The organism is Actinomadura rugatobispora, from assembly GCF_042656285.1.
Classification (GTDB): domain Bacteria; phylum Actinomycetota; class Actinomycetes; order Streptosporangiales; family Streptosporangiaceae; genus Spirillospora; species Spirillospora rugatobispora.
Window position 1 is genome coordinate 1 of the sequence record NZ_JBHSON010000095.1, and the last position, 47,218, is coordinate 47,218.

Here is a 47,218-nt window from a genome sequence, read left to right on the forward strand (position 1 = left end):
CAACCGGGCCCATCTGTCCTTCGGGCAGGGCGAGCACGGGTGTCCCTTCCCGGTGCCCGAGCTCGCCGAGATCATCGCCAGGACCTCGGTCGAGGTGCTCCTGGACCGCCTGCCCGACATCGAGCTGTCGGTCAAACCCGACGAGCTGGAATGGGTGCCCTCGTTCTGGGTCCGCCGCCTGGCCGCCCTTCCGGTCCGCTTCACCCCGGCCGGTTTCCGCCCAGGTGCATGATCCGGCAGGCTCATGCTCTGCCGTACCTCGTGTTGATGTGTGTCCCGGGCCGATTACGCGGTGATCTCGGCTCTGGTACGGCGACCTTCGCCGCGGTCAGCCGGTCGTCGATCCGGTGACGTCGGCGACCAGGTCGCGGCGCACGAGCTTTCCGGCTTCGTTGCGCGGCAGTTCGTCACGCCAGACCACGTGGTCCGGGGTGCGGGAACCACGCAGTCGCGAGCGTGCCCAGTCGCGCAGCTCCCGCTCGTCCACCTCGGAGCCCGCGCGCCGGACGACGACCGCCAGGATTCGTTCGCCCCACTCGTCGTCGGGAACGCCGATCACCGCGGCGTCGGCCACCTCGGGATGGGCGACCAGCGTCTCCTCGATCTCGGCGGGGGCGATGTTCTCGCCACCGCGGATGATCGTGTCGTCGGAGCGCCCCTCGACGAACAGATACCCCTCGGAGTCCAGCCAGGCGCGGTCCCTGGTCGGGAACCATCCTCCGGCGTCCAGCACCGATCCGCGTCCGACGTACTCCCCGGACACCTGCGGGCCGCGCACCCACAGTTCACCGGGTTCGTCCGGGCCCAGTACCGCACCGTCGCCGCCGCGGATCTGCAGTTCGATGCCCTGCACCGGCAGCCCGACGCTGCCCAGCCGGGCCCGGACGCTCTCGTCGCCGGCGACCAGCGCGGTGCGGTGGTCATCCGGGCCGAGCAGAGAGATCGTCGAACTGGTCTCGGTCATGCCGTAGGCATTGACGAAGCCGACGCCGTCGAACGCGACCAACGCCCGCGCGAGCAGCGACCGCGGCATCCGTGAGCCGCCGTACAACAAGGTCCGCAGGCTCGGCACGCCGGCGGACCCGGTGCCGAGGTGTTCGACCACGCGGCTCAGCATGGTCGGCACCACCATCGCGCTCGTGACGCGCTCGCGGCGGGCGAGTTCGAGCCAGGCCTCCGCGGTGAAGTCCGGCAGGTAGACGACCCGGCGCCCGGCGTAGAGGTTCGACAGCACCGAGGCCACCGCGGCGATGTGGTAGGGCGGCATGGAGACGAGCGCCGCGTCGCCGTCCTCGGCCGAGCCGTGGCCGACGTTCTGGAGTATGTAGGACGTCAGGTGGCGGTGCCGCAGCAGGACGATCTTCGGCTTCGACGTGGTGCCGCTGGTGAACAACATGACCGCGGGCTTGTCGTCGGGGAAGTCGGACTCCGGCGCCGGCTCCGCCGCGTCGCACGCGGCGACGAACTCGGTGCCCGCCATCGCCCGGTGCTCGCCCGCCACGATCGGCAGGTAGTCGTCGTCGGCCACGACCAGCGGCGCATCGAGATCGGCGAGCAACCCGCGGATGTGCGTCGCGGACAGGCGGTAGTTCACCGGTGTGAAGGCGATACCGGCCCGGGCGGCGGCGAACAGCAACTGCGGCATGACCGGACCGTTACGGGCCAGCAGCACCGCGTGGCCCGCGGCCTGCTCGCGCAGCACCGTGGCGCCCCCCGCGGCACGTCGTGCCAGCCGGGTGAAGGACAGTCCGTCGGCTCGGCCGCCGAGCGCCACCCGCTCGCCCTGCCTGGACGTGGCCAGTGTGAGCAGCCTGCTGAGGTGCACCTCGGCCTCCTTCTGTGAACGGTTGGCCGCGAGCGGACCGGCGCCGGTGACGACTCGATCCGCGTTTGTCGAGGCCGGCGCTCCGCGGCTGTGAGAACGCGTACCGATTGATCTTAAGTTTTTAAGATTTGCGGATAGCATACCTCGGCTCGTTGCCGACGCGAGCGGCGCGGCCTTCGGGGAGCGCCGGAATCGACGCGTCCGAAGGCTTGACGCGGGTCGGAGCCTCTCGTACCCTCCGTATCGCAAATGAATGAATCTTTATACAAAAGGGGAACCCATGGCCGAGGAGACGACGCTGCTGCGCACGTCGTCGGTCAGCAAGCGGTTTCGCGGCGTCGTCGCGCTGTCGGACGCGTCGATCCGCCTGGAACAAGGTGAGATCCTCGGCATCATCGGGCCGAACGGGGCGGGCAAGACCACGCTGTTCAACGTGATCGCCGGCGCCATGCGCCCGTCGTCGGGCAGCGTGATCTTCCGTGGGCGGGACATCACACGGATGGCGGCCGACCGGCGACTGCGGCTCGGCCTCGCCCGCACGTTCCAGCTGATGAAGCCGTTCGTGTCCCTGACCGTCTACGACAACATCGTCGTCGGCGCCACCGGCAGCGGGCTGTCGAAGCGGCGTGCGCGGGCACGGGCCGACGAGATCGTCGACCTGCTCGACATGGGTCGCATCGCGTCGCGGTCGGCGGGCGCCATCAACGCCGTGCAGGCCAAACGCCTCGAGCTGGCCCGCGCCCTGTCCGCCCAGCCGGTCGTGGTCCTGCTCGACGAGATCTTCAGCGGGCTGCGCCCCGACGAGGTCGACGACCTCGCCGCGCATGTCCGCGCCCTGCCCTCCCGTGGTCAGACGGTGATGATGATCGAACACAACCTTCCCGCGATCCGCAGCGTCTCCGAGCGCGTTCTGGCGCTGAGCGCCGGCGCGGTCATCCGCGAAGGCAGTCCTGCCGACGTCTTCGACGACCCTGAGGTGGTGAGCAGCTATCTCGGAAAGCGAAGCCGCCCTGCGCATTGAGAACGTCACGGTCCGGCGCGGGCTCATCGACATCGTTCGCGATGTGTCGCTGACCGTCTCACCGGGTGAGTGCGTCGGTCTGCTCGGTCTCAACGGAGCGGGCAAGAGCACTCTGCTGGCCGGTGTCGCCGGCACGCTGAGCTCCGTCACCGGATCGATCCGCCTGGGCGATCGAGATCTCAGCGGGAAACCGAGCTGGCACCGGTGCCGGCAGGGGCTGGTGCTCGTTCCGGCCGGACGCCAGTTGTTCGGCGACCTCACCGTGATGGACAACCTGCTCGTCGGGGCGCACACCCAGAAGTCGGGCTCACGGCGCAAGGAACTGCTCGAGGTGGTCTACGGCCACTTCCCGATGCTGCGGGACAAGCGCGGCCAGAAGGCCCGTGAGCTCAGCGGCGGCCAGCAGCAGATGGTCGCGATCGCGAGGGGCCTGATGGCCGAACCACGGGTGCTCATGCTCGACGAGCCCTCCGAGGGCCTGGCCCCGGTGATCGTTGAGCAGGTGTTCGAGGTGATCGGGGCGCTGACGCGTGAAGGGTCCCTCGCGATCCTGCTGGCGGAGCAGAACGCGAGCGCGGCCGAGATCTGCAGCTCGTCGGCCGTCCTCAAGGACGGAACCGTTTCCGCGGTCGCGCGCACGAGCGCGGACGACATCGCCGACGCGGTCTTCGGCTAGCACGACGGGCCGTCGACACGGGCGGCCCGGCGAACGACAGGCACCGGCCGGTCGGGTGAATGGAGAGATCGATGAGGATGCACACCTCTACTGTGTTGGCAGGGCTCGCGGCCGTCGCGTTGACCGTCGCGAGTGCCGGCTGCGGCTCGACCGGTGGCGGTGCGGGCATGAAGGACGGGAAGGTCGTCCTCGGCGAGGTCACCGACCTCAGCGGGGTCGCCTCGTCGTACGGGATTCCCGAGAGCCAGGGCGCGCAGATCGCGGTCGACCAGATCAACGCGGCGGGCGGGATCAAGAGCCTCAACGGCGCGAAGCTGGAGATCAAGAAGTACGACACCGCGTCGAGCACCGACAACGGGACCACGAAGGCCACCGCCGCCGTGGGCGACAAGGTCGCGGCCGTCTTCGGCGGCGAGATCTCCGACACCGTGCTCGCCGGTATCAACGTCACCCATCGGGCCGGCACCGCGTGGCTGGTCTCGGGCGGCACCGCCGATCAGATCCACCAGCGCGGCTACGACACCGTCTTCCAGGTCGCCAAGAACTCCACCCAGTTCTCGCAGGGCTGGGTCGACACCGCCAAGCTGGCCGCCGGACAGCTCGGGATCGCCAACCCGACGGTCGCGATCGCCTACAGCCAGACCTCCTACGGGCAGGACTTCCTCAACGCGTTCGAGACCATCAACAAGACCGCCGGGTTCCGGGTCGTCTCGAAGATCGGCTACCCGATCTCGACGACCGATTTCTCGTCGGTCGCGGCCCGCCTCGCATCGACGCCCGCGGACATCATCTTCAACATCGGCTACCCGGCCGACGGGCTGAACCTGGCGAAACTGTTCGCGACGAAGTACAGCGCCCGGGCCAAGATCTTCATGGCCGGTGGAGCGGACGCGGGCGACGTCGTCAGCCAGCTCAAGACCCAGGCCGATGGAACGCTCGTGCTGGGCGATGTCACGCCGAGCACGCCCGGCGCCCCGCCGGCCTTCAAGACCTTCTACGACCAGTACAGGGCCAAGTACAAGGCGGCTCCGAACTCGCAGGCGCTGTTCGGATACGTCTCGGTGCAGTTCGCCGCCGCGGCCTTCGAGAAGGCGAAGTCCGCCACCCCGTCGGAGGTGGCCAAGGTCTTGAAGTCGGTGACGCTCACGCACACGACCGGCAACATCTTCCCGTCGCCGAGCACCCTGTCGTTCGCCGGCAACGGGTCGCTGAAGCAGGCGCCGTTCCTCGCCTCCCAGGTGGTCGACGGGGCCGCCAAGGTCGTGTTCCCGGCCGCCGCGGCCGAATCGAAGATCCAGCCGTACAAGTGACGGGCAATCGACGTCCGCGGGTCCCGGGCCCGCGGACCCGATGAGATGTGAGGACGACCGCGCGACATGCTCTTCGAACAACTGCTCGTCAGCGGACTCATCACGGGCGCGGTGTACAGCCTGGTGGGCGTCGGTTTCACCCTCGTCCTGGGGGTCGGCAAGGTCGCGAACTTCGCGCACGGCGGTTTCGTGGCCCTCGGGCTCTACACGGCGCTGTTCGCGCACACCCAGCTCGGGCTCAACGCGTACCAGACGCTGCTACCGGCGGTCCTGATCTTCCTCGTGGCCGGGTTCGGCGTCGGCGAGCTGTTCGAGTGGCGGGCGCGCCGCGCCGGCGAGATCGGACAGCTGCTCGTGGGACTCGCCCTGCTGCTGCTGATCGGCGGCCTGCTCGAGGTGCTGTTCAAGAACAACCCGCGGACGATCGACGGACCGACCCTCGGCGAGGTGCGGGTGGCGGGGCTGACCGTCCATGGGACGGAGATCTTCGCCGCCGCCTTCACCCTCGTGGTGGCGCTGCTGATCTACGTGGTGGTCCGGCACTCGCGGTGGGGGAGGGCGATGCGCGCCGTCGCCGACAACGCCGAGGCCGCCGGGCTCTACGGCATCCGCACTCCGCTGGCCCGGCGATCGGCGCTGGCCGTGTCGGTCGCGCTCGCCGGCGCGACCGGCGTCGTCATCAGCCCGTTCACGACTCTGACGCCGGGCGTCGGGACGTCGTACCTGATATCGGCCTTCGCGGTCGTGATCCTCGGCCGGATCGGGAACCCGCTCGGCGCGGTGATCGCGGGCCTGGGGCTCGGGGTCGTCAACTCGATGTCCGCGGGCTACCTGGCCTCGTACTGGACGTCGCTGGCGCCGCTGCTGATCATCCTGCTCGTGCTGCTCGTGCGGCCTGACGAAGGAGCAGTCGTATGACGCTGACCGATGCCGCGGGCCGCCCGGCGCACCGGCGGATCCGTGAACACGCCGCGACGCGCTGGGTCGTCCTCGCCGTCTTCCTCGTCGTCACCTGGTTCAGCCTCGGCGGGCTGGAATCGGCGACGCTCACCATCATGGTGCTCGTGCTCTACTACGCGGCGGCGGGGACCTCGTTCAACCTCCTGTTCGGGTCGCTGGGCGTCTTCTCCCTGGCCCAGCCGGTCTTCGTGATGGTAGGCGGCTACACCTCCGCCTACCTGTTCGCCCGGCACGGGATCTCTCCGTGGATCAGCATGCTCGTCGCGATGTCCGTCGCCGCGCTGCTCGCCCTCCCGGTCGGTTTCATCGCCATGCGGCGCTCGGGAACGATCGTGACCGCTCTGGTGACACTGATCCTCTCCATGGCGGCGCCGCCGATCATCGCCGCGGTGAAGCCGCTGGGCGGGACGGTCGGTCTGTACATCCCGGTGAAGTCCGGCGACAACTGGTGGGACATGCAGTTCGCGACCGGGGTGCCGTTCGCCCGGATCCTGCTCGTCATGAACGTCGTGTTCATCGCCGGCCTGATGTGGTTCGCGCGCAGCAAGTGGGGCGGATGGACGACCGCGATCCGCGATTCCGAGGCGGCCGCGCAGGCGGCCGGCATCCCGGTGCTCAGGGTGCGCATCACGATGTTCGTGGTGTCGGCGATGATGGCGAGCCTGCCCGGGGTCGTCTACGCGCAGTACAACCTGCTGAGCAACACCGAGCTGTTCCTCAGCATGTCCGCGTTGTTCCAGGTCCTGGTCGTCGCCCTCGTGGGCGGGGTCGACCGGGCGTGGGGGACGCTGGTCGGCGCCGCCCTGATGATCCAGATCTCACACCGGCTGAGCGAGGCGGCGGGCGGCCGGCCGGGCATCGGTCCGCTGACCTTCGCCGCCGCCTTCCTGATCATGGCGCTGGTGCTGCCACGCGGGATCTCCGGAGCATGGGCGGCCCTCCAGGCCCGCTACTCGGGCGAGGGCGCTCCGGGCGGAGCGGGGGAACCCGAGGTGGAAGATCGTCGTTCGGCGGCCGCCACCGAGGGAACCCGACATGGATCTGACTGACGCGCACGCGCCGGTCGATTTCCGGGACGAGGCGGCGCGACCGACGACCGGTCAGCCGCCGAGGTCGCGCAGGCCATTGCGCAGTGACGTCGCACGAACGACCTGTGTTTCGGAGTTCTCCAGGGCGTAGCGCTGAGAGTGCGTGAGGTGTCCTGTATCGATCTTGCGCGCCGTGTTGGAGTCGCCGGCCGCGATCGCGTCCACCAGCGAAGCGTGCGTGGACAGCACCTCGCGGCGGCGGCCCTCGTTCGGGTAGCGCCCTTCGGTGGTGACGCGGGCGGCCCACTGCCGTTCCTGTTCGGACCACAGGCTCTCGAGCGCGCCCAGCATCACGATGAGCGTCTCGTTGCCGCAGGCGCCCACCAGGAACTCGTGGAACCGCCGGCTCAGCATGGTGAAGCGCTCGCCGTCGCCGATCGCCGCCGTCGCCTCCTCGAGGTTCGCCCGCAGGACGGGCACGACCGCCTCGCCGCGGTCGGCACGCGCCGCGCACAGCGAGGCGGCGATCGGCTCGATCTGCTCGATCGCCGTGGCGAGGTCGCTGATCGAGGTTCGCCGGGACTGCAGGACGAGCCCGAAGGTGTAGGCCGACGTCTCGGCGGTCGGGACCTCGACGACCGATCCGCCGATGCTGCCGCGCCGGACCGTGAGCAGACCCTCGTTCTCGAGCTGCCGAAGCGCCTCGCGCAGGGTGGGCCGGCTGATGCCGAACTCCGACATCAGGTCTTCCTGCTTGGGCAGCGAGTCGCCGTTGGCCAGTTCGCCGTCGACGATGCGGTCACGGAGGATTCCGGCGATGACCTCGGCCACACGTGGCTGCCGGAACTGTGCGCGCTGCTGCTTCGGCGAGTCAGCCTCTGCCACTGCGCCTCCTTCCGATCTCCGCTCGCGTACAACATTATCCGGCCCGCGATGTGGCGGCAGAACGAGGACATGGCCGGGCCGCGCTCCTGGGCCGTGGACGCCTGACGGTGGTGGCCTGGGGCGATCTTGGCCTGCGTTTCCCTTCCGGTGCGTCAGCCAGTGCGCGTGACGGCCGGGTCCGGTTCGTTCACCCGGGGATCTCATTGACAAATGTTTTAAAGATTAACACATCACCAGGTGAGAGGAGGGGGTGGGTGTCCACCTGAACCCTGACTTCGGTGAACGCGTTGGGGGTGCGGCCGGGTGACCGTGTCGCGGCCTGCCTGCCCAACGACCTGCCGATCGTCGTGGCGTTCCACGCGTCGCAGCGCATCGGGGCGATCTGGGTCGGTGTGGCCGAGGCGTACCCGGCGGCCGAGCAGGATGAGCTCGTCGCCCTGAGCGACCCGGCCGTCGTCCTCGCCGGAGAGAAATGGAAGGGCGGGCACCCGGGCGCGGTCGATTCCGCGCGCTGGGCCCGCCTCGCCGCCGCCGGTCACCAGGCCCCCGCGCTCACCGTCGATCCGTTCGCGCCCGCGGCGATCGCCTTCACCAGCGGGACGACCGGAACGCCCAAGGGCATCGTGCACAGCCGACACAACCTCGTGCTGCCGGGTGCCAGGGGTCGTCCTACCGCATCTCGGCGCGGCGGCCCGCGACGACGCGGGTGTGCGGCTGCCCGCCGGCGTCGAGGGCGAGATCACCATCGAGGCCGCCTCCACCGGGCCGTGGGCCGGGCTCTGGCCCCCGGCTACCGCGCGACCCGGAATCGGCCGTGCACCACATCGCCGACGCCGCCCGGGTGCGCGAGTTCGCGTCGTCCCCCAACCGCGACCAGTCGATGGCCGGCGACCGTCTGCTGTTCATCGGCGACTGGGTAGGCGACCACGGCCTCACGCTCGACGTGTGACGCCGTCCCCCGCCGCGGTCACCGGCGGCTCCGGCCCGCTCGCGATCGTCCGGGCGGCCCTTCAACGGTTCTTTCATGGTCACCCGGCGGGGAGAACCCGCACCAGATAATCGGCCAGTTCGCCCGGCCGTGACAGCATCACCATGTGGCCGCCGGGCATCTCATCCGGGGTGATGCCGAGCCGCTCCTTCACGTGGCGGCGCACGAATTCGGGGACGAAGAGACGATCGTCGCGGCAGAGCAGGTATCTGGTCGTAACATCCGGCCAGGCGGCCAGCGGCCAGGGTTCGCGATGGGCGCGGTCCATGCTCGTCTTCGCCGCGAGGGCGCGGTCGTGGGCGAGCACCCGGTCGGCCAGATCGCGCGGGACGTCGTGAAAGTAGAGCTCGTATTCGTCCTCGATGCCGGACGCGGGCCGGCCGCTGCGTTCCCACCAGTCCTCGGGCGTCTCGCCTGGACTCGGGATCATGGCGGTCACCAGGACGAGCGCCGCGGCCCTGGCACGGAGGCAGGCGAGGGGGCCGACGAATCCACCCCAGGAGTGCGCCACCACCACCAGGGGCCGGTGCTCGCCGGTCGCCTGGACGACGGCGTCGGCATAGTCCCAGAGCCCTGCCTGAGGGTCGGACATCGGCAGGTCCATCGCGACCGTGCCGTGTCCGCGGCCGCGAAGCTCCGCTTCGAGCAGGTGCCAGTCGAAGGCGCTCCCGCCGCCGCCATGGATGAGAGCGAAGGTGGTCATGATGGTCATGACCGGCGGCGGCGTGAAAACTCATCGCCCCGGTGGGAAATCGCTATGATCTTTTAAATATCCACCCATCCCGGAGAGAGCCGGTCACAGTGCAGCCCCCACAGCCGCCGCAGGGTGGCTATCCACCCCCCCACGGGCCCTCGAGCGGCCCCCCTGTACCGCCCGGACCGCCGGGTTGGGGGCCGCCGCCCGGCCCTCGGCCGCCGAACAACAACGCGGTCGGCATCATCCTCGCGGTCGTCGCGGGCTTCGTGCTGCTGATCGGCGGCGGCGCCGTCCTGTGGCTGTTCGCCGGCTCCGGTGGCTCACCGAGCCGACCGATAGCCGCGACGCCCATGGTGCCGGACATCCCGACTCCGCCGAGCTACAGCCCACCGACCTTCAGCCCGCCCAGCTTGGCGCCGTCCACCCCGGCCACCACGTACTCGCCGCCGCCGCGGAACTACGGAGCCATCGCGGTGGGGCGCAACGGCGCCGTCGGCAAGGCTTGGGACTACGATTCCGAGGCCACCGCCAAACGGCGGGCGCTGAACGAGTGCCCGACCTCCGGCTGCAAGGTCCTGACGACCTTCGTCAACGGCTGCGGCGCGGTCGCGTTCAACTCCAGAACCAACAAGTACTGGGGCGGCAGAGGCGACACACGGTCCGAAGCCCAGAAGGACGCGATCTCCAACGCGGGCGGCGGCCGCTGGATCACCTGGGTGTGCACCACACGGTAGTGAGAGTCCCGCGATCCCGGCCGCGCGGACGGCATCGTCCGCCCGGTCGGGATCGGGTTCAAGGGCGCAGGCTCACGGTCGTCGCCCCTCCTCGACCGTGATCAGGACCTCCGCCGGCTCGCAGTCCGGGGCCGAGGCGAGCAGGCGGATCTTGCCGGGCCCGGTGGGACGCAGAACGGCCAGGGCTCGGCCCTCGTAGGTGCGGCGTTCGGTCGCGTCGAACCCCTCCTCGGTCGAGGGCGCGGCGGTGCCGAACCCCTGCAGGACCCCGTCCCCCGATACCTCCACGCGCACGGGCCGGTCGGCCATGGGGTGGGGTGTGCCGCCGGCGTCCCGCAGGGTGAGGGAGACGAAGGCCAGGTCGCCCGCCGCCGCGGTGATGACCGGCCTGTCGGCCTCGGCGTGCAGCCGCACCGCGCCGTCCGCGGACGTCACGGTGCTGCGGCCGGTCTCGACGCCGTTCTGGTAGGCGATGGCCAGGAGCTCGCCCGGCTCGTAGACGGTGTCGAACTCGGCGCGGAAGCGGTGCTCTTCGCCCGCCGGCCTCCGGCCGAGGGAGCGGTCGTTGACCAGGAGCTCCACTTCGTCGGCGGCGCCGTAGACCTCGACGGTGACAGGCGAGCCCTCGAAGCCGGGCCAGGTCCAGTTGGAGATCGCGTCGCTCCAGGTCCAGGGGCCTCCGGCCCAGGTCTTGCCGTGGTGCTCCGGTCGCCGTACCGCGACGTAGGGCCGGGTGCGGAGGCCGAAGACGATCTCGCGGTAGTAGGACGCGGGGCGGCGGAAACCGGTGATGTCGATGTCGCCGCAGCCCGCCACCAGGTGCGGGTACGGCGCCGTGTGCCCGGGACGCGGGTTCTCCGGGGACAGGTACTGGGGGCGGCCGATGCCGACCTCGCCCAGGTAGTCCCACCCGGTCCAGGTGAAGTCGCCTATGACGTGGCCGTGCTCCCGCACCAGGCGCCAGTTGCCGTCGATGCGGGTGGGGAAGGTCTCGGTGCCGACGATGATCCGGTTGGGGAACAGGTCGCGGTCCTGGGCGTACCGGCCCTCCGAGTAGTTCATGCCGGCGACGTCCAGCACGCCGAAGGACTCCGCCGTCCGCCGGGTCACCAGCTCGGAGGAGCTGACGCGGTCCATCGCGTCGCCGACGTCGGCCATCATCGTGTTGATGCCCCTGCCCTCCTCGGCGCCGTCCTTCTCGCGCATCATGGCGGCGAGGTCGGACATCACGGCCAGCATGCCGTTGACGCCGTTGGTGACGTAGCGGGTGCCGTCCAGCGCGCGGACCTTCTCGGCGAGCCTGCGCCCCCACGCGGCACCGGCGGCCGAGCCCGTCTCGGGGATCTCGTTGCCGATGGAGTAGAAGATGACGCTGGGGTGGTTGACGTCCTTGGCGACCATGGCCTCGATGTCGCGTTCCCACCATTCGGGGAAGCTCAGGCTGTAGTCGAAGTCGCTCTTGGACGAGGTCCACATGTCGAACGCCTCGTCCATCACCAGCACGCCGAGACGGTCGCAGGCGTCCAGCATCGCCCGGCTCATCGGGTGGTGGGACATGCGGATCGCGTTGAACCCGGCGTCCTTGAGGATCCGCACGCGCCGCTCCTCGGCGCGCGCGAACGTCGCCGCGCCCAGCGGGCCGTTGTCGTGGTGGACGCACGCGCCGCGCAGCTTGACGGTTCGACCGTTGATCCGCAGTCCCCGGACGGGGTCGAGGCCGAGCGAGCGGATGCCGAAGGCCGCCGTCTCGGAGTCGATCTGGGTGCCGGCGTCCTCCACGGTCACGGCGGCGGTGTACAGGGCCGGTGAGTCGGGGCTCCACAGTGACGGCTCGCGGACGTAGAGGCGCCGGCGGCTGACGGCCGGCTCGCCGGGCAGCACCGTGACCTTCGAGACGTCGGACGCGACGGCGGTTCCCTGGGCGTCACGTATCTCGGTGACGACGTCCACGGTCCGGATCTCCATCGAGTCGTTCTCGATCGTCGTCGCCGCCTCGACGACGGCCCCCTCGGCGTCGATCTCCGGCGTGGTGATCCGGACGCCGCCGGGGGAGACGCGGACCGGTTCGCCGATGAGCAGCCAGGTGTCGCGGTAGACGCCGGCGCCCGTGTACCAGCGGGAGTCCCGGTGGCCGCGGGCTTCGACGCGGATCTCGTTGTCCTGGCCGAAACGCAGGAAGCGGTCGATGCCGACGCGGAAGAGCGAGTAGCCGTAGGGGCGCTGCCCGGCGTAGTCACCGTTGACGTACACGGTCGCGTCGCGGTAGACGCCTTCGAACTCGAGGACGACGCGCTTCCCCCGGTGCTCCTCCGGCACGGAGAACGTCTTGCGGTAGTCGAAGACCCCTCCGGGGAAATAGGCGCCGGCCCCGCCCTCCATGGTGGCCTCGCCGTCCTGGGCGACGCGCCGCCGCCCGATCATCGCGTCGTGCGGCAGCGTCACCTCCTCGAACGGGACGGACGCCCCGCCCAGCTCGGCGAAGGGGTTCACCTTGGGCCGGGTCCGCCAGCCGTCGTTGAAGGAGAGACGGATCACGAGACCTCCTCGTGGTAGGGGACGGGGATCGCGGCGCTTCATGGTAACGCGCATTAGTGCGCCCGCGGGGGAGTGGACGCGGTCGGCGGGGGGCTCCGGACGCCCCGTCGGCAGGCCGTACGATGGGACGGCGCCGACAAGATCGGCATCCCTGTGACGAAGAGACCATGACGCGACCTGCCAAGCGCCCCACCAGCTTCGACGTTGCCCGTGCCGCCGGCGTCTCCCAGACCACCGTGAGCTTCGTGCTCAACAACAGGCCCGGCCAGTCGATCCCCGAGGGGACCAGGCGCCGGGTGCTGGAGGCGGCCAGGAGCCTGGGCTACCGGCCCCATGCCTCGGCGCGGGCGCTGGCCGCCGGGCGCAGCGACATCGTCCTGCTGGCCGTCCCCGACCTGCCCATCGGGCAGGGCATCAGCCGCTTCGTCGAGGGCCTCGCCGCGGCGCTCGCCGAGCACGGCCTGACCCTGGTCACCCACCTGGCGGGCGCGCACGGACGGCCCCTGCCCGACGTGTGCGCGGCCGTCGGCGCCTCGGCCGTCGTCGGGTTCGGGGCGTTCGACCCCGACACCGTTCAGGCACTGCATCACGCGGGCGCCGATGTCGTGATTCCCGCCCATGGCGACCAGGACGTCGCGATGCAGTCCATCGGGCACCTTCAGGCCGAACACCTCATCGCCCGCGGGCACCGGCGCATCGGTTACGCCATGCCGGCGCACACAGGTCTTGTGTCCATGGCGGAAGATCGACTGAAAGGCGTCATCCAAGCCTGCGCCGACGCCGGCGTCGATCCGCCCCTGGTGGCCCGCACGAGCCTGGACGCGGGCAGCGCCGCACAGGCCGTCACCCGATGGACGGAACGATCCATCACCGGGATCTGCGCCTTCAACGACGAGACCGCGATCGCGGTCCTGGCCGGAATGCGCGAGCACGGCCTGACCGCGCCCGCCGATCTGGCCGTCGTCGGGGTCGACGACATCCCCACGGCGGGTCTGGCGGCCCCGCCCCTCACCACCATCTCCTTCGGCATACAGGAAGTGGTCGCACGCCGCGCCGAAGCCGTCGTCGCGGAACTCGCCGGCAACCGGTTCGACGACGCCCGCCCCTGGCTCTACCCGGAGATCGTGCAGCGCGCCTCGACCTGATGTCAGGGCCACGTGGAGAAGCCCTCGTGCCGGACGCTCCAGCGCCCGTCCCGGGGGAAGCCCGGGCAGTCGGTGTCGCCGCCGTCCCAGCCCGCGGCCATGAGGGAGACGGCGGCGAGCAGGCCGCCGTTGGCCGGTAGATAGAGGGGCAGGACGCTCCCCATCTGCGGATTGTGGCCTGTGGGCAGGTAGCGGTTCTTGGGCGTGTCCATGAGCAGGGCGTCGACGGCCAGATCAGGGCGGCCGACACGGGTGGCGGTCATGGCCATGACCGGGAAGTCCCAGCCCCATGCGCTGTTCCAGTCCCAGTCGTCGCGGACGTCCAGGAGGGTGGCCCGCATGACGTCAGGGTCGATGACGGGCGTGGCGGGCACGACCCCGAGGGCGCAGAGCATCGAGGGATGGTCGTCGCGGCGCAGGTAGGGCCCGGTGGCGATCGCGGAGTAGCCGCCCGCGTCCTGGCGTGGCAGGGCCAGGCGGTCCTGGACGTCCTGCCAGTGCCGGTGGCGCGGGCGGCCGAGGCGTTCGCGCCAGCGTTGGGCGATCTCCAGGCCCCACCACCAGTAGGCGAGCTCGAAGGTGGGGTCCTCAATGGTCCTGGCGTCGTAGAACTCCTGGGCGGGGACGAGCGGCGCCGGCAGGTGGTAGGCGCCGTCGCGCTCCTCGGCGAAGGAGGCCATGAACAGGGCCGTTTCCTCGACCAGCTCGGCGAAGCGGGTCACCAGCCGGTCCCGTTCGGGTTCGGGGCGGACGCGGTGGAGCAGTTCCAGCAGGTAGAGGGGGTGCGGCTGCTGCCAGATGAGCAGCGCCCCGATGTCGGAGGGGCTCTCACGGCCGTCCGGGCCGACCTGCTTGGGCCAGCGGGCGCCGGCGTAGTGCTGGCGCCGGGCGGTGTCGCGGGCGGAGTCCAGGATGGTCAGGTACCAGCCGAGGCTCCGTTCGAGGAGTTCGGGACGTCCCCAGGCGGCGAAGTGGGCGGCGTGCCACCAGTGCATCTCCAGGTGGAACTTCCCCTGCCAGGAGTTGGTGATCAGGCCGGTCTCCTGCGGCGGGGCGGAGCCCGAGCAGTTGACCGCGGTCAGGTACTGCGACAGCACCACGCGGCGCTCCAGTTCGGCCGCGCGCGGGTCGGTGCTGCCGGAGAGGTCGATCGCGGCGCCCGAGGTCCAGAAGCGGCGCCACCGGTCGGCCGCCGTCCCGTGGATCGTCAGGAACTCGCCGCGCCCGAGGACACCGTCGTCGCCGGGGGCGAAGGCCGCCACGATCTCCAGAGTCGTCGCCGAGGTGCTCAGGACGAACGCGTGCGGAGTTTCACCGGCCCGCACACTGCCCTCCGACCAGTCCAGCCGCATGGTGTAGCCGAAGGCGTCGAGCCGTCGGCGGAACCGGCAGGCGCGTTCGCCGAGGGGCGCCAGGTCGGTCTCGTGCCTGTCAGGGGCGGCCCAGTCGGAGGTTCGGAAGAAGCCGTCGCTGGCGTAGGGGAACCTGACGGCGATCGCGGCCCGGCCGTCGGCGAGCAGGTCGGACTCGACGCGGAAGGCGATCCGGGCGTGGTACGGGTCGGCGACCGTGGTGACGCGCACCCGCTGCCCGGCGTAGTGGAACTCGCTGGTGATCGTGCCCGACCACAGGTCGAGGCGCTGGCGCGGGCCGGTGAGCGCGTCGGGGTCGTCCTCCGGCGGGGCGCCCGGCTCCGGACGGAGCAGCAGCCCGATGCGGCCCAGGTCGAGCCGGTGCGGGTTGACGTGGAGCCAGGTGCCGGCGCGGAGGTCCTCGCCCACCTGGCCGCCGAACATCGCGGCCATGTCGAACCGGTCGGGGTACTGCACCGGCCCGCGGGCGGTCTGGTAGGTGGACATCGCGTCGGCCAGCACGAAACCGTCGGGGTCGGGCATGGAATGCCAGCCCCAGGTCGACTGGGTCGCGGTGTTGATCGCGAGCCGTCCCCGGGCGCGGGCGGCGGCCTGGTCGTGAAAGCCCGTGAAGGTCTGCATGCCGGTGACGTCGGCGGTGTAGGCGAAGTCGCCGTTGCCGACCGTCAGGGCCGACGCCGGATCGGCCCGGGTGATCTCGACGGCGTGGCGGTCGACCAGGGCCTTGCGGTCGATCGTGTGCACGGGCGTCCTCCGCGGTCGTGGGCCGTTCAGCGGACGGACCTGACGCGCAGGGCGATCAGGAGACCGCCGAGCAGGCTGAGCGCGCCCGCGATGACGTACAGGAGGGTGTAGTTCTTCTCCCCGCCGGTCGCGCCGACCGTCAGGAACAGCGGTGCGACGAGGGGGGCGATCGCTTGCGGGACCGAGGTGGAGAAGGCGTAGATGCCGATGAAGCGACCGGCGGCGGTCTCCCGGTCCGGAAGGACGTCCAGCATCAGCGCCTGGTCCACCGAGGCGAAGACGCCCAGGCCGGCGTTGCCCAGGAACACGCCCGCGACGATCAGCGGCATGCCGGGCGCCAGCGCCATGACGACGGCTCCCGCGGCGAACACGCAGGCTCCGGCGAGCACGAAGACGCGGCGCCGGCGCAGCCGGTCGGAGAGGAGGCCGCCGCCGAGGGCGCCGAGCATCGTGGCCACGACACCGGCGCCGCCCAGGACCGCGACCAGGCCCGACACCTCGTCCACGCTCCGGTCCATCCGGGCGGCCACGAAGAACGCGGTGAAGGTCGTGTTGAAGGTGAGGCCGAACATGAACAGGAACTTGCCGAGCCAGTTCCAGGCGAAGTCGGGATTGCGGCGCGGGTCGAAGACGTAGGTCGAGGCCAGGCGCCGCGGTGTCAGCGGCTCGACGGCGAGGGTCGTCCCGCGGCTGTCCGGCTCGTGCACGAGGCAGACGAACAGGCCCACGGCCACCACGCCGACCATCCCCGGGACGAGGAACTGCAGGAGGGGGTTCCCGGTGAGCCCGCCCGCCACGAGGACTCCGATGATGGGCGCGATCGGCTGGACCACCCCGGACAGGGCGGCGACCTTGCCGCGCTGGAACTCCGGAAGGCGGTCGGCCTGCGAGGCGATCAGGAGCGCGACGATCGTGCCCCAGCCGAGCTGGGCCAGGGCCCACCCCATCCCCAGCACGAGAACGGTGGGCGCCTGGGCCAACACCACCAGCGCGACGACCCCGACCAGCGTTCCGGAGATCAGGAAGGGGCGGCGGCGGCCCAGCCGGCTGCGGGTGCGGTCGCTGAGCATCCCCACCAGCGGAGTCGCCAGGACGGCGCTGACGCCGCCCGCGCCGGTGATGTAGCCGAGGTACTCCTCGTGTCCGGGGGCCAGGTCGTCGACCCTGATCGCCAGCGAGATCGCGATCGGCGTGACGAACGCCATGTACACGCCGAACACGGCGAAGACGAGCAGCCGGATGTAGCCGGCCCCCGCCGGCGGCGGGTCGCCGGGGCCTCCCGGGGGCGTGCCGGCGCGTTCACCGGCGGCGTCCTGGAGACTGCCGGCGAACGATTCGTCCATCGGTGGCTGGGCGGGGGCGGGCGCCATGGTGACCTCGTCTTCGGGAGGGGGACGTCGTGGATCGATCGCGCCGGCCGACGCGCCGCCGGTACCGGCCTTCGCCTCAGGCCAGGCCGTTGCGCCGGGCGATGGCTCCCAGACGGCGTGCGCTCTCCTTGACCGTGCGCTCCTGGGTGTCACGATCGACGGCGATGAGGCCGAACGCCGGTTCGTAACCGAGCATCCACTCGAAGTTGTCCAGTGCGGACCAGTGGAAGTAGCCGCGGACGTCGAGGCCGTCGTCCACGCAGCGTTCCAGGCCCTCCAGGGCCACGCGGATGTACTCGACCCGGCGGGCGTCGTCGGCGGTGGCGATGCCGTTCTCGGTGACGAACATCGGCAGCCCCGCCGATGCCGCGCGGCGCAGGACGTTCTCCAGGGCCCGGGGGTAGAACTCGTAGCCCATCTGGGTGAGTTCGGCGCCCTCCGGGTGGGGGAGCGCGCCGTCCTCGCCGACCAGCACCCGCGTGTAGGTCTGCACGCCGAGGAAGTCGTCGCCCTCCAGCACCGCCAGGAACTCGTCGAACTCCTCGGCCCACCGCCGGCCGGCGGCCTTCTCCCCGCCCGGGCCCGGCTGGTAGTCCTGCAGGGCGAGGGTGAGGCCGACCCGGGTGGACGGGCTCGCCTCCTTGATCGCGTGACGCGCGAGCACGTGCGCCCGCTTCACCACTTCCAGGCCGGTGTCGCTGAAGGTGAACAGGAAGACCTGCGGCCTGCCGGACGGGGACCCGAACGCTGTTCCGAACACTTCGCCGATCTCCTCGCCGGGGCCGGTCTTCTCGGCCCGCGCCGAGTCCACCCCGACCGGCGCCTGCTCCGCCCCGGCCGGAGCCGGCGCGGCGTCCGTTCCGGCCCGGTCATCGATCATCCGGCGGATCAGGCAGGCGATGTTGGCCTCGTTGACGGTGGCCGCGTACGGGATCAGCGGGCCGAGTTCGCTCATCACCACTCGGCAGTAGGCGGCGAACCGTTCCGGGGTGCCCTCGTACTCCCAGCCGCCCAGCTCCATCAGCCAGCGCGGGCTGGTGAAGTGGTGCAGTGTCACCATCGGGGTGATCCCGAGCTCGTGGCAGGTCTCCAGCACGTCCCGGTAGTGCGCGATCGCCGCCCTGGAGACGAAACCGTCCTCCGGCTCGATCCTCGCCCACTCGATGGAGAACCGGTAGCCGGTGAACCCCAGCTCCTTGAGCAGGGCGATGTCCTGGCGATAGAGCCGGTAGTGGTCGCAGGCGTCCCCGCTGGGCTCGGCGAACATCGAGCCCGGGGCGTGCTCCAGCGCCCAGAAGTCGCTGGCGGTGTTGGTGCCCTCGACCTGGTGGGCGGCGGTCGCCGTGCCCCACAGGAACCCGTCGGGAAAGGCCACAGGCGCTCCTCCTCATGCCCCGCGCCCGGAGCCGACCCGGGCGCTAATGCGAATTAGCAACGCGTATTAGTATGCAAGGGCAGAGGGTGCGGCGCCCGCAAGGGAGGTCTATGTAACGAGTGGGTAACGAGCGGCGGAGCTGTTGCTCACAGGGCGATGACGGTCTTTCCGCGTGTGCGGCCGCCTTCGATGCGGTTGATCAGGTTCCGTTGCCCCGGCTGGGGCTCGCCCACGTCGCGCAGCGCGCGACGAGCGGTGGAGACGTACTGAGAACGCAGTACACGCGGCCCCGCCCGTACGGCGCGGCTCCCCGGCGGCCGGTGCGGTCGGCCGGGGGTCACATCTTCTTGGCGGCGGCCTTGATGGCCTCGCGGATCCGGGCGTAGGTGCCGCAGCGGCAGATGTTGCGGAGTTCGTCGAGGTCGGCGTCGGTGATCGTACGGCCTTCGGCGCGGGCCCGGCGGACCTTGGCCACCGCGGACATGATCTGCCCGGGCTGGCAGTAGCCGCACTGGGCGACGTCGTACTCCAGCCAGGCCTCCTGCATGGGGTGCAGCTCGCGGCCCACCGTCGCGGGGAGGCCCTCGATGGTGACGACCTCGTCGTCCGGGCCGATCCGCGAGACGGGCACGGAGCAGATGTTGACGGCCTTGCCGTTGACGTGGGAGGTGCAGGCCTGGCAGACACCGATCCCGCACCCGTACTTGGGACCGGTGACGCCGAGCAGGTCGCGCAGGACCCAGAGCAGGCGGACGTCGTCCTCGACCTCGACGGTGACCCGCTCGCCGTTGAGCTTGAAGGAGTGGTTCGGCATGTAGGGCTCCTCTAGAAGGCGCGGTCCAGGCCGTCGGTGGGGGACTGCGGGGTGGACGGCTGCAGCGGGAAGGGCTCGAAGGCCAGGGTGGCGTGGTTGATGGGGAACCGGGTCGGCATCGTCCCGGTGGCGCGGGCGTACGCGCAGGCCACCGCGGCCAGGGACGGGGCCACCGCCAGTTCGCCGGCGCCGCCGGGCTCGTCGCGGCTGGGCGGGAGCACGATGACGCGGGTTTCCGGCGGGGTGTTCCACTGCCGGGTGTAGAAGTAGTTGTCCCAGCTCCCCTCGAGCGGGACGCCGTTCTTGATGTGCAGGCTCGCGGTGAGCGCCATCGCGATGCCGTCGTTCAGGCCGCCGATCATCTGCGCTTCCAGGCCGCGCGGGTTGATCGGCAGTCCCGCGTCCACCACGACCAGGGCGCGGGTGACGCGGGGGCCGGCGACGCCGCGTTCGATGGGGCGGTTCACGGTCTCGGGACGGCAGTCGAGCTCGACGAGCACCACGCATTCCGCCCGGTATTCGGCGGCGAGGCCGATTCCCTGGGCGACTCCCGGCGGCAATGACCGTCCCCAGCCGCCTTCGGAGGCGGCCTTGTCCAGGACGGCGCGCAGCCTGGCGTTGTCCAGGAACTCGCGGCGGAACTCCACCGGGTCCTTGTCCATCTCGGCGGCGAGCCGGTCCACGACGAGTTCCCGCGCGCACACCATGTTCGGCGAGTAGACGTTGCGCATGCTGCCGGTCCTGAACTTCAGGGGGATCTCGGTCAGCGTCTGCTTGGTCGCCCCGAAGCTGTAGGGGGAGGACTGGCTCAGCAGGAAGAACGCCTGGGCCACGGTCGGATTCCCGACGAGCGGCAGCTTGGCCGCGTTCGCGGTGAGCAGGTCGCCGAATCCGTGGCTGAAGCTGGTCTCGGTGCTGACGTGCCGCTGCTCGTAGCTGAGCACGTTCCCGCCCCGGTAGGTGGCGCGGACGCGGGAGACGCACATCGGATGCGCGCGGCCCTGCCGGACGCTGTCGGTCCGCGACCACGACAGCTTGACCGGCTTGCTCATCTTCTTGGAGATCAGCGCGGCCTCCACCGCCGCGTCGGGGTGCAGCCGCCGCCCGAACGAGCCGCCGCCCTCCACGACGTGGACCGTCACGGCGCCCACCGGGAGGCCCAGCCGCTTGGCGATCTCGGTCTGCGCGTCCCCGGGGACCTTCAGGCTGGACCAGATCTCGGCCCGGCCGGCCCGCACGTCGGCGATCGCGACGTCCGGCTCCAGCGGGGAGTTGCTGGCGAACATGAAGGTGAACTCGGCATCGACGGACCTGCTGAGCAGCGGCGGCCCGGACAGCGACGGCACGGCCTTCCGCAGCTTCGCCAGCACGGTGTCGTCGGACTCGCCGGCCACCGGGCCGGGCCGCCAGGTCACCTCCAGGGCCCGCAGCGCGTCGACGCACTGGCCGAACGTCCGGCCGCGCACGGCCACACCGTGCTCGATCACCGCGACGTCGGTGATGCCGGGCATGGCCCGCACGGCGGCGGCGTTGCGGACCGACTCCACCGTGCCGTCGATGGTCGGCGGGCGCCGCACCATCGTGGGCAGGGCGTCCGGGACGTTCAGGTCCATGCCGAACTTCTTGCGCCCGGTCACGGCCGCGAGGGCGTCCACGCGCGAGGTCGGCCGGCCCACGATGGTGAACTCGGACGGGTCCTTCAGCGAGGCCGAGACCCGGGTGGTGCGGGTGGCCGCGGCGGCCTTCGCCAGCGATCCGTAGGTCGCCCGCCTGCCGCCGTACAGCACCGCGCCGTCCTTGGTGGACGGCTTCGAGGCGTCCACGTTCCAGGCGCGGGCGGCGGTGGCGACGAGCCGCCGCCGCGCGATCGCCGCCGCCGTCCGCACCGGCGTGTAGAGCGAACGGACGGAGGTGGAGCCGCCGGTGAACTGGTTGAACAGCAGCTCGGGGCGGGCGTCGGAGAGGGTGACGGTGACCTTCTCCAGCGGCAGGTCCATCTCCTCGGCGATCAGCATCGCGACGGTGGTGGTGATGCCCTGCCCCACCTCGGCCCGGGGCAGCGCGAACGACGCCGTCCCGTCCTCGTGGACCTGGACGGCGACCAGCCCGGACGTGGGCGCCGACGCCAGCTTCACCAGGTCGCCGACGTCGAGGATCTCCTCCGGCTGGGGGAGGGAGGGGATCTCCGCCGCGGCCGGGTCGCGGGGCCACTGCACGGCCACCGCCAGCGTCGGCGCCGCGACCAGATAGCCGAGGAACCGCCTGCGTCCCAGCCCTTCGTCCGGCTCGTGCGCTGGATGGAGGTCGTGGTCCATGGCGGGTCCTCCCGGTGGCGTTGTCGTGCGGCGGAGCGAGAGCAGGCCGGTGAGCTGAGTACCTGAGCACTTACTGGGGTGCGGCACAGCATTGCACACGGGAGCCCTGTGCCGGAACCTTCTATTGGCAGATCGCCAATAAGAGATTACCGCCCGGACGTCCCGCCGGCTGCCGAAGGGCCGGACGCGCTCGGCGATCCCGGTCGGCCGCTAGACGCGATCACGCCGCGCCCATCTTCTGGTTGGCGTGGGCCAGGCTCTCGGTGCTGGTGCGGATGGCATCGATGTCGGCGCCATCCAGGGCCCGTTTGACCGCGGCGACCGCCTCTTCGACCTCCTTCTCGAGGTCGGCGGGGAACGTGCCGGGGTTCTCGCGCAGGAACCTCTCGGTGATGTAGACGAGAGTCTCGGCCTGGTTGCGGACCTCGGCCTCGTCCCTGCGCCGCCGGTGCTCCTCGGCGTACCGCTCGGCCTCACGCATCATCCGCTCGAGGTCGTCCTTGGGCAGGGCCGAGCCGCCGTGCGACCATCGACTCTTTCCTGCCGGTCCCCAGGTCGTTGGCCGAGACGTTGACGATGCCGTTGGCGTCGATGTCGAAGGCGACCTCGATCTGCGGCACGCCGCGCGGCGCCGGAGGCAGGCCGGTGAGCCGGAAGGCGCCGAGCCTCTTGTTGCGGGCGGCGATCTCCCGCTCGCCCTGGAAGACCTGGATCTCCACGGACGACTGGTCGTCCTCGGCCGTGGTGCAGGTCTCCGACTGCCTGGTGGGGATGGTGGTGTTGCGCTCGATGATCTTGGTGAAGACACCGTCCCCCGCCACGGGGGCGAGACGCTCGCCGTCGCGGGTCTCGATGCCCAGCGACAGCGGGGTCACGCCCAGCAGCAGGACGTCCTTGACCTCGCCCTTGAGCACGCCTGCCTGCAGGGTCGCGCCGACCGCCACGACCTCGTCGGGATTGACCTCGCCGAGGGGGACCGTGCCGCCGGTCAGCTCCCTGACCAGGCCGGCCACCGCGGGCATCCGGGTGGCCCCGCCGACCAGCACCACACGGTCGATCTCGTCCACGCCCATTCCGGCGTCCTCGAGCACCTGGTGGAAGGGGGCCTTGCAGCGCTCCAGGAGATCGGCGGTCATCGTCTGGAACTCGGCGCGGGTGAGCTTCTCGTCCAGGTGCAGCGGGCCCGCGGCGGAGGCGGTGATGTAGGGAAGGCTGATCCACGTCTCCCGGGACGACGACAGCTCGATCCTGGCCCTCTCCGCCGCCTCGCGCAGCCGCTGCAGCGCCATCGTGTCCCTGGACAGGTCCACGCCGTGGGCCTTCTCGAACCTGGTGACCAGCCACTCGACGATCTTGCCGTCCCAGTCGCGACCGCCCAGGCGGCCGTCGCCCCCTGTTGCCCTGACCTCGACCACGCCGTCGCCGACCTCCACCACCGCGGCACCGCAGTTCTCGCCGCCCAGGTCGAAGACCAGGATCGTGGCCTCGTTCTCCTTCTCCAGGTGGTAGGCCAGCGCCGCGGAGGTGGGCTCGTCGATGAGCCGCAGCACGTTCAGCCCGGCGATCTGCGCGGCCTCCTTGGTGGCCTGGCGCTGGTGTTCGGAGAAGCAGGCCGGGACGGTGATCACCGCGTCGGTCACGGACGAGCCCAGGTAGGCCTCGGCGTCGCGCTTGAGCTTCTGCAGCACGAACGCGCTGATCTGCTGGGGGACGAGGTCCTTGCCGTCGATGGCGGTCGTCCGGCCGGTGCCCATCTCGCGCTTGACCGAACGGAGGGTGCGGTCGGCGTTGGTCACGGCCTGGCGCCTGGCGGTCTCGCCGATGAGGACTTCGCCGTTCCGGGCGAAGGCGACGACGGTCGGCGTGGTCCGCGACCCCTCCTCGTTGGCGATCACGGTGGGCTCGCCGCCCTCCAGGACCGCGACGACCGAGTGGGACGCCCCCAGGTCGATGCCGACCGCACGCCCCCCGCCCGAGCCGGACCCGCCGGCGTCTTCCGCGCGCGGGCGCCGCAGATCACGCAGGCGTCCCGCCACCGCCGTGGCGTCCCCGGGCCGCTGCCCGGGCTCCTTGGCCAGCAACGCCCGCAGGTACTCCTCGACCGCGATCGGAATGTCCGGCCGCACCGTGCGGGCTGCGGGCGGCGGCGCGGCCAGGTGCTGGGCGATCACCGCGCGGGCGTCGTCACCGGTGAAGACGAGGCGGCCGGTCAGCAGCTGGAACAGAGTGGCCCCGAGCGCGTACAGGTCGGTGCGGTGGTCGACGTCCTGGCCCAGGATCTGCTCGGGCGCCATGTACGCCAGCGTGCCGATCTTCAGGTCGCCGGTCAGCCCGGCGGTGGCGCCGTGCAGCCGGGCGATCCCGAAATCGCAGATCCGCACCGCCCCGTCGCCGCCGAGCATGAGGTTGGCCGGCTTGACGTCGCGGTGCACGATCCCGGCCGCGTGCGCGGTGGCCAGTCCCTCGGCCGCCTGCGCGCCGTAGCTCAGCGCGTCCTCGACCGGCAGCCCCTGGGGGTGCTCGCGCAGCAGGCTCTTGAGATCGCGCCCGCGCAGGTACTCCAGGACGAGGTAGGGCTGGCCCTCGTGTTCACCGACGTCGTAGACGGCGGCGATGTTGGGATGCGACAACCGCGCCGCCGCCCTGCCCTCCCGCTCGAACCGTGACAGCGCCTGCTCGCGGACCTGTCCGTGCAGCAGGTGCGGCAGCAGCACCTTGACCGCCACGGCCCGCTCCAGCCGCACGTCCTCGCCACGCCAGACCTGGCCCATGCCGCCCTCGCCGAGCAGTTCCACCACCCGGTACCGGCCCGCCACCACCGCGCCCGCAACCAGCAACCAGCACCTCCGGCGCACTCCCCGAACCCGCCCCCAATCTACGAGAACGAAGGGCCCGGGAGGCGGCCGACGGTGGCCGGAGACGGCGCGGGAGCCGCAGCCGACGCGGGATCACCGCGGTGAGAGCAGGCGGTACATCATCTCGACCCAGGTGGCGACGAAGATCTCGTCGTCCACTCCGACCGAGGGCACGCGGAGCAGGCCGGACATCATGCGGCTGGAGAACAGAGCGCCGAGCCCCACCGACGCGACGGCGGCGGCGCGCTCCTGCGGCACCCCGGCGCTGTCGCGCAGCCAGGCGGTGAACTCGGTGTAGGTGGTGTGGACGAGCTGCTGGACGGCGTCCTCCACGATCTCGGGGCGGCTGCGCGCCTCGCTCGCCATGATGCGCAGCAGCTCCTGCTCGTCGTCCAGCTCGGCGAGCACGTAGCGCGCGCTGAGGGTGAGCTCGGCGCGCAGGTCGCCGAGGTTGCCCAGCAGCCGGCGGATGTCGCGCAGCGCGTCCAGGCGGGAGAGGTTGCGTTCGATGCCCGCCCGGAGCACCGCCTCCTTGGTGCGGAAATGGTGGTAGAGACCGCCCGCGCCGGGGGTCAGCCCGGCGGCCCTCTCGATCTGCGCCACGCTCGTGCCGCGGTAGCCGTTCTCGCCGAACAGCCGCATGGCCGCGTCGATGATCCGGTCCCGGGTCGGGGTTGACGACGTCATGCGCCTAAGTAAACACTTAGGCGAAGCCATTGTCCACTGACGAGGACTCCTCGATGACTGAGCAACCCAGGCCGCCCGTCGCCCGGCGCGGCCGGATCTCCCGGGCCGCGCCCCTGCTCGGCGCCGCGGCCCGCACCGCGGGCGAGGCGGTCGTCGCCTCGCTGCGCGGCGGGCGCGGCGCCGAGTTCCACGGCCGGGCCGCCGAGCGGTACGCGCAGCGGCTCGGCCGGTCCAAAGGCGTGCTGATGAAGGCCGGCCAGCTGATGTCGTTCGCCGGCTTCGGCCCGGCCATGGAGGGGGAGTACGCGCACGTCTACCGGGCCGCGCTGTCCCGGCTGCAGGACGACGCGCCGCCCATGCCGTACCCGATGGCCGCCGGGATGGTCGCCGTCGAACTGGGCGCGCCGCCCGAGGAGCTGTTCGCCGCGTTCGACCGCGAACCGCTGGCCGCCGCCTCGATCGGGCAGGTGCACGCCGCGACGCTGCGCGACGGCCGCCGCGTCGCGGTGAAGATCCAGTACCCGGGCGTGGAGGAGGCCATCCGCGCCGACCTGTCCAACACCGAGCTGCTCGTCAGCTTCTTCAGCCTGGCCCGCTCGATGATTCCGAGCATGACCCGGATGGACATGCGCGCCCTCGCCCGCGAGGCCGCCGAACGCATCGGCGAGGAGCTCGACTACCGGGCCGAGGCCGCCCACCAGGCCGAGTTCGCGGAGATCTACCGGGGCCATCCGTTCATCCGCGTGCCGGACGTGGTCCCCGAGCTGTGCTCGGACCGGGTCCTCACGATGGAGCTGGCCGAGGGGATGCGCTGGTCGCGGGCGCTCACCGCGGACGCCGGCCTGCGCGACCGCTGGGGCGAGGCCGTCTACCGGTTCACCCTCGGCTCGCTTCGCCGGCTCGGGCTCTTCCACGCCGACCCGCACCCCGGCAACTACCTCTTCCACGAGGACGGCACGGTCACCTTCCTCGACTTCGGCTGCGTCAAGCGCTTCGCCCCGCACCAGATCCGGCAGATCCGCGCGATGGTGACGGCCGCCGTGGACGACGATCCCGCCGCGTTCGCCGGGGCGCTGCACGACGCGGGCCTCGTCACCTCCGACGGCGACGGCGCACCCGGCCCCGCCGACCTCCTGGCGTGGTTCCGCGCGACCCTGCACTCGGTGGTCGGGCCGCAGCCGCACACCTATGGGCCGGAACAGTCGGCCCGCACCATGCAGACCGCGTTCTCCGTCAGCGGGGAGCACGGGCCCGTGCTGCGGCGCGTGTCGTTGCCGCCCGACTTCCTCTTCCTGACCCGGATCGAGATGGGCATGAACGCGGTGCTCGGCGAACTGCGCTGCACCGGACCCTGGCTGGACGTCCTCAACGAGTGGGACCGCAACGGCCCTCCGGCCACCCCGTACGGGGAACTCGACCAGACCTTCTGGAAGGAGCGCCATGACGGTCGCAGCATCAGCTGAACCGGTCACCTGGGACGACGGACTCCAGGGATTCGTGGTGTCGGGGTTCGACGAGGCCGCGCAGGTCCTGCGCGGGCCCGGGTGGAGCAGCGACCCCCGGGCGCTGGGCGGCGACGTCTTCGCCGCCGTCCCGCCCGGCGTGCTGCTGTTCATGGACCCGCCCGACCACACCCGCCTGCGCCGGCTGCTCAGCCCCGCGTTCACCCCGCGCGCCCTCGAACGCTTCAGGCCCCGCGTCGCCGCGGTGGTCGAGACGGTGCTGGACGGCCTGTTCGCCGAGGCGGACGAGGCCGACCTGATGGCCGAGGCCGCCTACCTGATCCCGCTCGCGCTGATCGCCGAGCTGCTGGACGTGGGCACCGAGGGCGCGCAGGTGTTCCGGGCCGAGACGCCGGGGCTCGTCCGGATGCTGGAGGTGACCCCGACCGCCGAGGACATCGAACGCGGCGCGCGGGCGTCCAACGAGCTGATGCTGTTCCTGCTGCCGCTGCTGACCGAGCGCCGCCGCCGTCCGGGCGACGACTTCGTCAGCGCCCTGCTGCGGATGCCCGAGCTGGAACCGGAGGAGGTGATGGCGACCTGCGTCCTGCTGCTCGCCGCCGGGCACGAGACGACCGCCAACCTCATCGGCAACGGGGCCCTGGCCCTCATGCGCGACCGCTCCCAGGTGCCCGCGCTGCACGCCGGCCCGTCCCGCGCCGTCGAGGAGCTGCTGCGCGCCGAGACCCCGGTGAAGCTCGCCGGACGCGCCGCCCTGACCGACCACGACCTGGGCGGCACGCACGTCCCGGCGGGTTCACGTGTCGTCATCCGCGTCGACGCGGCCAACCGCGACCCGCGCCACTGGCCGGACCCCGGCCGGCTCGACCTCGCCCGCACCCCGCAGCCGCATCTGGCGTTCGGAGCCGGACACCACTACTGCCTCGGTGCCGCGCTGGCCCGGTTGGAGGCGACCGAAGCCCTTCCGCGCCTGTTCGCCCGGTTCCCGAACCTGACGACCACCGACCCGCAACCCCATTGGCGGCCCTCCAGCACCTTCCACGGCCTGGCCGCACTGCACGTCCGTCCGTGACTGTTCGCAGGTCACTCGAGATGGCGCGGTAATCGGCATTCTCAGGATGGCCGCGGCGCCATGCGCTTGTGACCTGGCGGCGCGTACCAAAGGCCTTTTCACCCCTGGAAACTACTCTCCGTATTTAACCGACTCCAGGAGGTGAAAAAGTGAGCCGCTGGTTCACCGCACTCGCCGCTCCGCCCCTCGCCCTCACCGTGGCCCTCGTCCCCGCCGCACCCGCCCTGGCCGCCACCGGAACCCTGGACATCCACATCATCGACACGACCAACGACAACCACTTCGTGCTCGACCTGGTCCAGCTCAAGGACCCCGCGGCCCGGAGCTGCCACGACGCTCCTCAGGAGACCTCGGACCGGAGGATCTTCAGCATCGAGAACAAGACCGACCAGCACGTCCTGCTCGCCGACCGCCCCTGCGAAGAGCTCCTGGCGGCGGACTCCTTCAGCGGCCACATCCTGGCCTCCGGAGACACCACCGACCTCCACCCCCAGAACGTCAAGGCCGTCTACTTCCCCTTCGGCTGAACGGCGTCCCGGATCGGGGAGGTCGCGTGCCGGGGCCGTGGTGATGCGCACGGCCCCGGCGTCGCGCGATCGTCAGAGGTAGTTCTCGAGGTCGGTCTTGATGTCCGAAGGGGGCACGGGGGGTTCGTAGCGCTTGATGACCTTGCCGTCGCGGCCGATCAGGAACTTGGTGAAGTTCCACTTGACCTCGTCGGTGCCGTCGGCGTCCGGGCGGATCTTGGAGATGGCGTCGTAGAAGCCGCCGTACTGCGGGCCGAAATCGCCCGGAGCCTCGGCGCGCAGGTAGCGGTACAGCGGATCGGCGTCAGGGCCGTTGACCTCGATCTTCGAGAACACCGGGAAGGTGACGTCGTACGTGGTCCGGCAGAAGTCCTGGATCTCCTCGTCGGTGCCCGGCTCCTGCTCCTTGAACTGGTTGCACGGAAAGCCCAGGACCTCCAGGCCGCGGCTCCCGGCGTCGCGGTACAGCGACTCCAGGCCCTCGTACTGCGGCGTCAGCCCGCATTTGCTCGCGACGTTCACGATGAGCAGCGTCTTGCCCGCGTACTCGCTCAGCGGAACTCGCCTGCCGTCCGCGGTCGTCGCCTCGAAGTCATGCGTACTCGTCATTTCGCAATGCTCGCAGATTCCCGCCGCCTCGATCGTGCCGGGGTCCCGCCGCGCCTTCGCCGTGCCCTTTCTCCGGCCGCCCCCCGGAAAGATCTAGCGGTTCGCCGTGGTGTTCCCGCAGCGGGGGGTGATGTCGAGGTTGTACCTTATGATCTTGCCGGATCGTTTCGGTGCACGGACGGCTGCGCTGCGTCGCCGGCACCGGTCGAGCGCGCAGCGCGAGGGGAGGCCGTGCATGGCCGATGATGGTCCCGTACCGGGGATCGACGCGACCAGGGCGAGCGTCGCCCGCATGTACGACTACTACCTGTCGGGGAAGGACAACTTCCAGGTCGACCGGGACGCCGCCGAACAGGTCAGGCGGGCGATGCCGGAGATCGGCGAGCTCGCCCGGGAGAACCGCTCGTTCCTGCGCCGCTCGGTGCGGTACATGGCGCGCCGGGGGATCCGGCAGTTCCTCGACATCGGCTCCGGGCTGCCGACCGTCGGCAACACCCACGAGATCGCCCAGCGGATCATCGCCGACGCCCGCGTCGTCTACGTCGACAGCGATCCGGTCGTGCTGACCCATGGTCGCGCCCTGCTCGCCACCAACGAGTTCACCACCGTGGCCCAGGCCGACATGCGCCGTCCCGCCGAGGTCCTCGAGCACGCCAGGAGGACGGGGCTGATCGACTTCAGCGCCCCGGTCGGGGTCCTGATGATCGCCATGACCCATTTCCTCACCCTGGACGAGCGCGGCGCGGTCATGCGGACCCTGCGCGACGCCCTCGCCCCCGGCAGCCACCTGGCCGCGACCCACGTCACCACCGAGGGGCACTCGGCCGAGGCGGTCGAGCAGATCGAGACCGTCTACGCGACCACGCCGACACCGATCTATTTCCGCTCCAAGGCCGACATCGCGCCGTTCTTCGAGGGGTTCGGCCTCGTCGAGCCCGGCCTGGTCACCATCGACGCGTGGAACCCCGAGGGCGACCTGCAGGACGAGCCGCTCAAGGACGTCGGCACGTGGCTGTACGGCGGCGTCGGCCGTAAGGGCTGAAGGCCCGCGGGACGGTCCGCGGCGGCCCGCGCCGGCGCTCGTCCGCAAAATAACCGAATCAGATTCGGGGAAGGTCTTCAGTAGGAGGCCCGGCGGCGCGATCATGGGGGTCTCGATGAGGGGAGGGCCCATGGCGATCGCCATTGGCGAGGAGCACCGCGAGCTGGCCGGGACGACCCGGGCGTTCTTGAACGATCAGGGTGCGCGCGCCGCGAACCGCGCGCTGCTGGAGGCCGACGAGGAGAAGCCGCCGGCGTTCTGGGACGGCTTCGCCGAGCTCGGCCTGCTCGGGGTTCATCTGCCGGAGGAGCACGGCGGCGGGGGAGCCGGGCTCCCCGAGCTGGTCGTGGTCGCGGAGGAGCTCGGCCGGGCCCTGGCGCCGGGGCCGATGCTGCCGACGATGGCGGCCTCCGCCGTGATCGCCGCCCGCGGGACCGACGAGCAGCGCGCCCGCCTCCTCCCCGATCTGGCCTCGGGCCGGACGGCCGCGGCGCTCGGCGTCGGCGGCGAGGTCACGGTGGACGGCGAGACCGCGACCGGCGACGCCGGGGTCGTCCTCGGAGCGGGCCTCGCCCGGCTGCTGGTGCTCCCCGCGGGCGACGACATGATCGTCGTCCGGACGGACGCGCCGGGCGTGGAGGTCGAGGTGCCGCCGAACCTCGACCCGTCCCGGCGGTCGGCCCGCGTCAGGCTCGACGGCGCGAGCGTGGCGGACGTCCTGCCGTCGGCGCGCGCCCACGCCGTCGCCGTCGCACGGACGCTCGCCGGGGCGGAGGCCGTCGGCGGGGCGCTGGAGTGCGTGGAGCGCGCCGTCGAGTACGCGAAGGTGCGCGAGCAGTTCGGGCGGCCGATCGGCACGTTCCAGGCGGTCAAGCACCACTGCGCGGACATGCTGGTGGCGGCGGAGCTCGGCACGGCGGCGGTGTGGGACGCGGCCCGCGCGGCGTCCGGCCCGGCCGACGAGTTCGAGCTGGCCGCGGCCATCGCCGGAGCGCTGGCACCGCCCGCCTTCACCAGGAACGCGGGGCTCAACACGCAGGTGCACGGCGGGATCGGGTTCACCTGGGAGCACGACGCGCATCTGCTGCTGCGGCGCGCGGCGACCCTGGAGGCGATCTTCGATCCGCGGGAGGCGGCGCGGGACGTCACGCGGCTGCGCGTCGCGGGAGTCGTCCGGGAGACGGAGCTCGACCTGCCGCCGGAGGCCGAGAACGCGCGGGCGGACGTGCGCGCGCTCGCCCGCGAGATCGCCGCGCTGCCCGAGGCCGAGCAGCGCGTGCGGCTGATCGACACCGGGTACGTGCAGCCGCACTGGCCGCGCCCGTGGGGTCTGGAGGCGAGCGCCGGACTCCAGTTGGTGATCGACGAGGAGTTCCGCGAGGCGGGGGTGAAGCGGCCCTCGTACGGGATCACGAGCTGGAACATCCTCACGCTGGTCCAGCACGGCACCCAGGAGCAGATCGACCGCTGGGTGCGGCCCGCGCTGCTGGGCGACGAGGTGTGGTGCCAGCTGTTCAGCGAGCCCGGCGCGGGGTCGGACGCGGCCGCCGTCAGGACGCGTGCGGTGAAGGTCGAGGGCGGCTGGCGCGTCAACGGGCAGAAGGTGTGGACCAGCGGCGCGCACTACAGCCGCCGCGGCCTCGCCACCGTCCGCACCGACCCGGAGGCGGCCAAGCACGCGGGCGTCACGATGATGGTGATCGACATGAAGGCGCCCGGCGTGGAGGTGCGGCCGCTGCGGCAGGCGACGGGCGGCTCGGAGTTCAACGAGGTGTTCCTCTCCGACGTGTTCGTCCCGGACGACGACGTGGTGGGCGCGCCGAACGAGGGCTGGAAGGTGGCGCGGGCGACGCTCGGGAACGAGCGGGTCAGCATCGGCGGCGGTGTCGGCGGGCCGGCCGGGCCGGACGTCGTGCGGCTGTACGCCGAGCACACGGACCTCGTCCCGGCGGAGCGGATCGGCGCGCACGCGGCGCAGGAGCGGGCGCTGAAGCTGCTCAACCTGCGCAGCGCCGAGCGGGCCGTGGCGGGGGGCGAGCCGGGGCCGGAGGGCAACATCACGAAGCTGGTCCTGGCCGAGCACGGGCACGCCACCGCCGCGCTGCTGGCCGAGTTCGCCGGACCGCAGACGGCGTTCGGCGACGGCCTCGGGCTGGTCGCGGGGCTGGCGCGGCTGGGGTCGCGGGCGATGTCGATCGCGGGCGGCACCTCGGAGATCACCCGCAACCAGATCGCCGAGCGGATCCTCGGCCTGCCCCGCGATCCGCTGATCCGTTAGCGGCGGCGCCGGTCGCCGCCGCTCCGCGGCGACCGGCGCGACCGTTCAGCGGCGGACGACGCCCGGGTCGGGTTCGAGGGTGATGGAGTCCAGGTTGACGTTGCCGTTGTCGTCCGGGCCGTACACGAAGTCCAGCGGGGTGGCCTGGCCGAGCGGAAGGCTGATCTTCTGCCCCGCGCCCGGGTGCTCCGACCAGGTGTCCCAGGTCGGCAGGGTGGGCAGCCGGAGCTGCACGGACCGCGTCCCACCGGCGAGGGTCATGGTCTGGGTGGCGCCCATGGCGTTGGCGTAGCGGACGCGGACGGTGTAGACGCCGTCGGCGGTGACCGGGGCGGTGAACCGCACGCCGCTGTCCTTGGTCTTCAGGCAGGCCACGAAGCCGGTGCCGGTGTAGCCGGGGTGGTTGGTGCGCAGGCACGCGCCGCTGACGAGCTGCGCCGACTCCGCCTCGATCCGGCGCGGCGAGAGGGAGAGCATCCGGCCGGCGGCCAGCAGACCGGCCGCGACGTCCCCGGGCACCGGCCCGGCCTCGACCAGGGTGGTGAACCGGTTGAGGGCCTCCCGCATCGCCGCCGGGTCGTTCCCGACCGCCGCGGCGATGGCGGCCTTGACCTCGGAGGTGAGCCTGCCGGACAGCGCGGGGTCGAGGGACCCGGCGTCGGCCGCCCGCCGCACCTTCAGTGCGAGGGAGAGGAGCCCCTGCGGTTCGCCGAGCCGGTCGGAGAGCCGGTCGTCGATGGCGGTGCGGGCCTGCGCGGTCACCTCGGCGAGGGGGAGGCCGTACAGGGCCAGCCGCATGTCCTGGAGGGCCAGGAGGCGGCCGGTCGTGTCGCCGTGGCGGAGCATGGTCTCGGACTTGTTGATCGCGGGCTGCAGGAGCGCCAGCGCGGACGACGACACCTCGCCGGACTTCCGCAGGTCCCGGACGAGCCCGAGCAGCGAACGCGGCTGCGCCACCCGGACCGGTTCACCGCGTTCGCCGCCGGGCGCGCCCACCGCGACCCGGAAGTCCTGGTCCGGCACCTCGGCGGCGGGGATCGTCCACTCGACGGTCCGGGTCCCGCCGCCCGCGACGCGGACGCGCCGCACCTCGCCGGCGGCGCGGCCGTCGATGAAGACACGGGCCTGGAGTTCGGCCACGGTGCTGCCTTCGTTGGAGAGCGGAGCCTTCACGGTGAGCTGCCGGGTGGACGGGTCCAGCACGGCCTCGGGGGTGCCGTGCTCCGCGCGGGGCGGGGCGTACCAGGGCAGGTCGCCGAGATCGGCGGCGGTCGCGGGCCTGATCCTGACCGCCTGGCCGCCTGCCGCGACCAGCGACATCGACAGCCGGGTGGACGATCGGACGAGCGTCCTGCGGATCTCCACCGGCAGCGGGTCGCCCTTCCAGGTGGTCTCCTGGGCGTCGGCGTAGGTCTCCGCCACGAAGGCGCCGTGCGGGAGGAACGACAGCGGCACCTGGAGGGTCCGGTCGTTCTCGTCGGTGATCGCGCCCAGGTACCAGGTGTCGCCCTTCCGCCGGGCCGTTGCGGTGTAGTCCCCGATGGCGCTGTCCAGGACGCGGGTCTCGTCCCAACTGGCGGGCATGTCCTTGAGGAAGGCGAAGCCGGGGTGGGCGGCGTAGTTCTCGGGGGTGTCCGCGAGCATCTGCATGGGGCTGAAGAACGTCGGATACAGCGCGAGCTGTGCGGCCGAGGTGGTCTGGACGCGGGTTCCGAGCCGGGCCGGGTCCCAGGTCACGTTGAGGACGCCGGGAGTGTAGTCGGCGGGCCCTCCCATGAACCGGGTGAAGGGGAGGATCGTCGCCTGCGCGGGCGGGTTGCCGCCGGCGCCCATGTAGTTCTGCTGCTCCATGCCCGCGACGCCCTCGCCCGTCATCATGTTCGGGTAGGTGCGCGACAGGCCGGTGGGCTTGATCGCCTCGTGGGCGTTGACCGTGATGCGGTGCCGGGCCGCCGCGTCGATCACCCGCTGGTAGTGCCGGACGGCCTCCTGGTCGTAGTGGCTGCGGTTGACCCCGCCGAGCAGGAACTTGGTGGCGTAGCCGGTCTTGATCGCATGGATGCCGAGTTCCTCGTAGCGAGAGAAGATCTTCTCGAGGTTCCGGTCGTAGTAGTCGACGTCGCCACGGGTCTCGTTGTGGGCGATGTAGCCGATGCCCTTCGACGCCGCGTACCGGAGCACCTCGGGGAGGTCGAAGTCGGCCTGCGGGGTCAGGAAGTCCTGGCCCGACCACGAGCCGCCGGAGTTGGTGTTCCAGCCCTCCGCCAGCACGAACTTCGCGCCCGCCTGCTCGGCCAGGTCGATGTACTGCTTGACGCGCGCGGTGGTGGCGCCGTGCTTGGGCCCGGCGTTCCAGGTCGTGTGCCGGCGCTGCAGCTCCCACCAGACACCCGTGTACGTCGCGGGCTTGATCCAGGACGTGTCGTCGCAGACCGCGCACGGGTCGTTGAGGTTCTCGATCAGATGGGACTCGCCCAGGTCGCCGGGGCGCCCGCCCACGGTCAGGGTGCGCCACGGCGTGGAGAACTCGCCGTCCAGCCTGGCCTTGGTGCCGTCGGGGAGGCCGATGAGGTCGCTGGAGAAGCGGCCGGGCCGTCCCGGCACCGCCTTCAGCGTCATGCTGGGGTAGTCGGTCAGGTCGGCCTCGTGCACCACCACGTAGGAGTCGGCGGCGGGCGCGGCGGTGATGGGCGTCTGGGCGGTCGCGACGCCGGACAGGGGCAGGTCGCGGTAGTGCTGCTCGTCGGCGGTCCAGGTCCGGCCCGCGGCGATCGACCAGCTCCGCGCGACGGGATCGAGGGTGAACTCGGTCTGCTCGGCGGTGACGGTGTAGGCGTCCAGGCCGGGCTGGCCGGGGAAGCGGTAGCGGAAGCCGACCCCGTCGTCGAAGACCCGGAACACCAGGTCGAGCTTGAACCCCGTGACGTCCTGGACCGCGTGGACGGTGAGCTCGTTCGCGTGGTTCCTGACCTTGGCGGAGGTTCCCCAGACGGGCTTCCACGTCTCGTCGATCGTGCGCCGCTCGACGGACTCGATGGACATGTCCCGCGTGAGGCTGGGGCGTCCCTGGAGATCCACGCCGAGTCCGGACGCGCCGACGAGCACCTTGTCGCGGTCGCGCACGCTGTAGGTGAGGCGCCCGTCTTCAGTGGCGATCGCGACCCGCAGATCACCGTCCGGCGACGTGACGACCCGCGCGCCCTCGGCGGCGACCTCGGCGAGGCCGCCGGCGGGCGGCGGGTTCTCGGCCCTGGCCGGGGCCGTCGCGATCCCTCCCGAGGCCAGGAGGACCGCCGTCATCGCGAGCACTCCGGTCCGTCTTTTCCGCCACGCCGTGGCTTCACGCTTCATGCACGCCTCTTCTGCCGGGGGTGGGTGGAGCGACTTAGAACGCTCCACGACAGGCTCCGTGATCGTAGATCGACAAAAGATTCCGGTCAACGCTCTTAATCTTGACTAATTAGTATGTTCAGCGTCGTAATTCGCTACCCTCGGCCGGTGGCCAACCCACCGAACCAGCGGATCGAACGCAGCAGGCGCGCGATCCTCGACGCGCTGAAACAGTCCTTCCCCGCGACCCGGCAGGAGCTGAGCCGCCGGACCGGGCTCGCGCCCAGCACGGTGGCGGGCATCGTCCGGGGCCTGCTGGCCGAAGGGCTGGTGCACGAGCACGCGGCCAGCGACCACGCGGGACGCGGCAGACCGTCGTCACGGCTGTCGCCGCGCCGCCCTCCCGGACATCTCGTCGGGATCGACTTCGGGCACACGCACATCTCGGCGGTGCTCGCCTCGACCGCGCAGGAGGTGGTCGCCGAGGGCAGGGTGCCCCTCGACGTGGACGCCTCGGCGGGCAACGCGCTCGACCAGGCGGCGGCCCTGGTCGCCGACCTGCTGGACCGGACGGGCGTCCCGGCCGGTTCGGTGCTGCGGACGGCGGCGGGGATCCCGGGACCGATCAACCAGGAGACCGGCCGGATCCAGTCGGCCACGATCCTCGCGGGCTGGGCCGGGGTCCGGCCCCGGGAGGAGCTGACCGACCGGCTCGGCGGCGAGGTCCTGATCGCCAACGACGCGGAGCTCGCCGCGCTGGCCGAGCACACGCACGGGGCCGGACGGGACGTGTCCGACCTGGTGTACGTCAAGGCGTCGCACGGCATCGGGGCCGGGCTGATCCTCGCGGGCAGGCGCTACACCGGGGCGTACGGGGCGTCCGGGGAGATCGGGCACACGCTGATCCAGGAGGGCGGGGCGCAGTGCCGGTGCGGGCAGCGCGGCTGCCTGGAGTCGGTGGTGTCGATCGACGAGGTGTGGAGGCAGCTCACCGCGGCGGGCCTGCCGCTTCCCGAACGGCCCGGCGACCTCTCCCTGGACGCCCTGGTCGACAACCCGGTGGCGGCCCGGATCGTCGCCGACGCGGGGCGCAGCATCGGACGCGTCCTGTCCGACCTGTGCAACGCCCTGGACCCCGCCATGCTCGTCATCGGCGGCGAGCTCGCGACCGGAGGGGACCCCCTCCTGGAGGGGATCCGCGAGTCCCTGCGCCGCTTCGCCCAGCCCGCGATCAGCGACCGCGTCCGAGTCCGCTCGTCCGCCCTGGGCCCCCGCGCGGGCCTGGTCGGGGCCCTGACCCTCGCCGCCACCGAATCCACTCCCTGAGAGGACTGATCGAGGTCCCGTTGAACCCTTTATGGGATGCCATTGAATTTCACGGTCGGGTCGGATTCCCGCCCTCGGTTTATCGCTCTGAGGTGCCGGTTATCTAGGGGACGATGGCCGCTCGACCAGGACCGATGGTCGGCTCGGGGAAATTCCGCGCTGGGCGAGGTCTTCTTTCATGTGCGGCACGAGGCGGCACGAGCCCGGCTCGCGAGTCCGGCTGGAGAGTTCGGAATCGAGGCACGATGAGGATGGAAGAGACGGCGCCCGCGGTCCCCCGGGTGGAGATCACTCTCAAGGTCAACGGCCGGTCTCACCGGCTGCGGCTCGACGCCCGGGTGACCCTGCTGGACGCGCTGCGCGACCATCTGGCCCTGACCGGGGCGAAGAAGGGCTGCGACCAGGGCACCTGCGGGGCCTGCACGGTGCTGGTGGACGGCAGGCGCGTGGTGGCCTGCCTGATGCTCGCGGCGCAGTGCGAGGACCGCGAGGTCACCACCATCGAGTCCCTTTCGGAGGGAGGGGCGCCGCACCCCGTGCAGGAGGCGTTCGCGCGGCACGACGCGTTCCAGTGCGGCTACTGCACGCCGGGTCAGATCATGTCGGCGCTGGCACTGATAGGCGAGGGGCGGGCCGGCTCGGAAGAGGACATCCGCGAATTCATGAGCGGCAACATCTGCCGCTGCGGCGCCTATCCGAACATCCGCGCGGCGATCCGCGACGTCGTGGCGGGAGGCTGACGATGCGCCCCTTCGAATACGCCCGCGCCGCGGACACCGAGCAGGCCGTCGCCGTGGCCACCGCCGACCCGGACACCTCCTACCTCGCCGGCGGCACCACGCAACTGGACCTGATGAAGGACGGCGTGCTCGGCCCCGGGCGGCTCCTCGACATCACCAGGCTCCCGCTGGGCGGCGTCACGCACCTGGACGACGCGGTCCGGATCGGCGCGCTGACCACGATGGAGGAGCTCGCCGCCGATCCGGTGGTGGGGCGGCGGCTGCCGTTCGTCCGGGAGGCGCTGCTGCTGGGGGCGTCGACCCAGCTGCGCAACATGGCGACGATCGGGGGCAACCTGCTGCAACGGGCCCGCTGCCGCTACTTCCGGGACCCGACCGTCCCGGCCTGCAACAAACGCGACCCCGGATCGGGCTGCGCGGCCATCGACGGCATCCAGCGCATGCACGCCATCCTGGGCACCAGTGACCACTGCATCGCCCTGCACGCCTCCGACCTCGCCGTCCCCCTGGCGGCCCTCGACGCCCTCGTCCACATCCAGGGGGTGGGCGGCCGGCGGACCGTCCCGCTGACCGAGTTCTACCTCCCGCCCGGCAGCACCCCGCACATCGAGAACGTGCTGCGACACGGCGAGCTGATCACCGAGGTCGAGGTGCCGCTGCTGCCGGAGGGGGCGCGGTCCCGCTACCTGAAGGTCCGCGACCGGGTCTCCTACGAGTTCGCGCTCACCTCCGCGGGTGTGGCCCTGGCGGTGGACGGCGGCGTCGTCCGGTGGGCGCGGATCGCGCTGGGCGGGGTCGGCACGATCCCCTGGCGCGCGTGGAAGTCCGAGGACCTCCTGCGGAACGCGCCCGCGGACCGCGGCGCCTTCCGTGCCGCGGCCGAGGCCGCCCTTGAGGGGGCCAGGCCGCTGCCCGGCACCGCGTTCAAGGTGGATCTGGCCGGACGCACGCTGGTGCGCGCGCTGGAGATGGCCGCGGGAGCCGCATCATGACCACTCTGGAGACGCGCCCGGTCATCGGCGCGGGGATCGACCGCGTGGACGCCCCGCTGAAGGTGACGGGCAAGGCGCAGTACCCCAACGACGTCGACCGTCCGGGCATGGCGCACGCCGCCCTGGTGCGCAGCACCATCGCCGCCGGGCGGATCCGCGGCATCGACGCCGCCGAGGCCGAGGCGGCCCCGGGCGTGCTCGCCGTCATCACGCATTTGAACGCGCCGAGGCTGGAGCGCGGGCCGACGACCCTGCTGGGCCCGTCCCCGCCCGCCCCGCTCCAGGACGAGCGGATCCTGCACTACGGGCAGCACGTCGCCGTCGTGGCGGCCACCACCGCGGAGCAGGCCAGGCACGCCGCGTCGCTGGTACGGGTCGACTACGAGCCCGCCAGGGCCCTGCTCGGCATCGACGAGCCGGACGCCGAGGTGCTCGTCAACCCCTGGAACCTCGACCACGAGCGCGGGGACGTGCGGGCCGGGTTCGCGGCGGCCGACGCCGTGGTCGAGGGCACCTACACCACCCCCGACAACACCAACAACCCGCTCGGCCTGATGTCCGTGGTCGCCGCCTGGGACGGCGACGCGCTCACCGTCCACGAGTCCACCCAGTGGCCGCACAACGTCCGCACCTCGCTCGCGGCGATCTTCAAGATCCCCGAGAGCCGGGTCCGGGTCCTGGCCCCCTTCGTCGGCGGCGGCTTCGGCGCCGGGCTGCGCATGTGGCCGCACGTCGTCCTCACCGTGCTGGCCGCCCGCCGGATCGGACGGCCGGTGAAGCTGGTGCTCACCCGGCCGGAGATGTTCACGGCGGTCGGGCACCGGCCCAGCAGCGTCCAGCACATCAGGCTGGGCGCCACCGCCGCCGGCGACCTCGTCGCCGTCGAGCACGAGGGCGTCTCGCCGGTGGCGATGGACGACGAGGACTACGAACCGGTGTCGCTCGGCTCGGCCGTCTCCTACGCCTGCCCCAACGCCCGCACCCGCGACCGGCAGGTACGGCTCAACATCCCGTGCCCCGGGTCGATGCGAGGCCCCGCCGAGGGCCAGGGCAACTTCGCCCTGGAGTCGGCCATCGACGAACTCGCCCACGCCATCGGCATGGACCCGCTCGAATTCCGCCTGCGGAACTTCGCGGAGGAGCACCCGCCGACCGGCCTGCCATGGTCGAGCAACGCCCTGCGCGAGTGCTACGAGCGCGGCGCCGAGCGCTTCGGCTGGTCACGCCGGAGCCCGGAGCCGGGCAGCATGCGCGACGGCCGCTGGCTCGTCGGCTACGGCCTGGCCGGGGTCGCCTACCCCGCCTACCAGGCGCCGTGCCAGGCGCGCGCCTCGCTGAACCGCGACGGGTCGGCGTACGTGCGCAGCGCGGCCACCGACATCGGCACCGGCACCTACACGGTCATGACCCAGCTGGCGGCCGACCTGCTCGGCCTGGCCACGGCGCAGGTGCGGTTCGACCTTGGCAGCTCCGACCTGCCCTACTCGCCGCAGGCCGGCGGCTCCGGCCTCACCGGCGCCCTCGGCAACGCCGTCCACGCGGCCTGCCGCGGCCTGGTGGGGGAGTTCCTCGACCTGACCGCCGCCGACCCCGGCTCGCCCCTGCGTGGAGCCGGGATCGACGACGTCGCGGTGAGCGAGGGCCGCATCCACCTGGCCGGCGACCCGCGCAGAGGCGAGGCGTACACCGACATCCTGGCCCGCCACGGCCTGGAGGGGCTGAGCGCCGACGGCCGGAGCACCCCGCCCGGCTCCGAGGACCTCGGGATGGCCGTCGCCGGCGCGTTCGGCGCCAAGTTCGTCGAGGTCCGCGTCGACCCGGACCTGGGACTCCTGCGGGTGGCGCGGGTGGTGTCGGGCATCGACGGCGGCCGCATCCTCAACGCGAAACTGGCCACCAGCCAGATCGTCGGCGGCACCGTCGGCGGCATCGGCCAGGCCATGTTCGAGGACACCGCCACCGACGCGGAGACCGGCCGCATCGCCAACGCGACCTTCGGCGACTACCTGGTGGCCGTCAACGCCGACGTCCCGGACATGGACGTGTTCTTCGCCGGCGGGCCCGACCGGGCGACGCCGATCGGCACCAAGGGCGTCGGCGAGATCGGCCTGGTCGGCATCGCCGCCGCCGTCGCCAACGCCGTCCACCACGCCACCGGACGCCGGATCCGCTCCCTGCCGATCACCATCGACCGGCTGCTCTGACGGGCCCGCCGGCGTGCCGGCGGGTCACGGGCGGGCGATGGAGAGGGTCTGCGGTGCGGTGAACTCCAGGAGACCGGCCAGCCCGCCCTCGCGGCCGTAGCCGCTCAGCCCGAACCCGCCGAACGGCACCTCGGGGGAGTTCGGGGCGCCGTTGTTGATCCCGACGATGCCGATCCGGAGCCGCTCGGCCAGCGCGGCCGCGGCCGCCGCGTCCGCGCCGCACACGTAACCGCCCAGCCCGAAGTCCCATCCGTTGACCTCCTCGACCAGCGCGTCCTCGTCGGAGTACGGGCGCACGCCGACGACAGGGCCGAAGACCTCCTCCGTCCAGACGGGCAGGTCGTCGCCGGGATCGGCCACGACGGCCGGGGCGACGAAGGATCCGGCGGAGGGGACGTCCCCGTCCTGCCGGACGTCGGCTCCGGCCGCCCGCGCCTCCTGGACGAGGGCGTCGAGCCGTTTCACGTGCGAGGCGTCGATCACCGGGCCGAGATCGGTCGCCTCGTCGCGCGGGTCCCCCACGCGCAGCGCGCGGGAGCGGGCGGTGAACGCTTCGACGAAGCCGCCGTACAGGCTCTCGTGGACGAGCACGTTGTTGGCGGCGATGCAGGACGCGCCGTTGTTGCGGTACTTCGCGACCAGGAGGGTCTCGACGGCGGCGTCCAGCTCGGCGTCGGCGCGCACGATGAAGGGGGCCCGGCCGCCGAGTTCGAGGAGCGGCTTGGTGAGCGTGGCCCCGGCGCGTCCGGCGATCAGCTTGCCGACCCGGGTCGAGCCGGTGAAGCTGACGGCGGCCACGCGCGGGTCGTCCAGGAGCGCGCCGGTCACCTCCGTTCCGGCCCCGGCGACGGTGGTCAGCGCGCCCGCGGGCAGGAAGGGTTCGAGGATCTCGGCGAAGCGCAGCCCGGACAGCGGCGTCAGCTCCGACGGCTTGAGCACGGCCGTGCACCCGGCCGCGAGCGCGGCGGCGACCTTGCGGGCCGGGATCGACAGCGGGAAGTTCCACGGGGTCACCGCCGCGACCACCCCCAGCGGCCGGTGCCCGATCAGGAAGCGGCGCCCGGCGGTCAGCCGCTGCTCGCCGTGCAGGCCGACGGCCGCGTCGGCGAACCAGTCCAGGAACGCGGCGGAGAAGCCCACCTCGGCCCGCGCCTCGGCCAGCCGCTTGCCGCTCTCCCTGGTGACCAGCAGAGCCAGGTCTTCGGCGGTGCCGGGATCGCGGAGGGCGTCCGCGGCCGCCCGCAGCCGGCGGGCACGTTCGGCCGGGGGCGTCGCCGCCCACCCGGGCTGGGCGGCGGCAGCGGCGTCCACGGCGCTGCTCGCGGCGGCCGCGCCGGCCGCCGCGGCCGTCCCGGACGGCTCGCCGTCACGCGGGTCGGCCACCTCCAGCCGGTCGCCGCCGCCGAGGGCGCCGCCGCCGAACCGGGCACCGGGCACGACGTCGAAGCTCATGCAGAACCAACTCCTTGTATCCGAGGTATCCGAGGTATCCGAGGTGTTCGAGGCGGTCAGCGCGCGGTCCACCGCGCGGAATGGACGGTGCGGGACGCGGCGCGCTCCTCGTCGATCGTCACGCCGAGCCCCGGCCCGGACGGGACGCGCAGCGCCCCGCCCGACGCCTCGGGCGGCGGGACGGTCAGCTCGGTCCGCAGCGGGTCGTCCCGGACGTCCAGTTCGACCCACGCGGCGCCGGCCGCCGCGGCCACATGGGCGGCGGCGGTGAGCCCGAGCGCGCCCGAGTAGCAGTGCGGGCTGAACCCGGTGCCGTGCGCGGCCGCCGCGCGCCCGACCGCGAGCGCGGTGGTGACGCCGCCGGTCTTGGCGGTGTCGGGCTGGACGTGCGCGACGGCGGGGGAGGCCAGGTAGCGGGTGAAGGCGTCGAGCGTGTAGACGTTCTCGCCGGTCGCGAGCGGCATCCCGGTCTCGGCGTGCACGTGCTCGAGGTCGGCGAGGGCGTTGCCGTCCACCGGTTCCTCACACCATTGGACGCCGTGGTCGCGCAGCACCGCGCACATCCGGACGGCCTCCGGCACCGACCAGGCCTGGTTGGCGTCCGCGAACAGCGCGACCCCGTCGCCGGCCGCCGCGCGGGCCGCGCGCACGATCGCCACGTCCCGCTCCTCCCCGAAGCCGATCTTGACCTTCAGCGCGCGGAACCCCCGGGCCACCGCCCGTTCGGCGAGCTCCTCGACCCGGTCGGGGCCGATCCCGCTGGCGTAGACGGGCACCTCCTGAAGCGGAGCGTCCGGGCCGTCCGGGGCCGCCAGCAGTGCCGCGAGCGGGCGCCGCGCCGCCTTGCCCGCCAGATCCCACAGCGCCATGTCCACGCCGCTGATCGCCTGCCACACCGGTCCGGGCGCCCCCCACTGCCGGCCCAGCGGGAGCAGCCTGGCGGTCAGCCGGCGGCGCAGCGCGCCGATGTCGCGGGCGTCCGCGCCGAGGAGGACCGGCACGGCGCCCTCCTCCAGCGTCGCGACCCGTTCGCGCCACGCCCAGGCCGGGTGGTTGACCCAGCTCTCCCCGATGCCGGTCAGGTCGCCGGACCGGATCTCGACCACGCAGGCGCGCCGGCTGGCCAGCGCCGCGAACGACATCCGCACCGGATCGGGGAGCGGGGCCTCGAAGACCCTGACCCGCACCTCGTCGATCGGCAGCGGCATCCAGGAGGGCACGGTCACGCGGTCCCGCCGGCGGACGCGTCCGCGCCGGTCGCCGCGCCGGATTCCGGTGCGGCGGCGAGCTCGGTGTAGAGGCGGTGGACGGCGCCGGTGTCGGCGGCCCCCAGCCCCCGGTACAGCGCCAGCCGGTTCACCTGGTCCACCGCCGTGGCGATGAAGGCGGGCGTCCCGTTCTCCCGGGCCAGCGCCAGCGCCAGCCGGTTGTCCTTCTCCAGCAGCCCGAGCGCGAACGCCGGCGTGTGGTCACCCGCGATGATCTTCGGGGCGAGCTCGCGGAACAGGTTGCTGACCGTCGCGGCACCGGAGTCGGCGACGGTGCGCGCGAACACCTCCGGGTCGACACCGGCCGGCCCGCAGAGCGCCAGGGCCTCCGCGGTGACCGCGTTGATCGCCCCGAACATCAGGTTGTTCAGCAGCTTCACCACGCTTCCGGCGCCGACGTCCCCGACGCGCACGACGGCGCGCGCGATCGTGCCCTCCAGCAGCGGCCGGACCCGTTCCACGGCCGCGGGGTCGCCCCCGGCGGTGAGCGTCCAGTTCCCGCACTTGTCGGGACGGCCGAGCACGGGCGCGTCCAGGTAGGCGGCGCCCGCCGCCTCCACGGCCCGCGCCGCCGCCCGCGCGCCGTCCGGATCGATGGTGGAGATGTCGACCACGACGCTGCCCGGCCGGAGCCGCCCGGCCAGCACCCGCTCGGCGAGCCCGGTCACGTCGTCGGGGCCGGGGAGGGAGAGGACCAGCACGTCCGCCCGCTCGGCGACCTCGCCCGCGCCGCCCGCGGGGACCACCCCGGCCTCCGCCGCCGCGGCGACCCGCTCCGGAGCCAGGTCGTGCCCGTGGGTCGGGGCGGCCGCGGCCAGCCGGACGGCCGCCCGGCCGCCCATCGCGCCCAGCCCGATGACGCCTATCGTCGTGGTCACGAGGCCTCCTTGTGCGCGCTCAGGAAGATCTGCGGATCGAAGTAGGTGGACGGCTCCTTGTACTCGGGGAGCCCGCCCAGCTCGACGAACGTGCGGGTGGTGCGGCCGAGCCAGCCCGCCGCGGTGCCGTCGGCGTAGTACGTCGCCCACTGGTCGCCGGTGAACGTCTTCTCGAACCCGAAGTCGTGCTTGACCTGCTCGAACGGGGCGTCGTTCCGGTAGGCGTGCTGGTGCACCTTGCGCAGGCTGCCGTCAGGGTCGCCGAGGAGCGCCGCGTTGATCTCGATCCAGGCGGCGGCGATCTTCTTGAGGGTGTCCTTGTCCTTCTCGTAGAAGGAGTTGCGCGCGACCCACCCGCCCGCGATCGCGGTCCGCGGGTAGTACTTCCCCGCGGAGGTGAGCAGCTTGGCGCCGGGCACGCTCTTCTTGACCTGCAGGTCGAACGGCACCCACAGCGCCACCGCGGGAACCGCGCCGCTGATGAAGGAGTTCACGGCGGCGGGCATCGGCGAGTTGACGATGGAGACCTTCTCCGGGTCGACCTTCTCGGCCTTCAGCGCGTTGTGGAGGAAGACGTGCGCGGTGGTGCCCTCGGTCGTGGCGACCTTCTTGCCCGCCAGGTCCGCGAGCGAGTCGATGCCCGAGTCCTTCCGCACGTACAGCTGCGCGGTGTCGTACTCGATGTCGTTCAGCAGGAACACCTTGCCCTGCCCGCGCGCGGGGAAGTTGGCGGCGACCGCGCCCATGATGGCGATGTCGATGGAGCCGCCGGTCAGCGCCTGGCTCTCGGCGATGCCGGTGTCGAACTTGACCGGCTGCAGCTTCAGCCCGTGCTTTTCGAACGTTCCATTGACCTGGCCGAGCCACAGGTGCGTGTCCACCGCGACCGTGTGCAGGTAGCCGACCTTGACGACCTTGAGGCCGTCCGACCCGGTCTCACCGCCGGCCGGGTCGCCCTCCAGCGCGCAGCCGGTGACGGCCAGCAGCAGGGCGAGCACCGACACGACCAGCGGCAACGGCCGCCGCCTCCGCCTGTTGACGATCACGCCGCGGTTCCTTTCTCGAGGTTCGAGGACTGCGACCGCAACACCCCTTCAAGATGGCGGCGCAGCTCGATGAATTCGGGGGTCAGCCTGGTCTCGGCGGTGCGCGGCATGCCGATGCCGACGTCCACCACCTCGCAGACCTTCGCGGGCCGGGCCGACATGACCACGACCCGGTGCGAGAGGAAGATCGCCTCCTCCACGGAATGGGTGATCAGCAGCACCGTCTTGCGCTCGGCCAGCTGGGTCCCGTGCAGCAGCTCCTGCATGAACTCGCGGGTCTGCGCGTCCAGCGCGGCGAACGGCTCGTCCATCAGCAGCACGTCGGGGTCGGGGGCGTAGGCGCGGGCGATCGCGACCCGCTGCCGCATCCCGCCCGACAGCTCCTTCGGATAGGCCCGCTCGAACCCGGTCAGGCCCATCAGGTCGACGTAACGGGCGACGATGGCCGCGTGCTCGGACCTGGGGATCGTGCACGCGCCGAGGCGCAGGCCGAACGCGATGTTGTCGGCGACGGTCAGCCAGGGGAAGATCGCGTACTGCTGGAACACCACGCCGCGGGCCGGGCTCGGACCGCCGACCTCGGCGCCGCCGGCCAGCACCCGCCCCGCGTCCGGCGACTCGAACCCGCCGGCCATGTTGAGCAGTGTGGACTTGCCGCATCCGGACGGCCCCACCACGGAGACGAACTCGCCCTGCTCGACGGCGAAGTCCACACCGTCCAGCACCCGCAGGGTCTCGCCCCGCCCGCTGAAGGACTTGCGCACCCCGCGGAAGGCGAGCGCCTCGCCGCCCTCGTGTTCCCGTGCGGCTCCGCCGCTCATTCGCCCGTCCTCTCCTGCCAGCGCGTCGCCCTCCGCATCAGCACCCGGAGCACCCGGTCCATGGCGAGCGCGACGATCCCGATGAGGGTGATGCCGACGTACACCTCGTCGATCTTGAAGAAGTTGCCCGCGTTCTGGATCACCGCGCCCAGCCCGCGCTGCGCCGCCACCAGCTCGGCGGCCACGAGCGTCGCCCAGGACACCCCGAGTGCGACCCGGACCGCGACCAGGAACTGGGGGACCGACAGCGGCAGCACGCAGCGGGTGAACACCTCGGTCCGGGAGGCGCCGAGCGACCGCGCCGCCTTGATGTAGAGCGGGTCGATCGAGGCGATGCCCTCGTGCACGACGATGACCGCGGTGAAGAACGAGGCGTACACCAGGACCGAGATCCGGGCCGGCTCGCCGATCCCGAAGTACACGACGACCAGCGGGATCAGCGCGATCGGCGGCAGCGCGCGGAAGAAGCCGATCAGCGGGTCGAGCATCGCCCGCAGCGGCCGGTACCAGGCCAGCAGGAAGCCCACCGGGACCGCGGCCGCGGTGCCGATCGCCACGCCGAGGAACACCCGGGTGACGCTGACCCGGACGTCCAGCAGCAGCCCCTGCCCGGTGAACCCGCGCCAGGCCGCGGCGACGACCTCGTCCGGGCGCGGCAGGAGGCCCGCCGCGACGAAGCCTGAGGCGTGCAGGGCGTACCAGGCCGCGATCATCAGCGCGAAGCCGGCGAGCCCGTAGCCCGCGCGCCCCAGGCCCGCCCGGACGCGCGGCCGCCCGGGGCGACCGGGGCGACCTGGGCGACCGCGCCGCGGCCGCTCGGGCGCCGGCGCGCG

Annotated in this window: 35 protein-coding genes and 4 pseudogenes; 19 read left to right on the top strand and 20 right to left on the bottom strand. The window is 72.0% G+C overall.

Translation table 11 applies throughout. From position 1 onward, the window contains the following. A pseudogene (locus ACFPZN_RS44470) lies at positions 1–232 on the top strand (cytochrome P450); the annotation flags it as partial. 96 nt (positions 233–328) lie between these two features. Here ACFPZN_RS44470 and ACFPZN_RS44475 read toward each other — a convergent pair. After that, positions 329–1,825, bottom strand: a complete 1,497-nt coding sequence (locus ACFPZN_RS44475; RefSeq protein WP_378288973.1) for a class I adenylate-forming enzyme family protein — start codon at positions 1,823–1,825, stop codon at positions 329–331. 280 nt (positions 1,826–2,105) lie between these two features. On the opposite strand from ACFPZN_RS44475, the gene ACFPZN_RS44480 reads away from it, so the two are divergent. The 5 genes from ACFPZN_RS44480 to ACFPZN_RS44500 all read left to right on the top strand — a co-directional run bounded on the left by ACFPZN_RS44480 (position 2,106) and on the right by ACFPZN_RS44500 (position 6,841). Further along, a complete protein-coding gene (locus ACFPZN_RS44480) occupies positions 2,106–2,846 on the top strand; it encodes an ABC transporter ATP-binding protein (RefSeq protein ID WP_378288976.1) in 741 nt (246 codons plus the stop codon). Between the two features lie 43 nt (positions 2,847–2,889). Further along, on the top strand, positions 2,890–3,522 hold the full coding sequence (locus ACFPZN_RS44485; protein ID WP_378288978.1) for an ABC transporter ATP-binding protein: 633 nt from the start codon (positions 2,890–2,892) through the stop codon (positions 3,520–3,522). 167 nt (positions 3,523–3,689) lie between these two features. Then, complete coding sequence (locus tag ACFPZN_RS44490) at positions 3,690–4,832, top strand: ABC transporter substrate-binding protein (RefSeq protein ID WP_378288980.1); 1,143 nt, start codon at positions 3,690–3,692, stop codon at positions 4,830–4,832. Between the two features lie 66 nt (positions 4,833–4,898). Then, positions 4,899–5,750 (top strand): branched-chain amino acid ABC transporter permease, encoded by an 852-nt coding sequence (locus ACFPZN_RS44495; protein WP_378288982.1) that lies wholly within the window; start codon positions 4,899–4,901, stop codon positions 5,748–5,750. After that, the gene (locus ACFPZN_RS44500; protein WP_378288984.1) at positions 5,747–6,841 is read left to right on the top strand and encodes a branched-chain amino acid ABC transporter permease; all 1,095 of its coding nucleotides are present in this window, start codon (positions 5,747–5,749) and stop codon (positions 6,839–6,841) included. Before ACFPZN_RS44495 ends, ACFPZN_RS44500 begins: the two co-directional genes overlap by 4 nt. Before the next feature lie 51 nt (positions 6,842–6,892). Here ACFPZN_RS44500 and ACFPZN_RS44505 read toward each other — a convergent pair whose 3' ends face one another. Beyond that, a complete protein-coding gene (locus ACFPZN_RS44505; protein WP_378288986.1) occupies positions 6,893–7,705 on the bottom strand; it encodes a FadR/GntR family transcriptional regulator in 813 nt (270 codons plus the stop codon). 293 nt (positions 7,706–7,998) lie between these two features. Between ACFPZN_RS44505 and ACFPZN_RS44510 the strand changes: the two are divergent. Together ACFPZN_RS44510 and ACFPZN_RS44515 are read left to right on the top strand one after the other, a co-directional pair. Further along, positions 7,999–8,340 (top strand): annotated as a pseudogene (locus ACFPZN_RS44510) (AMP-binding protein); the annotation flags it as partial. Between the two features lie 179 nt (positions 8,341–8,519). After that, positions 8,520–8,654, top strand: coding sequence for a hypothetical protein (locus ACFPZN_RS44515; RefSeq protein ID WP_378289045.1), 135 nt, complete (start codon positions 8,520–8,522; stop codon positions 8,652–8,654). 79 nt (positions 8,655–8,733) lie between these two features. Here the strand turns inward: ACFPZN_RS44515 and ACFPZN_RS44520 are convergent, their stop codons facing one another. Then, a complete protein-coding gene (locus ACFPZN_RS44520) occupies positions 8,734–9,396 on the bottom strand; it encodes an alpha/beta hydrolase (protein WP_378288988.1) in 663 nt (220 codons plus the stop codon). A gap of 260 nt (positions 9,397–9,656) precedes the next feature. On the opposite strand from ACFPZN_RS44520, the gene ACFPZN_RS44525 reads away from it, so the two are divergent. Further along, complete coding sequence (locus ACFPZN_RS44525; RefSeq protein ID WP_378288990.1) at positions 9,657–10,124, top strand: DUF4189 domain-containing protein; 468 nt, start codon at positions 9,657–9,659, stop codon at positions 10,122–10,124. A gap of 72 nt (positions 10,125–10,196) precedes the next feature. On the opposite strand, the gene ACFPZN_RS44530 is transcribed toward ACFPZN_RS44525, so the two are convergent. Beyond that, the gene (locus ACFPZN_RS44530) at positions 10,197–12,659 is read right to left on the bottom strand and encodes a glycoside hydrolase family 2 TIM barrel-domain containing protein (RefSeq protein WP_378288992.1); all 2,463 of its coding nucleotides are present in this window, start codon (positions 12,657–12,659) and stop codon (positions 10,197–10,199) included. Positions 12,660–12,826: 167 nt separating this feature from the next. Between ACFPZN_RS44530 and ACFPZN_RS44535 the strand changes: the two genes are divergently transcribed. After that, positions 12,827–13,804, top strand: a complete 978-nt coding sequence (locus ACFPZN_RS44535) for a LacI family DNA-binding transcriptional regulator (RefSeq protein ID WP_378288994.1) — start codon at positions 12,827–12,829, stop codon at positions 13,802–13,804. Positions 13,805–13,806: 2 nt separating this feature from the next. On the opposite strand, the gene ACFPZN_RS44540 is transcribed toward ACFPZN_RS44535, so the two are convergent. The 8 genes and pseudogenes from ACFPZN_RS44540 to ACFPZN_RS44575 all read right to left on the bottom strand — a co-directional run bounded on the left by ACFPZN_RS44540 (position 13,807) and on the right by ACFPZN_RS44575 (position 25,337). Then, positions 13,807–15,921, bottom strand: a complete 2,115-nt coding sequence (locus ACFPZN_RS44540) for a hypothetical protein (RefSeq protein ID WP_378288997.1) — start codon at positions 15,919–15,921, stop codon at positions 13,807–13,809. A 26-nt stretch (positions 15,922–15,947) separates the two neighbouring features. After that, entirely contained in the window at positions 15,948–17,291 is a 1,344-nt protein-coding gene (locus ACFPZN_RS44545) for an MFS transporter (RefSeq protein ID WP_378288999.1), read from the bottom strand. Between the two features lie 76 nt (positions 17,292–17,367). Beyond that, complete coding sequence (locus ACFPZN_RS44550; protein WP_378289001.1) at positions 17,368–18,666, bottom strand: glycoside hydrolase family 1 protein; 1,299 nt, start codon at positions 18,664–18,666, stop codon at positions 17,368–17,370. Positions 18,667–19,003: 337 nt separating this feature from the next. After that, complete coding sequence (locus tag ACFPZN_RS44555) at positions 19,004–19,480, bottom strand: (2Fe-2S)-binding protein (protein ID WP_378289003.1); 477 nt, start codon at positions 19,478–19,480, stop codon at positions 19,004–19,006. A gap of 11 nt (positions 19,481–19,491) precedes the next feature. Next, positions 19,492–21,795, bottom strand: coding sequence for a xanthine dehydrogenase family protein molybdopterin-binding subunit (locus ACFPZN_RS44560; RefSeq protein ID WP_378289005.1), 2,304 nt, complete (start codon positions 21,793–21,795; stop codon positions 19,492–19,494). A gap of 223 nt (positions 21,796–22,018) precedes the next feature. Then, a pseudogene (gene dnaK, locus ACFPZN_RS44565) lies at positions 22,019–23,810 on the bottom strand (molecular chaperone DnaK); the annotation flags it as partial. A gap of 45 nt (positions 23,811–23,855) precedes the next feature. Beyond that, positions 23,856–24,650: pseudogene (locus tag ACFPZN_RS44570) on the bottom strand (serine/threonine-protein kinase); the annotation flags it as partial. Between the two features lie 93 nt (positions 24,651–24,743). Further along, the gene (locus ACFPZN_RS44575; RefSeq protein WP_378289007.1) at positions 24,744–25,337 is read right to left on the bottom strand and encodes a TetR/AcrR family transcriptional regulator; all 594 of its coding nucleotides are present in this window, start codon (positions 25,335–25,337) and stop codon (positions 24,744–24,746) included. Between the two features lie 53 nt (positions 25,338–25,390). Between ACFPZN_RS44575 and ACFPZN_RS44580 the strand changes: the two genes are divergently transcribed. The 3 genes from ACFPZN_RS44580 to ACFPZN_RS44590 all read left to right on the top strand — a co-directional run bounded on the left by ACFPZN_RS44580 (position 25,391) and on the right by ACFPZN_RS44590 (position 28,399). After that, a complete protein-coding gene (locus tag ACFPZN_RS44580) occupies positions 25,391–26,800 on the top strand; it encodes an ABC1 kinase family protein (protein WP_378289009.1) in 1,410 nt (469 codons plus the stop codon). Then, entirely contained in the window at positions 26,778–27,872 is a 1,095-nt protein-coding gene (locus tag ACFPZN_RS44585) for a cytochrome P450 (protein ID WP_378289011.1), read from the top strand. Before ACFPZN_RS44580 ends, ACFPZN_RS44585 begins: the two co-directional genes overlap by 23 nt. A 149-nt stretch (positions 27,873–28,021) precedes the next feature. Then, positions 28,022–28,399 (top strand): hypothetical protein, encoded by a 378-nt coding sequence (locus ACFPZN_RS44590; RefSeq protein WP_378289013.1) that lies wholly within the window; start codon positions 28,022–28,024, stop codon positions 28,397–28,399. A gap of 72 nt (positions 28,400–28,471) precedes the next feature. Here the strand turns inward: ACFPZN_RS44590 and ACFPZN_RS44595 are convergent, their stop codons facing one another. Then, on the bottom strand, positions 28,472–29,008 hold the full coding sequence (locus ACFPZN_RS44595) for a glutathione peroxidase (RefSeq protein WP_378289015.1): 537 nt from the start codon (positions 29,006–29,008) through the stop codon (positions 28,472–28,474). A gap of 235 nt (positions 29,009–29,243) precedes the next feature. Between ACFPZN_RS44595 and ACFPZN_RS44600 the strand changes: the two genes are divergently transcribed. Next, the gene (locus ACFPZN_RS44600) at positions 29,244–30,050 is read left to right on the top strand and encodes an SAM-dependent methyltransferase (RefSeq protein WP_378289017.1); all 807 of its coding nucleotides are present in this window, start codon (positions 29,244–29,246) and stop codon (positions 30,048–30,050) included. Between the two features lie 130 nt (positions 30,051–30,180). Further along, positions 30,181–32,328, top strand: coding sequence for an acyl-CoA dehydrogenase (locus ACFPZN_RS44605; RefSeq protein WP_378289019.1), 2,148 nt, complete (start codon positions 30,181–30,183; stop codon positions 32,326–32,328). 45 nt (positions 32,329–32,373) lie between these two features. Here ACFPZN_RS44605 and ACFPZN_RS44610 read toward each other — a convergent pair whose 3' ends face one another. Beyond that, on the bottom strand, positions 32,374–35,628 hold the full coding sequence (locus ACFPZN_RS44610) for a glycoside hydrolase family 97 N-terminal domain-containing protein (protein ID WP_378289021.1): 3,255 nt from the start codon (positions 35,626–35,628) through the stop codon (positions 32,374–32,376). Positions 35,629–35,826: 198 nt separating this feature from the next. On the opposite strand from ACFPZN_RS44610, the gene ACFPZN_RS44615 reads away from it, so the two are divergent. The 4 genes from ACFPZN_RS44615 to ACFPZN_RS44630 all read left to right on the top strand — a co-directional run bounded on the left by ACFPZN_RS44615 (position 35,827) and on the right by ACFPZN_RS44630 (position 40,920). Next, a complete protein-coding gene (locus ACFPZN_RS44615; protein ID WP_378289023.1) occupies positions 35,827–36,984 on the top strand; it encodes an ROK family transcriptional regulator in 1,158 nt (385 codons plus the stop codon). A gap of 245 nt (positions 36,985–37,229) precedes the next feature. After that, on the top strand, positions 37,230–37,724 hold the full coding sequence (locus tag ACFPZN_RS44620) for a (2Fe-2S)-binding protein (protein WP_378289025.1): 495 nt from the start codon (positions 37,230–37,232) through the stop codon (positions 37,722–37,724). A 2-nt stretch (positions 37,725–37,726) separates the two neighbouring features. After that, positions 37,727–38,716, top strand: coding sequence for an FAD binding domain-containing protein (locus ACFPZN_RS44625; RefSeq protein WP_378289028.1), 990 nt, complete (start codon positions 37,727–37,729; stop codon positions 38,714–38,716). Further along, complete coding sequence (locus ACFPZN_RS44630) at positions 38,713–40,920, top strand: xanthine dehydrogenase family protein molybdopterin-binding subunit (protein WP_378289030.1); 2,208 nt, start codon at positions 38,713–38,715, stop codon at positions 40,918–40,920. The genes ACFPZN_RS44625 and ACFPZN_RS44630 overlap by 4 nt, the downstream gene beginning before the upstream one ends. 24 nt (positions 40,921–40,944) lie before the next feature. Here ACFPZN_RS44630 and ACFPZN_RS44635 read toward each other — a convergent pair whose 3' ends face one another. The 6 genes from ACFPZN_RS44635 to ACFPZN_RS44660 all read right to left on the bottom strand — a co-directional run. After that, entirely contained in the window at positions 40,945–42,372 is a 1,428-nt protein-coding gene (locus ACFPZN_RS44635) for an aldehyde dehydrogenase family protein (RefSeq protein WP_378289032.1), read from the bottom strand. A 56-nt stretch (positions 42,373–42,428) separates the two neighbouring features. Beyond that, entirely contained in the window at positions 42,429–43,598 is a 1,170-nt protein-coding gene (locus ACFPZN_RS44640; protein ID WP_378289034.1) for a mandelate racemase/muconate lactonizing enzyme family protein, read from the bottom strand. Continuing rightward, positions 43,595–44,518 carry an NAD(P)-dependent oxidoreductase gene (locus ACFPZN_RS44645; protein WP_378289036.1) on the bottom strand — a complete coding sequence of 308 codons (924 nt, stop codon included), beginning with the start codon at positions 44,516–44,518 and terminating at the stop codon, positions 43,595–43,597. Before ACFPZN_RS44645 ends, ACFPZN_RS44640 begins: the two co-directional genes overlap by 4 nt. After that, the gene (locus ACFPZN_RS44650; RefSeq protein ID WP_378289038.1) at positions 44,515–45,564 is read right to left on the bottom strand and encodes an ABC transporter substrate-binding protein; all 1,050 of its coding nucleotides are present in this window, start codon (positions 45,562–45,564) and stop codon (positions 44,515–44,517) included. Before ACFPZN_RS44650 ends, ACFPZN_RS44645 begins: the two co-directional genes overlap by 4 nt. After that, a complete protein-coding gene (locus tag ACFPZN_RS44655) occupies positions 45,561–46,385 on the bottom strand; it encodes an ABC transporter ATP-binding protein (protein ID WP_378289041.1) in 825 nt (274 codons plus the stop codon). Before ACFPZN_RS44655 ends, ACFPZN_RS44650 begins: the two co-directional genes overlap by 4 nt. Further along, positions 46,382–47,218 (bottom strand): ABC transporter permease (locus tag ACFPZN_RS44660; RefSeq protein WP_378289043.1); only part of this gene is annotated, 837 nt, incomplete at its 5' end. The genes ACFPZN_RS44660 and ACFPZN_RS44655, both read right to left, overlap by 4 nt.

Coding starts and splice junctions, on each gene's coding strand:
- ACFPZN_RS44605 (WP_378289019.1), top strand. CDS start 30,181: ATGGCGATCGCCATTGGCGAGGAGCACCGCGAGCTGGCCGGGACGACC.
- ACFPZN_RS44555 (WP_378289003.1), bottom strand. CDS start 19,480: ATGCCGAACCACTCCTTCAAGCTCAACGGCGAGCGGGTCACCGTCGAG.
- ACFPZN_RS44545 (WP_378288999.1), bottom strand. CDS start 17,291: ATGGCGCCCGCCCCCGCCCAGCCACCGATGGACGAATCGTTCGCCGGC.
- ACFPZN_RS44580 (WP_378289009.1), top strand. CDS start 25,391: ATGACTGAGCAACCCAGGCCGCCCGTCGCCCGGCGCGGCCGGATCTCC.
- ACFPZN_RS44610 (WP_378289021.1), bottom strand. CDS start 35,628: ATGACGGCGGTCCTCCTGGCCTCGGGAGGGATCGCGACGGCCCCGGCC.
- ACFPZN_RS44495 (WP_378288982.1), top strand. CDS start 4,899: ATGCTCTTCGAACAACTGCTCGTCAGCGGACTCATCACGGGCGCGGTG.
- ACFPZN_RS44600 (WP_378289017.1), top strand. CDS start 29,244: ATGGCCGATGATGGTCCCGTACCGGGGATCGACGCGACCAGGGCGAGC.
- ACFPZN_RS44620 (WP_378289025.1), top strand. CDS start 37,230: ATGAGGATGGAAGAGACGGCGCCCGCGGTCCCCCGGGTGGAGATCACT.
- ACFPZN_RS44535 (WP_378288994.1), top strand. CDS start 12,827: ATGACGCGACCTGCCAAGCGCCCCACCAGCTTCGACGTTGCCCGTGCC.
- ACFPZN_RS44520 (WP_378288988.1), bottom strand. CDS start 9,396: ATGACCACCTTCGCTCTCATCCATGGCGGCGGCGGGAGCGCCTTCGAC.
- ACFPZN_RS44575 (WP_378289007.1), bottom strand. CDS start 25,337: ATGACGTCGTCAACCCCGACCCGGGACCGGATCATCGACGCGGCCATG.
- ACFPZN_RS44490 (WP_378288980.1), top strand. CDS start 3,690: ATGAAGGACGGGAAGGTCGTCCTCGGCGAGGTCACCGACCTCAGCGGG.
- ACFPZN_RS44630 (WP_378289030.1), top strand. CDS start 38,713: ATGACCACTCTGGAGACGCGCCCGGTCATCGGCGCGGGGATCGACCGC.
- ACFPZN_RS44500 (WP_378288984.1), top strand. CDS start 5,747: ATGACGCTGACCGATGCCGCGGGCCGCCCGGCGCACCGGCGGATCCGT.
- ACFPZN_RS44625 (WP_378289028.1), top strand. CDS start 37,727: ATGCGCCCCTTCGAATACGCCCGCGCCGCGGACACCGAGCAGGCCGTC.
- ACFPZN_RS44595 (WP_378289015.1), bottom strand. CDS start 29,008: ATGACGAGTACGCATGACTTCGAGGCGACGACCGCGGACGGCAGGCGA.
- ACFPZN_RS44655 (WP_378289041.1), bottom strand. CDS start 46,385: ATGAGCGGCGGAGCCGCACGGGAACACGAGGGCGGCGAGGCGCTCGCC.
- ACFPZN_RS44560 (WP_378289005.1), bottom strand. CDS start 21,795: ATGGACCACGACCTCCATCCAGCGCACGAGCCGGACGAAGGGCTGGGA.
- ACFPZN_RS44635 (WP_378289032.1), bottom strand. CDS start 42,372: ATGAGCTTCGACGTCGTGCCCGGTGCCCGGTTCGGCGGCGGCGCCCTC.
- ACFPZN_RS44585 (WP_378289011.1), top strand. CDS start 26,778: ATGACGGTCGCAGCATCAGCTGAACCGGTCACCTGGGACGACGGACTC.
- ACFPZN_RS44480 (WP_378288976.1), top strand. CDS start 2,106: ATGGCCGAGGAGACGACGCTGCTGCGCACGTCGTCGGTCAGCAAGCGG.